The sequence below is a fragment of the Streptomyces sp. NRRL S-340 genome (assembly GCF_000720185.1).
Taxonomy (GTDB): domain Bacteria; phylum Actinomycetota; class Actinomycetes; order Streptomycetales; family Streptomycetaceae; genus Streptomyces.
On sequence record NZ_JOIY01000014.1, the window covers coordinates 230,687 to 288,357 of the forward strand.

Annotated in this window: 49 protein-coding genes (2 of these 49 running past the window's edge); 35 read left to right on the forward strand and 14 right to left on the reverse strand. The window is 73.7% G+C overall.

Annotated features, from left to right (window positions below; translation table 11 throughout):
• From IG64_RS37600 to IG64_RS13845, 9 genes are all read left to right on the forward strand, one after another.
• Nucleotides 1-174: the final stretch of a LysR family transcriptional regulator gene (locus IG64_RS37600; RefSeq protein WP_051812839.1), read on the forward strand. Its footprint begins 747 nt before the window's first position; 174 of the gene's 921 nt are visible here — the last part of the coding sequence; its start codon lies off the left edge, out of view; the stop codon is at nucleotides 172-174.
• Nucleotides 171-1,292 (forward strand): EamA family transporter, encoded by a 1,122-nt coding sequence (locus IG64_RS13805; RefSeq protein ID WP_158771561.1) that lies wholly within the window; start codon nucleotides 171-173, stop codon nucleotides 1,290-1,292. The genes IG64_RS37600 and IG64_RS13805 overlap by 4 nt, the downstream gene beginning before the upstream one ends.
• A gap of 146 nt (nucleotides 1,293-1,438) precedes the next feature.
• Nucleotides 1,439-1,900, forward strand: a complete 462-nt coding sequence (locus IG64_RS13810; RefSeq protein WP_037855485.1) for a cobalamin B12-binding domain-containing protein — start codon at nucleotides 1,439-1,441, stop codon at nucleotides 1,898-1,900.
• On the forward strand, nucleotides 1,897-5,130 hold the full coding sequence (locus IG64_RS38770) for an FAD/NAD(P)-binding protein (RefSeq protein ID WP_051812841.1): 3,234 nt from the start codon (nucleotides 1,897-1,899) through the stop codon (nucleotides 5,128-5,130). Before IG64_RS13810 ends, IG64_RS38770 begins: the two co-directional genes overlap by 4 nt.
• A complete protein-coding gene (locus IG64_RS13825; protein WP_051812843.1) occupies nucleotides 5,127-7,286 on the forward strand; it encodes an AMP-binding protein in 2,160 nt (719 codons plus the stop codon). The genes IG64_RS38770 and IG64_RS13825 overlap by 4 nt, the downstream gene beginning before the upstream one ends.
• Nucleotides 7,287-7,335: 49 nt before the next feature.
• Nucleotides 7,336-8,598 carry an MFS transporter gene (locus tag IG64_RS13830; RefSeq protein ID WP_078883976.1) on the forward strand — a complete coding sequence of 421 codons (1,263 nt, stop codon included), beginning with the start codon at nucleotides 7,336-7,338 and terminating at the stop codon, nucleotides 8,596-8,598.
• A 304-nt stretch (nucleotides 8,599-8,902) separates the two neighbouring features.
• The gene (locus IG64_RS13835; protein ID WP_051812845.1) at nucleotides 8,903-9,676 is read left to right on the forward strand and encodes a class I SAM-dependent methyltransferase; all 774 of its coding nucleotides are present in this window, start codon (nucleotides 8,903-8,905) and stop codon (nucleotides 9,674-9,676) included.
• A gap of 53 nt (nucleotides 9,677-9,729) precedes the next feature.
• Nucleotides 9,730-10,623 carry a menaquinone biosynthetic enzyme MqnA/MqnD family protein gene (locus IG64_RS13840; protein ID WP_051812847.1) on the forward strand — a complete coding sequence of 298 codons (894 nt, stop codon included), beginning with the start codon at nucleotides 9,730-9,732 and terminating at the stop codon, nucleotides 10,621-10,623.
• Between the two features lie 125 nt (nucleotides 10,624-10,748).
• Nucleotides 10,749-12,179, forward strand: coding sequence for a cytochrome P450 (locus IG64_RS13845; protein WP_051812850.1), 1,431 nt, complete (start codon nucleotides 10,749-10,751; stop codon nucleotides 12,177-12,179).
• 152 nt (nucleotides 12,180-12,331) lie between these two features.
• Here IG64_RS13845 and IG64_RS13850 read toward each other — a convergent pair whose 3' ends face one another.
• Nucleotides 12,332-13,633, reverse strand: a complete 1,302-nt coding sequence (locus tag IG64_RS13850) for a beta-ketoacyl-[acyl-carrier-protein] synthase family protein (RefSeq protein ID WP_234438512.1) — start codon at nucleotides 13,631-13,633, stop codon at nucleotides 12,332-12,334.
• Between the two features lie 182 nt (nucleotides 13,634-13,815).
• Between IG64_RS13850 and IG64_RS13855 the strand changes: the two genes are divergently transcribed.
• Both IG64_RS13855 and IG64_RS37610 read left to right on the forward strand, forming a co-directional pair.
• Nucleotides 13,816-14,637 carry a helix-turn-helix domain-containing protein gene (locus IG64_RS13855; protein WP_158771563.1) on the forward strand — a complete coding sequence of 274 codons (822 nt, stop codon included), beginning with the start codon at nucleotides 13,816-13,818 and terminating at the stop codon, nucleotides 14,635-14,637.
• A gap of 233 nt (nucleotides 14,638-14,870) precedes the next feature.
• On the forward strand, nucleotides 14,871-15,569 hold the full coding sequence (locus IG64_RS37610) for a helix-turn-helix transcriptional regulator (RefSeq protein ID WP_107474248.1): 699 nt from the start codon (nucleotides 14,871-14,873) through the stop codon (nucleotides 15,567-15,569).
• A 218-nt stretch (nucleotides 15,570-15,787) separates the two neighbouring features.
• On the opposite strand, the gene IG64_RS13865 is transcribed toward IG64_RS37610, so the two are convergent.
• Nucleotides 15,788-16,765, reverse strand: coding sequence for an aldo/keto reductase (locus IG64_RS13865; protein WP_037855487.1), 978 nt, complete (start codon nucleotides 16,763-16,765; stop codon nucleotides 15,788-15,790).
• A gap of 349 nt (nucleotides 16,766-17,114) precedes the next feature.
• On the opposite strand from IG64_RS13865, the gene IG64_RS13870 reads away from it, so the two are divergent.
• The 10 genes from IG64_RS13870 to IG64_RS13915 all read left to right on the forward strand — a co-directional run bounded on the left by IG64_RS13870 (nucleotide 17,115) and on the right by IG64_RS13915 (nucleotide 25,174).
• Nucleotides 17,115-17,486 (forward strand): hotdog fold thioesterase, encoded by a 372-nt coding sequence (locus tag IG64_RS13870; protein ID WP_420709923.1) that lies wholly within the window; start codon nucleotides 17,115-17,117, stop codon nucleotides 17,484-17,486.
• Between the two features lie 47 nt (nucleotides 17,487-17,533).
• Nucleotides 17,534-18,517: an AvrD family protein gene (locus IG64_RS13875; RefSeq protein ID WP_037855648.1), complete on the forward strand. Its 984-nt coding sequence runs from the start codon at nucleotides 17,534-17,536 to the stop codon at nucleotides 18,515-18,517.
• Nucleotides 18,514-19,515 carry a beta-ketoacyl-ACP synthase III gene (locus tag IG64_RS13880; protein ID WP_037855491.1) on the forward strand — a complete coding sequence of 334 codons (1,002 nt, stop codon included), beginning with the start codon at nucleotides 18,514-18,516 and terminating at the stop codon, nucleotides 19,513-19,515. The genes IG64_RS13875 and IG64_RS13880 overlap by 4 nt, the downstream gene beginning before the upstream one ends.
• Before the next feature lie 161 nt (nucleotides 19,516-19,676).
• Nucleotides 19,677-19,940, forward strand: a complete 264-nt coding sequence (locus IG64_RS13885; RefSeq protein WP_051812857.1) for an acyl carrier protein — start codon at nucleotides 19,677-19,679, stop codon at nucleotides 19,938-19,940.
• A gap of 4 nt (nucleotides 19,941-19,944) precedes the next feature.
• On the forward strand, nucleotides 19,945-20,637 hold the full coding sequence (locus IG64_RS13890; protein ID WP_078883978.1) for a histidine phosphatase family protein: 693 nt from the start codon (nucleotides 19,945-19,947) through the stop codon (nucleotides 20,635-20,637).
• Nucleotides 20,634-20,927 carry a putative quinol monooxygenase gene (locus IG64_RS13895; RefSeq protein WP_037855494.1) on the forward strand — a complete coding sequence of 98 codons (294 nt, stop codon included), beginning with the start codon at nucleotides 20,634-20,636 and terminating at the stop codon, nucleotides 20,925-20,927. Before IG64_RS13890 ends, IG64_RS13895 begins: the two co-directional genes overlap by 4 nt.
• A gap of 15 nt (nucleotides 20,928-20,942) precedes the next feature.
• A complete protein-coding gene (locus tag IG64_RS13900) occupies nucleotides 20,943-22,502 on the forward strand; it encodes an FAD-dependent monooxygenase (protein WP_051812861.1) in 1,560 nt (519 codons plus the stop codon).
• Between the two features lie 121 nt (nucleotides 22,503-22,623).
• The gene (locus IG64_RS13905) at nucleotides 22,624-23,178 is read left to right on the forward strand and encodes a carboxymuconolactone decarboxylase family protein (protein ID WP_037855496.1); all 555 of its coding nucleotides are present in this window, start codon (nucleotides 22,624-22,626) and stop codon (nucleotides 23,176-23,178) included.
• Nucleotides 23,179-23,212: 34 nt separating this feature from the next.
• The gene (locus IG64_RS13910; RefSeq protein ID WP_037855498.1) at nucleotides 23,213-24,193 is read left to right on the forward strand and encodes an aldo/keto reductase; all 981 of its coding nucleotides are present in this window, start codon (nucleotides 23,213-23,215) and stop codon (nucleotides 24,191-24,193) included.
• A gap of 24 nt (nucleotides 24,194-24,217) precedes the next feature.
• Nucleotides 24,218-25,174, forward strand: a complete 957-nt coding sequence (locus tag IG64_RS13915; protein WP_158771565.1) for a 3-oxoacyl-ACP synthase III family protein — start codon at nucleotides 24,218-24,220, stop codon at nucleotides 25,172-25,174.
• 139 nt (nucleotides 25,175-25,313) lie between these two features.
• On the opposite strand, the gene IG64_RS13920 is transcribed toward IG64_RS13915, so the two are convergent.
• Both IG64_RS13920 and IG64_RS13925 read right to left on the reverse strand, forming a co-directional pair.
• Nucleotides 25,314-26,174 (reverse strand): helix-turn-helix transcriptional regulator, encoded by an 861-nt coding sequence (locus IG64_RS13920; protein WP_051812863.1) that lies wholly within the window; start codon nucleotides 26,172-26,174, stop codon nucleotides 25,314-25,316.
• Between the two features lie 117 nt (nucleotides 26,175-26,291).
• Nucleotides 26,292-27,737: an MFS transporter gene (locus tag IG64_RS13925; RefSeq protein WP_037855500.1), complete on the reverse strand. Its 1,446-nt coding sequence runs from the start codon at nucleotides 27,735-27,737 to the stop codon at nucleotides 26,292-26,294.
• Nucleotides 27,738-28,103: 366 nt separating this feature from the next.
• On the opposite strand from IG64_RS13925, the gene IG64_RS13930 reads away from it, so the two are divergent.
• On the forward strand, nucleotides 28,104-29,189 hold the full coding sequence (locus IG64_RS13930; RefSeq protein ID WP_199811583.1) for an alkene reductase: 1,086 nt from the start codon (nucleotides 28,104-28,106) through the stop codon (nucleotides 29,187-29,189).
• 71 nt (nucleotides 29,190-29,260) lie between these two features.
• Here IG64_RS13930 and IG64_RS13935 read toward each other — a convergent pair whose 3' ends face one another.
• Complete coding sequence (locus tag IG64_RS13935) at nucleotides 29,261-30,286, reverse strand: amidohydrolase family protein (RefSeq protein WP_078883979.1); 1,026 nt, start codon at nucleotides 30,284-30,286, stop codon at nucleotides 29,261-29,263.
• A gap of 96 nt (nucleotides 30,287-30,382) precedes the next feature.
• Between IG64_RS13935 and IG64_RS13940 the strand changes: the two genes are divergently transcribed.
• Nucleotides 30,383-31,312, forward strand: a complete 930-nt coding sequence (locus IG64_RS13940) for a LysR family transcriptional regulator (protein WP_037855501.1) — start codon at nucleotides 30,383-30,385, stop codon at nucleotides 31,310-31,312.
• Nucleotides 31,313-31,339: 27 nt separating this feature from the next.
• On the opposite strand, the gene IG64_RS13945 is transcribed toward IG64_RS13940, so the two are convergent.
• Nucleotides 31,340-32,008: a class I SAM-dependent methyltransferase gene (locus tag IG64_RS13945; protein WP_037855659.1), complete on the reverse strand. Its 669-nt coding sequence runs from the start codon at nucleotides 32,006-32,008 to the stop codon at nucleotides 31,340-31,342.
• Between the two features lie 216 nt (nucleotides 32,009-32,224).
• On the opposite strand from IG64_RS13945, the gene IG64_RS13950 reads away from it, so the two are divergent.
• Nucleotides 32,225-32,683, forward strand: a complete 459-nt coding sequence (locus IG64_RS13950) for a TIGR03618 family F420-dependent PPOX class oxidoreductase (protein WP_037855502.1) — start codon at nucleotides 32,225-32,227, stop codon at nucleotides 32,681-32,683.
• A gap of 470 nt (nucleotides 32,684-33,153) precedes the next feature.
• On the opposite strand, the gene IG64_RS13955 is transcribed toward IG64_RS13950, so the two are convergent.
• From IG64_RS13955 to IG64_RS13975, 4 genes are all read right to left on the reverse strand, one after another.
• Nucleotides 33,154-33,951, reverse strand: a complete 798-nt coding sequence (locus tag IG64_RS13955) for an alpha/beta fold hydrolase (protein ID WP_037855504.1) — start codon at nucleotides 33,949-33,951, stop codon at nucleotides 33,154-33,156.
• A gap of 90 nt (nucleotides 33,952-34,041) precedes the next feature.
• Nucleotides 34,042-34,980, reverse strand: coding sequence for a helix-turn-helix domain-containing protein (locus tag IG64_RS13960; RefSeq protein ID WP_078883989.1), 939 nt, complete (start codon nucleotides 34,978-34,980; stop codon nucleotides 34,042-34,044).
• A gap of 635 nt (nucleotides 34,981-35,615) precedes the next feature.
• Nucleotides 35,616-37,058: a GntP family permease gene (locus tag IG64_RS13970; RefSeq protein WP_037855507.1), complete on the reverse strand. Its 1,443-nt coding sequence runs from the start codon at nucleotides 37,056-37,058 to the stop codon at nucleotides 35,616-35,618.
• Nucleotides 37,059-37,415: 357 nt separating this feature from the next.
• A complete protein-coding gene (locus IG64_RS13975; protein WP_037855508.1) occupies nucleotides 37,416-38,408 on the reverse strand; it encodes a Bug family tripartite tricarboxylate transporter substrate binding protein in 993 nt (330 codons plus the stop codon).
• 97 nt (nucleotides 38,409-38,505) lie between these two features.
• Here IG64_RS13975 and IG64_RS13980 point away from each other — a divergent pair, with 97 nt between their 5' ends.
• From IG64_RS13980 to IG64_RS14025, 10 genes are all read left to right on the forward strand, one after another.
• The gene (locus IG64_RS13980; protein ID WP_037855509.1) at nucleotides 38,506-40,155 is read left to right on the forward strand and encodes a sensor histidine kinase; all 1,650 of its coding nucleotides are present in this window, start codon (nucleotides 38,506-38,508) and stop codon (nucleotides 40,153-40,155) included.
• Nucleotides 40,152-40,862 carry a response regulator gene (locus IG64_RS13985; RefSeq protein WP_037855511.1) on the forward strand — a complete coding sequence of 237 codons (711 nt, stop codon included), beginning with the start codon at nucleotides 40,152-40,154 and terminating at the stop codon, nucleotides 40,860-40,862. The genes IG64_RS13980 and IG64_RS13985 overlap by 4 nt, the downstream gene beginning before the upstream one ends.
• Nucleotides 40,863-41,271: 409 nt before the next feature.
• Nucleotides 41,272-42,675 carry a KamA family radical SAM protein gene (locus tag IG64_RS13990; protein ID WP_051812868.1) on the forward strand — a complete coding sequence of 468 codons (1,404 nt, stop codon included), beginning with the start codon at nucleotides 41,272-41,274 and terminating at the stop codon, nucleotides 42,673-42,675.
• Nucleotides 42,676-42,719: 44 nt separating this feature from the next.
• Nucleotides 42,720-44,384 carry a class I adenylate-forming enzyme family protein gene (locus IG64_RS13995; RefSeq protein WP_078883990.1) on the forward strand — a complete coding sequence of 555 codons (1,665 nt, stop codon included), beginning with the start codon at nucleotides 42,720-42,722 and terminating at the stop codon, nucleotides 44,382-44,384.
• Nucleotides 44,385-44,680: 296 nt separating this feature from the next.
• A complete protein-coding gene (locus IG64_RS14000) occupies nucleotides 44,681-45,958 on the forward strand; it encodes an MFS transporter (RefSeq protein WP_037855513.1) in 1,278 nt (425 codons plus the stop codon).
• A 15-nt stretch (nucleotides 45,959-45,973) separates the two neighbouring features.
• A complete protein-coding gene (locus IG64_RS14005; RefSeq protein ID WP_051812869.1) occupies nucleotides 45,974-47,455 on the forward strand; it encodes an amino acid adenylation domain-containing protein in 1,482 nt (493 codons plus the stop codon).
• 25 nt (nucleotides 47,456-47,480) lie between these two features.
• Nucleotides 47,481-47,720, forward strand: a complete 240-nt coding sequence (locus IG64_RS14010; RefSeq protein ID WP_037855664.1) for an acyl carrier protein — start codon at nucleotides 47,481-47,483, stop codon at nucleotides 47,718-47,720.
• On the forward strand, nucleotides 47,717-49,042 hold the full coding sequence (locus IG64_RS14015; RefSeq protein ID WP_037855514.1) for a flavin monoamine oxidase family protein: 1,326 nt from the start codon (nucleotides 47,717-47,719) through the stop codon (nucleotides 49,040-49,042). The genes IG64_RS14010 and IG64_RS14015 overlap by 4 nt, the downstream gene beginning before the upstream one ends.
• Before the next feature lie 31 nt (nucleotides 49,043-49,073).
• Nucleotides 49,074-49,493: a hydroxyphenylacetyl-CoA thioesterase PaaI gene (paaI, locus tag IG64_RS14020; protein WP_420709924.1), complete on the forward strand. Its 420-nt coding sequence runs from the start codon at nucleotides 49,074-49,076 to the stop codon at nucleotides 49,491-49,493.
• Between the two features lie 5 nt (nucleotides 49,494-49,498).
• Complete coding sequence (locus tag IG64_RS14025) at nucleotides 49,499-50,092, forward strand: TIGR03086 family metal-binding protein (protein WP_051812872.1); 594 nt, start codon at nucleotides 49,499-49,501, stop codon at nucleotides 50,090-50,092.
• Between the two features lie 440 nt (nucleotides 50,093-50,532).
• Here the strand turns inward: IG64_RS14025 and IG64_RS14030 are convergent, their stop codons facing one another.
• From IG64_RS14030 to IG64_RS14050, 4 genes are all read right to left on the reverse strand, one after another.
• Nucleotides 50,533-51,450 (reverse strand): LysR family transcriptional regulator, encoded by a 918-nt coding sequence (locus IG64_RS14030; protein ID WP_051812873.1) that lies wholly within the window; start codon nucleotides 51,448-51,450, stop codon nucleotides 50,533-50,535.
• Nucleotides 51,451-52,080: 630 nt separating this feature from the next.
• Nucleotides 52,081-52,617, reverse strand: a complete 537-nt coding sequence (locus tag IG64_RS14040; RefSeq protein WP_037855519.1) for a hypothetical protein — start codon at nucleotides 52,615-52,617, stop codon at nucleotides 52,081-52,083.
• 376 nt (nucleotides 52,618-52,993) lie between these two features.
• Nucleotides 52,994-56,266, reverse strand: a complete 3,273-nt coding sequence (locus tag IG64_RS14045) for a tetratricopeptide repeat protein (protein WP_051812875.1) — start codon at nucleotides 56,264-56,266, stop codon at nucleotides 52,994-52,996.
• A gap of 329 nt (nucleotides 56,267-56,595) precedes the next feature.
• Nucleotides 56,596-57,324, reverse strand: coding sequence for an alpha/beta fold hydrolase (locus IG64_RS14050; RefSeq protein ID WP_037855521.1), 729 nt, complete (start codon nucleotides 57,322-57,324; stop codon nucleotides 56,596-56,598).
• A 156-nt stretch (nucleotides 57,325-57,480) separates the two neighbouring features.
• On the opposite strand from IG64_RS14050, the gene IG64_RS14055 reads away from it, so the two are divergent.
• A protein-coding gene (locus IG64_RS14055; protein ID WP_037855523.1) for a winged helix-turn-helix transcriptional regulator crosses the window boundary here: on the forward strand, nucleotides 57,481-57,671 show its 5' end (the start). The gene runs 199 nt beyond the window's last position; only the first 191 of its 390 coding nucleotides appear in the window; it begins with the start codon at nucleotides 57,481-57,483; its stop codon lies beyond the right edge, outside the window.

Sequence of the window (57,671 nt, forward strand, 5' to 3'; positions counted from 1 at the left end):
CAGTTGGTGGAGATACAGCCGTCGGCGCTGTCCCCGGTGATGACCGAACTCATCTGGAACGCGGAGGTCACTCCCGCCCACGTGGTCCCGCACCTGCGACGGCTGCGCCCGCCGGGCGCCCCCCGGCCCGACCAGCCGGCCGCCGCGCGCGCCGCAGGCGGTATGGCGAGTTGAGCCGGCGACCGCCCGAGCACGACGGTGCGGGCCCCGCCGAACACCGCCACCCGCACCCCGGCCCCGCCCAGTCCCGCCCCACGCACCCCGGGCCCGAGGAGCACCGCCCCAGGCACCCCGGCCCCGCCGAACACCGCCGCACGCACCCCGGGCCCGGGGAACCGGCCACCGAGGGACGTGGCCCCTCCCGCCGGGCGGGGACGCCGGGCTGCCTGATGGTCGTCGCCGCCTGCGTCCTGTTCGGCCTGAGCGGGACTGCCTCGCGAGTGCTCATCGACCACGGCACCAGTGCACTGACGGTCACTCAGTTCCGCATGTCCGCCGGGTTCCTGAGCCTGTTCCTCGTCCTGTGCCTCACCCGCCGCGACCTGCTGCGCCTGCCGTGGCGGCGGCTGCCGGGGGTCGTCCTCTTCGGGCTGGCGCTCGCCGCCGTCATCTACTGCTACTCGATGGCGATAGCCCGGCTGCCGCTGGCCGTCGCGCTGGTGCTGCAGTACAGCGCCGCCGCCTGGCTGACCGGCGCCGACGCCGTCCGGCAACGCAGACGGCCGGCCGCCAGCGTCCTGGCGGCCCTGTCCCTCACGCTCGGCGGAGTCGTCCTGATGGTGGGCATCGGCGGTGCCCAGCTCAGCCGACTCGACCCCGTAGGCCTCCTCTTCGGACTGGGCACGGCCGGCGCCTACATCCTGTACCTCGTGTGCGGCCGCGGCATCGGCGACGCCGTACCGGCCGCCACCTCCACCCTGTACGGATCCCTGGTCGCGGCCCTCGCCTGGTGCTGTGTCCAGCCGCCCGGGCGCATCGAGAGCGGCGCGTGGGAGCCGCGCACCCTCGCCGTGCTCGTGCTGATCGGAGTCCTCGGCATGGCCGCTCCCTTCGCGCTCGTACTCGGTGCCGTACGCTCCCTCGGGCCGACCCGGGTGAGCATGCTCGGTACCTTCGAGATCGTCGCCACCGGTGTCATCGCCTATGTGTGGCTCGGCCAGGCCCTGACACTCCCGCAGTGCTTCGGCGGGCTCCTGGTCGTCACCGGTGTCGCCGTCTGCGGACGCCGCTCCCCGGACGGGGACCCGGCCGAAGGCCCGCGCCGGCCCCGGCCGGGCGCACCGTCAGCGTAGTCGCCGCCCGCCTGCGGGCGCCGGAGCGGTACGTCATCCGTGAACAGCGGTTCACGACCTCCGAACCGGCCTGGGCCGGCGGCCCGGAAACCGGGATCGTCGAAGTGCCGCGGCAGACCGCGGCACACCGACAGGAGGTCCTCCCCGTGTCCCCCATCCAGTCCAGAGCCACACGCGTCCTGCTCTCGACGGTCTCCTCCGACTCCCACACCTGGAACCTGGTCTTCCTCCAGCTGCTCCTCGAAGAGCGGGGTTACGAAGTGACCAACCTCGGCCCGTGCGTGCCCGACGCCGAACTCGTCGAGCAGGTCCGCGTGCAGCGGCCCGACGCCGTGGTCATCTCCTCGGTGAACGGGCACGGACACATCGACGGCCGCCGGCTGATCAGGAAACTGCGTGAGGACAGTGACGAGGCCGTGGCCACCGTCCCGGTCATGATCGGCGGAAAACTCGGCATCCAGGGAGCCGCCCAGCCGCAACTCGCCGACGAACTGGTCGCCGAGGGCTTCGACGCGGTGTTCACGGACGGCGCCGACCCGGCCGAGTTCAGCGTCGCGCTGCAGCGGATGACCGCCGGCCGCGCCGGGATCACCGGAGCCGCCGCATGAGCGGGATACGTCCGCAGAACAGCCCGGACATGCAGGACTACGTGGAACACGCCGCGCGGGCCGGGCAGTTGGTCGTCCAGCCCCGGATGGGCATGTCCGACCCGAAGACCATGGCCGACGGCCTGGCGGCCGTCGCGGCGGCCCGCGCCCGGACCCTGGCCACGCTCACCATCGACTCGTACACCAGGGTCGAGGACACCGCCGGCGCACAGGCGGCCCTCGCCGCCGGCCGCGCACTGAACGGCTTCCCGATCGTCAACCACGGACCGCGGGTGACCGCGCAGGTCGCGCGGGCCGCCGACGGCATCCCCGTCCAGGTCCGGCACGGCTCGGCCCGCCCCGCCCACATCTTCGAGGCGATGGTCGGGGCGGGACTGTCCGCCTCCGAGGGCGGCCCGGTCTCCTACTGCCTGCCCTACTCCCGGCTTCCGCTGGCCGAGGCGGTGCCCGCCTGGACGGACGCGACCCAGCAGCTCGCCGAGCAGGCGGCCGACCACGGCATGCGGGCCCACCTGGAGACGTTCGGCGGCTGCATGCTCGGGCAGATGTGCCCGCCGTCGCTGCTGGTGGCGATCAGCGTCCTGGAGGCGATGTTCTTCGCCCGCAACGGCGTGACCTCCGTTTCCCTGTCGTACGCCCAGCAGACCAACGCCGTACAGGACATCGAAGCGCTGGCGGCCCTGCACCACCTCGCCGAGCTCTTCCTGCCCTCCGGCATCGCGCGGCACGTCGTGCTCTACACCTACATGGGTGTCTACCCCGCCACCGAGGGCGGGGCGGAACTGCTCCTGGACTCCTCGGCGCAGATCGCCGTACGCGGCGGCGCCGAGCGGCTGATCGTCAAGACCGTCGCCGAAGCCCACCGCATCCCCACCGTCACCGAGAACGTCGCGGCCCTGGAACGCGCGGCCCGGGCCGCCCGCCAGGCCGTGCACGACACCTGCCCGCTGCCGTGGGCCCGCCAGGTCGACTACGAGACCGTCTACAGCGAGGCGCTGCGGCTCATCACCGCCGTCCTGGAGCACGGCTCCGACATCGGTACGGGCCTGCGCGCCGCCTTCGCCTCCGGCGCCCTCGACGTGCCGTTCTGCCTGCACCGCGACAACGCGGGCGCGGCCCGCGGGGCGATCGGCGACGACGGCCGGCTCGTGTGGGCCCGCACGGGCGCCATGCCGCTGCCCGCCCCCCGCACCACCCACCACGCCGTCACCTCCGGCCGGCTCCTGGGCATGCTGCGCTACACCGCGGACGCCCACGACCGGGCCGCGGCAGCGCTGGCCCGCGCCCGCGCCGACGCCATCGCCCCGGCCCCCCACGAGGTCACCGACCCCTCCCGCATCGCGGTCGTCGGCTCCGGCCCGCGCGGACTCGCCGTCGTCGAACGCCTCGTGGCCCGCCTGCGCGACACGGCGCCGGACAGGGCGGTGGAGATCGTCCTGATCGACAAGGACGAGGTCGGTGCCGGACGCATCTGGCGGACCGGCCAGAACCCCGCCTTCCTGATGAACACCGCCTGCGGCGAGGTGACCATGTTCTCCGGTCCCGCTGACGGCGGCCCCGCCAGAGCGGGCGCGGGACCCACCCTGGGACAGTGGTGGGCCGCCACCGAAGACCCCTGCTACCCCGGCCCCAACGCCTACGCGCCGCGCGCCCTGTATGGCCAGTACCTGCAGTTCTTCCTCCAGGCGGTGCAGGACTCGCTGCCCGCCGGCGTCACACTGCGCCGGCACACCGGACACGTCGTCGGGATGCGGCGGGCGGACGGCGCATGGCAGCTGCGCCTGGACGACGGCGAACTGCTCGACGCCGACCGGGTCGTCCTCGCCACGGGGCACCCCGTGACCGAACTCCCCCCGGACCAGGCCCGCTTCGCCGAGTTCGCCGCCGGCCGGCCCCGGCTGCGCCACATCCGCGGCGACAGCGCCGCCGACATGCCGCTGGAGCGCGTCGCACCCGGCTCGCACGTGGCCGTCCTCGGGATGGGCCTGACCTTCTACGACGTCGCGGCGGCGCTGACCACCGGCCGCGGCGGCGAGTTCCGCGAAGGCCCGGACAAAGTGCTGCGCTACCTGCCCTCCGGTCTCGAACCGGTCCTGGTGGCGGGCTCACGCTCCGGAGTGCCGCTGCCGGCCCGCGGCCTCAACCAGAAGGGACCGACGTGGCGGTACACGGCACGGCTGTTCACCCCGCGGCGCGTCACCGCCCTGCGCGCGCACGGCCGGCCCCTCGACTTCCGTACCCAGGTGTGGCCCTGGCTGCACGCGGAGATGCAGCTCGTCCACTACGCGACCGCGGTGCGCGCCCGGCTCGGGGACGGCGCGGAGCAGGAGTTCCTCACGCGGGCCACCGCCCTCGTCGAGGACGCGGGCGCCGACGCGGCGCAGGAGACGCTCCGCGCCGCCGCCGCGGAACTCGGCGTCGACGACCTGGCGCCGCTGGACGTCGACGAACTGACGCGCCCCTTCGCCGGCCGCACCTTCGCCACCCCCGCCGAGTTCACGGCCGCACTGCGGGAACTGATCGACGACGACCTCCGGCACGCCGCCCAGGGCAACCTCCACGGCCCCCGCAAAGCGGCCCTGGACGTCCTGCGCGACGTACGCGGCACCATCCGGCGCGCGGTCGACTTCGACGGCCTGACCGCGGCCTCGCACCGCGACGACTTCCTCGGCTGGTTCGCGCCGCTCAGCTCGTTCCTCGCCGCCGGCCCCCCGGCGGTCAGGCTGCGCCAGACACGGGCGCTGATCGACGCGGGCGTCCTGCGGGTGGCCGGCCCGGCGGCCGAGTTCGCCGCGGACGAGGCCGAAGGGTGCTTCACCGTCCGCTCCCCGCAGGTCGCGGGAGCACCGCACCACTGCGAGGTGCTCATCGACGCCCGCATCCCGGCCCCCGACCTCCACCGCGACACCACCCCGCTCACCCGGCACCTGCTCGACACCGGACTGTGGACGCGCTGGACCAACGAACAGGGCGAGGGCGGCCGCGTCGCCGGCGGCGTGGCGACGACCGCCGCCCCGTACCGGCCCGTCACCGCGGCGGGAACGGCGGCCGAGGGCGTGTACGTGCTCGGCATCCCCTCCGAAGGACAGCGCTGGTTCATGCAGGTCGGGTCCGCGCGGCCCGGTCCGTGGACCGACTTCACCAAGGACGCCGACGCCGTCGCCCGGGACGCGCTCGCGGCGCTCCCGCAGCCGGCCGCCCCCCGCACGCTGGAAGGAACCCCGCGATGACGACCCGAGACGACCTCGGCACGGCACACTCCGTGCTCCGCCGCACCCCCGCCCACGCCGCCTTCCGGCGCGGCCGCGACCTGCTCCTGGACCTGCGCGCCGACCACGACGCCGCCCGCCGGGCCTTCAGGTGGCCCCGTCCCGCCCACTTCAACTGGGCCCTGGAGTGGTTCGACGTCATCGCCCGGGACAACGGACGCACCGCACTGGAACTCGTCGGACCCGACGGCCGCGACCGGCGGATCTCCTACCAGGACCTCGCCACCCGCTCCGACCAGCTCGCCAACTGGCTCACCGCGACGGGCGTACGGCGCGGCGACCGGGTGCTCCTCGTCCTGGGAACACAGGTGGAGCTGTGGGAAACGCTTCTCGCCTGCCTGAAGACCGGGGCCGTCGCCATCCCCACCTACACCTCCCTGACCCGCAGCGAAGCCGCCGACCGGATCAGGCGCGGCCGGGTCCGGCACGTGATCGTCCGCAGCGACCTCACCCCCCTCTTCGACGTGCCCGCCCCCGGCCCGCACGCCGCCCTGACCCGCATCGCGGTCGGCGCCCCCGTCGAGGGCTGGCACGCCTACGCCGACTCCCACCGGGCGCCCGCGTCCTACCTGCCAACCGGCCCGACCCCGGCCTCCGACACGGCCTTCGCCTACTTCACCTCCGGCACCACCTCCGCCCCGAAACTCGTCCTGCACACCCACGCCTCCTACCCCGTGGGCCACCTGTCCTCCATGTACTTCAACGGCCTGCTCCCCGGCGACCGGCACGTGAACATCTCCGAGCCCGGCTGGGCCAAGCACTCCTGGTCCAGCTTCTTCGTCCCCTTCACCGCCGAGGCGACCCTCGTCGTCCCGCCCGCCGAGGACACGGTCACCGGGCCCTGGCAGCTGCCGCGGCTCCTGGAGGAACGCGGCATCACCAGCCTCTGCGCCCCGCCCGCCCAGTGGACCCGGCTCGCCGCCCACGCCACGACCGCCCGGCCGCGACTGCGCGAAGCCACCACCGCGGGCGAACCGCTCGCCCTGCACGTGGCGGAGACCATCGAAGCCGAATGGGGCGTGACCGTCCGCGAAGGGTACGGCCAGACCGAGACGACCGCCCTGGTCGGCACCACACCGGGGCTGCCCCGCAAGCCCGGCTGGCTGGGCAAGCCCCTGCCCGGCTGGGACCTCAGCGTCCGCGACGAGCAGCTGTACGTGGAACTCGCCGGCCACCCCGTGGGCATGATGACCGGCTACGACGGCGACCCCGGGCGCACCGGGCAGGTCCTCACCGCCGACCGGTACGCGACAGGGGACTCCGCGGTCCTGGCGTCCGACGGATACGTACGGCTCCTGGGCCGCCGCGACGACGTCTTCAAGTCCGGCGGACACCGCGTCTCCCCGTACGAACTCGAAGCGATCCTGCGCACCCACCCCGCCGTCCGCGCGGCCGCCGTGGTGCCGGTGCCCCACCCCGCGCTGACGCTCGCCGCGCACGCCGTCATCGAGACCGAGCCGGGCACGGTCGTCACGGAAGAAGAACTCCTCGCCCACGTCGACCTCCACGTCACGCGCGCCCTGCGCGTCCACAGCGCCTCCTTCACCGACGCGCTGCCCCGCACGACCTCCGGCAAGATCCGCCGCTCCGAGGTGGGCGCACGACTGCGCGCCACCCGGACCGGCACCGCACCCGGCCCCTCCACCCCGGAAGGCAGCTCCATGTCCCTCACCAGTCACTCGCCCCAGCGCCGCGACGTCCTCGTCATCCGCGCCCTCCTCGACGGCACGGACCTCGACCGGCTGCCGTGGCAGGCCTACATCCAGCCCGGCCGCCAGGCGGTCGACGTGCACTGGCTCTACACCGCCGAGGAGACCGGCCCCGACGGCGCGGAGGCCTACCTCGCCCGCTTCGGGGCCGGCGCCCACGGAGACCTCCACCGCCACCTCGGCTTCGAACTGATCGTGGTCGTGGACGGCGAACTGCACAACGACAACGGCGACGTCTACGGACCCGGCTGCCTCGTCCTGGAGAAGCCCGGCAGCGTGCACCGCGTCAGCAGCCCCCACGGCTGCACCCTCCTCGTGATCCGGGAGAAGCGCACCGAAGCCCTGCTGCCCGGCGAACTCCCCGACACCGGACTCGTCCTGGACGGCGCCCCGGCCGCCGCCTCCTGACCACCCTGCCCCCCACCCGCACCTCCCGAGCAGAAAGCCCCTCGAGGACATGTCTCAGCAGCTCACGACGCCACCCGTCGCCCACCCGGCCACCGGCCTCCCCGTCGGCAGGTCCGGCAGGACCCACTCCCCCCGCTACAAGTGGGGAATCCTCGGCATCGGCATCATCGCGCAGGCGGCCTTCAGCGCGGCCTTCCAGGGAATCCCCATGGCCAGCGCCGTCCTGCAGACCGACTACCGCTACTCCACCGGCCAACTCGGCCTCGTGCTCGCCGCGCTGACCTGCGGAGCGGCCGTCACCGAGATCGTCTGGGGACTGCTCACCGACCGCTTCGGCGAGCGGACCGTGCTGATCACCGGCCTGGCCGGCACCACCGTGTGCCTCGCCGCGGCCACCGCCTTCCTCGTCCCCACCGGCGGATACTCCCCGCCCGCCTGGCTGCTGTCCACCGTCCTGCTGCTCGCCGGTGCCCTCGGCGGCTGCGTCAACAGCGCCTCGGGCCGGGCGGTGCTCGGCTGGTTCCCGCCCGGCAACCACGGCTTCGCCATCAGCCTGCGCGTGGCGGCCGTCCCCCTCGGCGGTGCGATCGGCGCGCTCGCACTGCCCGCCCTCGCCATGAGCGTCGGCTTCCGCGGCGTCTTCGGCTTCCTGACCGCCTTCGCGCTCGCCGCCACCCTTGCCATCGTCTGCTGGCTCGACGAGCCGCCGCTGCCCGCGGCCGGACACAGGACCGCCACCGTCAGCCCGCTGCGCCGCTGGAAGATCTGGCGGATCTCGCTGAGCGCCTTCCTGCTCGACTTCCCGCAGTTCACCGTCCTGTCGTTCGCCGCGATCTACCTGCACACCGAGCACGGCGTCGGCATCACCGCCATCTCCGGTCTGCTCTTCGCCGTCCAGGCGCTGGGCGCGGTCTCCCGGGTGTGGAGCGGACGCTGGACGGACAGCAGGGGCGGCCGGCACCGCCGTACCCTCGTCATCGCCTACAGCTGGATCATCGCCGCCTGCTTCCTCGGGCTCGCGCTGTGCCAGTCCGGACCCGCCTGGATCGCGGCCGCGCTGATGGTCGTGGCCGGTCTGCTCTCCTGCGGCTGGCACGGCGTGCACTACGCCGAGATCGCCATCATGGCGGGCAAGGAACGCGCCGGAACAGCCCTGGGCCTGGAGAACACGATGGTGTTCGCCGGCGCCTTCCTCACCCCCCTGGTCATCCCCGGCATCCTCGCGGCCACGTCCTGGCCGGTGGTCATGCTGCTCGTCGGAGCCGTCCCCGCGGTGCTGTCCGCGGTGGTCATGCCCCGCGAGGGGAAGTAACGCGCCCCCGCTCCTCCCGTCAGCCCCCGCCGACGCCCCGCCCGCCCCGCCGTGGATCCCCCGGCGGGGCGGCGGCCGTGAGCGGGGAGGCACCGCCCCCCGCGCGCACGGCCGGGCGACGCTCCACGGTCCCGGTCCGGCGGACGAGCCGGGGAAGAGGGCCGCGGACGAGTCATCCGGGCCCGGTACGGGCGCCCGCGCTGGCAGCAACCTGTCAGCAGGCGTACGGAGGTTAGCGTCCGGGGCGGCACCGTGTTTGGCTGCCCGCAGTTGCGCTGAGCCCCTCGGAACCGAAAGGCGCGCCATGGAGAAGTACGGCGAGACCCTGTTCGCTCTGGACCAGGACGAGGAAACCCGGCTGCGCCTGCTCGCCGAGGTCTTCGACCCCCTGTGCACCCGGACGCTGGCGGCGCTCGGCGTGGCACGCGACGCACGGTGCCTGGAGGTGGGGGCCGGTTCGGGCTCCGTCGCCCGGTGGCTGTGCGGGCGGGCCCCGCAGGGCGACGTGGTCGCCACCGACCTCGACACGACCCTGCTGGAACGCATACCGGAACCCCGGCTGCGCCGCCTGGTGCACGACGTCACCCGCGACCCGTTCCCCGACGACTCCTTCGACGTCGTCCACGCCCGGCTGGTCCTCAGTCACCTGCCGCAGCGCGACGACGTCATGCGCCGGATGCTGCGCTGGCTGCGGCCCGGCGGCTTCGTGCTGATCGAGTCGTTCTGCTGGTTCCCCGTCGAGAGTTCACCGAACGCCACCTACCGCAAGGTCATGCAGCGCTGGAGCAGCCTGATCTGCGGAACCCTGGGCACGGACAGCTGGTGGTCGCGCGGCCAGCCGGGTTCCTTCCTCGGCTACGGCTACCGTGACGTCGGGGCGAACACGGTCACCCAGAACCTGCAGGGCGGCACCCGGCTCGCCGACTTCTGGCGGCGGACCGTGGACATGTCGCGCGAGCCGCTGCTCTCCGGGGGCTATGTGACCCCGCACGAGCTGGAGGAGTTCCACGCCCTGCTGGGCGACGGGGACTTCTGGGACCTCGCGCCCGCGCTGGTGCAGTCGTGGGGCCGCAAGTAGCGGCCCGCCCGGCACCCTCCGTCTTCCCTGCGACCCACCGGGAGTGATGCACCATGCCGACCACCGGACTCGGCACCGTAGGCCTGGATCCCGCCGCCCGGCAGCGTCGGCCCCGCGTCGGCCACATCTCGTTCCTGAACTGCCGCCCCCTGCTGTGGGGACTGCGGCGCTCGCGGCTCCTGCCCGACGTGGACCTGGTGTCCCTCACCCCGGAGGCGGCCGGCGACCGGCTGGCCGCGGGCGGACTCGACCTGGGGCCGGTCAGCCTGGCCGCGTACCTGCGGCACACCGAGGACCTGCTGCTGCTCCCGGGACCGGCCATCGCGGCCGACGGACCCGTCATGTCCTGCAACATCGTCAGCCGGCGCCCCCTGGAGACGACCCCCGCACCGCTCGTCGGGCTCACCTCGGCCAGCCGTACGACCGTGCTGCTGGCCCGGTTCCTGCTGGAGGAGCGGTTCGGGCTGACACCCCGCTACTTCACCGGTCCGCCCGACCCGGCGGAACTGCTGCGCCGGGGCGACGCGGCCGTCGTCATCGGGGACCCGGCGCTGCGGGTCCACTTCCACGGTGTTCCGGGCGGGGGACCCGCGACCGTGTACGACACCGCGGCACTGTGGACGCGGTGGACCGGGCTGCCCATGGTCTTCGCCGTCTGGGCGGTGCGGCGGGAGTACGCCGAGCAGCACCCGGACACCGTCGCCGCCGTGCACCGCGCCCTGCTGGCGGCACGGGACGGCGCGCTCGCGCACCTGGAGCGGGTGGCCGCCGAGGTCGCGCCGGGCTCCGGCTTCACCGCCCCCCAACTCCTCACGTACTACCGCACGTTGCGCTACGAACTCACCGGGGACGGGCTGCGCGCCGTACACCGTTTCGGCGAGCTGGCCGCCCGCCGCGGGCTGGTCCCCGGCGACTGGGCCGTCCGCACCTTCGAGGCGGCCCCGTGACGGGCCGCGCCGCACCCGCTCCACCGGACCGGCCGGACGGCCCCGCCCCGGTGTCCAGCTCGCGGGAAGGGTCCGGTGGCGCGGACGTGGTGTCCAGCTCGCGGGAAGGGTCCGGTGGCGCGGACGTGGTGTCCAGCTCGCGGGACGGGCTCGGTGACGCGGACGCGCTCTCCACCCTGCGGCGCATCCTCGCCGCGCGCTCGCGGCCCGATCCCTACCCGCTGTACGAGCGGATCCGGGCCGCGGAGCCCGTGCGGGTGCCGGGCCGGCCCGTGGTCGTGTTCGCCTCCCACGAGGCCTGCCGCGCCGTACTGCGCGATCCCCGGGCCAGCAACGACCGGCGGCACGCCCTGCTCTACCGGCAGAGCGAGCAGGGCCGGCGGAGCGAGCGGGCCGAGGGGGCTGAGCAGGCCGGCCGAGCGGCCGGGCACGGTGAGCCGGCCGGGCACGGTGAGCCGGCCGGGCAGGCCGGCCGGGCCGCGGGGGCGCCCGCCATGGAGCTGCCGTCCTTCCTGTTCAGCGACCCGCCCCGGCACACGGCGCTGCGCCGGCTCGCCGCCCCCGACTTCACCCCGAGGGCCGCGCGGCGGCTGGCGCCCATGATCCGGGAGCTGATCGACGACCTGCTGGACGAGGCGGCGACGAGGTCACGGATGGACGGCGTCGCCGACCTCGCCTCCCCGCTGCCCGTCACCGTCATCTGCCGGGTCCTCGGCATCGACACCGGCGACCAGGACTGGTACCGCGTCCGCTCCTCCCTGCTCGGCCGCTCGGTCGACCCGTACCTGGCGTTCGTCGGCGTGCCTGCGCCCGGCCTCGCCGAACGCCGCCGGGCCGAGGCCGAACTCACCGCCTTCTTCCTCCGGACGGCGGCCCAGCGGCGGGCCGAACCACGGGACGACGTCATGTCGCGGCTGCTGGCGGCGGCACCGGACGGCGAACGGCTCACCGACCAGGAGGTCGTCACCACCTGCCGCCTGCTGCTGAACGCCGGTCACGAGACGACGGTCGGCCTCATCGCGAACGGTCTGCTGCTCCTGCTGGAGCACCCGCAGGTCCTGGCCGCGCTGCGCGAACGTCCCCGGACGACGGCGCCGGCCGTGGTCGAGGAGGTGCTGCGGCTGCAGCCACCGCTCCAGATCGTGCACCGCCACGCCCGTGAGGACCTGGAGGTGTGCGGCACCCGCGTCGCCCGGGGTACGACCATGGTGCTGCTGCTGGCGGGGGCGAACCGTGACGGCGCCGCCTTCGGCTGCCCGCACCGCTTCGACGCGGAGCGGGAGGACGCGGGCGGGCACCTGTCCTTCGGCCTGGGCACGCACTACTGCCTCGGTGCCCCGCTGGGCCGGCTGGAGGCCGAGCTGGCGTTCACACGGTTCGCGCAGCGGGTCGTGGAACCCCGGCTCGCCGAGGGGCCGCCCCGCTACCGGCCGCACGTCGTGCTGCGCGCGCCGGCGGCACTGCCGCTGCGCGCCGGCGCCGTCCTCGGCCGCGCCACCCCCTGGGACGGCACCCCGCCGCCCCGCCCCACGGCGCCCTCCTCCCGGCGAGGGTGAGGGCGGCGGTGGGGGTGAGGGCGACGGCGGGGGAGGGGGCGGACGACGGGTGAGCGAGGGCTGCCCGCAGGCCGCCCTCGCCGCCCGCCGCCGACCGCCCTCGCCGGCCCCGACGCCGGCCGCGGCGCAGTGCCGTCGGCCGCGCCCCGCCGTCAGCCGCGGCGCAGCGCCAGTACCGCGTTGTGGCCGCCGAAACCGAAGGAGTTGCTCAGCACCAGGTCGCCGTGTCCGGGAAGGGGCCGGGGCACGGTGCGGACCACGTCCAGGGGGATGGCGTCGTCCAGGTCGTCGCAGCCGAGGGTGGGCGGGATGGTGCCGTGGTGGAGGGTGAGGGCCGCCGCCACCGCCTCCACCCCGCCGGCCGCGCCCTGGAGGTGTCCCAGGTTTCCCTTGAGCGCCGTGACGGGCACCGGGACGGTCCCCTCCCCGTCGCCGAAGACGGTGTGCAGGGCGGCCGCCTCCGCGAGGTCGCCCTCCACGGTCGCGGTGGCGTGCGCGTTGACGTGCACGACGTCGGCGGGGGACCCGTCCGCGTCCGCGATGGCGCGCCGCAGGGCGACCGCGACACCGCCTCCGGTCGGGTCCGGCGCGGCGATGTGGTGCGCGTCGGCGGACAGGCCCCACCCGGCGGCCTCGCAGTAGATCCGGGCCCCGCGGGCCAGTGCGTGCTCCTCCGCCTCCAGCACCAGCAGGCCCGCGCCTTCGGCGTTCACGAATCCCGTACGGTCCTTGGCGAACGGGCGGGACGCGGCCTCGGGTTCGTCGTTGCGCGCCGACAGCGCGCGCATGGCGGCGAAGGCGGCCATGATCTCCGGGGTGACGGCGGCCTCCGCCCCGCCGGCGAGCGCGACGTCCACATGGCCGTACCGGATCCGGTCGATGGCCTGCCCGATGGCCTCGGTGCCGGACGCGCAGGCGCTGACGACGGTCCGGGCCTCGCCCGTCACCCGCAGGTCCAGCGAGATCTGTGAGGCGGCCTGGGAGGGGACCGTCATGGGGGCGGTGAGCGGCGGGACCGCCCGCACGCCCCGGTCCCGCAGCCGCCGGTCGCCGTCGACCAGCACGGGCGCCCCGCCGATGATGGTGCCGACGCACACGCCGACCCGTTCCGGGTCGAGGCCGCTCGCCGTGGTGCCCTCCGCGGCGAACCCGGCGTCCTGCCAGGCCTCGCGGGCCGCGAGCACCGCGAAGAGGGCGGCCCGGTTCATGCGCCGGGCCTGTGGTTTGGGCAGCAGGTCGAGCGGATCGACGGGCACGGTTCCCGCGATGCGCACGGGATGGCCGGCGAACTCCGGGGCGGCCAGCGGGCGGATGCCGCAGCGGCCCTCGAGCAATCCCTCCCACAGGGCTTCCCCGCCCAGCCCCAGGGGACTGATCGCGCCCACTCCGGTGACCACGACGCGCCGGCCCTGCCGGGCGCCGCTCGGTGATTCCGCGTTCGTGATGTGCTTCACAGTCTGATCCTCGGTTTCGGTGTGACTTCTCTGACGTTTGAAGCGCGATTTCCGGGGCCCGGTCGGTCTTTCCCGGCCGAACTCCCTTGCCGCGTGCGCCGGCTGAGCACCGCTCAGCCGACAGAGGCGATCAAGCCTCCGTTAGAGTTGACTCTCGGATTAAGCAGCGATCGGGGGCAATCGTGACCGGAAACAGCGAAACCGACATATCCGGACCCACTTCGGCAGGCGGGGAACCGGATGAATTCCAGCTCGAATTCGGTGACCTTCCCGCCCTGTTGCGCGCCTGGCGCGCCGAGGCCGGCGAACGGCTGGGCCGCGCCAAGGCGCTGCCGCAGAAGGAGGTCGCCCACCGGATGGGCGTCAGTGAACGCTGGTACCGGGCACTGGAGAGCGGGGCGCAGGTGCCGCTCACCGCGGACACGCTGACCAGCCTCGCCGACGCGCTGGACCTGGGGCCGGACGAACGGACCGCGCTGTACTGGTACCGGCGGACCGAGGTGTCGGACGAGGAGCACCCGCACGGCGACGACGGCAGGATGACCCGCCTGAAGCAGTTCGTCGATGCGCAGTCGAATTTCCCTGCCTATCTCATCGACCACGCGTGGAACGTCATCGCCTGCAACGAGCTGATGGTTCAGTGGTTCCCCTGGGTCCGCGAACCGCGGGCCAATCTCATGCGCTGGGTCCTGCAGAATCCGGAGTCGCGGGAGCAGATAGTCGACTGGCATCGACAGGCTTCGCTGTATCTCGCCCAACTGCGCTTCGCGCTCTTCCGGTATCCGGAAGACGCGACTCTCCAGGCTTTACTGGAGAGTGCCCTGAATGATTCCGACTGCCGGGAACTGTGGGACGCCGGGCCACGCATCATCGCGTTTCGCCAGGGCGGACGCTTCCATCTCTCTCTCCCCCATGTTTCACAGACCGAGCTGGTTGTCACCGCCCAGGTCCTCCTCCCCGCGTACCGGCCAGGAGCACGCTTCGTGGCACTCATGCCGGCGTAGTGGCTCCTGCCCCGGAGTCACTATTACACAGAACCGAATGCTCGACAGCGGCAAATTTTTGCCGCTTGACACTACTTCAAGTCAGCTCCACCCTTGGGTCTGCCGACGATGACATGGCGCGCCCAAAGGGGGCTCTCCCTGCAGCGCAGGGCTTCCCTTGAAGGGCTGATTCCCGAAGCAGAAGGAAACGCCATGTTAAATCCACGTATCGATTTCCACAGTGGAATGAGGGCATGGAAAACCAGTTGTCGATGAGACCCGACGACCGCCGGACGATCCCCCGCACCACGCTGGAGGCACTGCCCGACTACGACGCCCTGGCCTCTCTCCTCGACACGCTGCGCCACCGTACGGTGCGCGAGTTCCGGCTCGCGCTGCCGCGGCGCCCCTACGACCCACGGGTGCGCGAGCGGCTCACGTCGCTGAGCGCCGAACTGGTCCGCCGCGGGGCGCGGATCCGCGCCCTGCACCTCGCGGACGTCGGCTGCGATCCCGTCTACGCCGGCGACATCCGGCGGATCGCCGCCACGGGGGCGGCCGTCCGGGCGCTGCCCCGGCTCCCGGTGTGGATGGCCGTCGCCGACCGGGACCTCGCTGTCGTGCCGTCGGACCCGGGCCCGGCGGGCTCGCCGGCCACACTGCTGCGCGGCCGGGTACTGGTCGGGGCCTACCAGGCGCTCTTCGACCAGGTGTGGGCGCGCTCGGCCCTGTCGCCCGCCGCGGCGGACGCCCCCGGGCACGGTGTCCCGGCCGGCCGGGACCGGGAGGTGCTGGCACTGCTGTCCGAGGGGCTGACCGACGAGGGCATCTCCCGGCGCACCGGCCTGTCGGTCCGCACCGTGCGCCGGACCATCGCGGCCGTCATGGTCCGGATGGGCGCACAGAGCCGCTTCCAGGCGGGGGTGGAAGCGGCCCGGCGCCAGTGGATCTGACCCGCCGTCGGGCGAGGCACCGGAACGAGCCGGGCCGGCCGGTGAGCGGTGACCGGTGACCGGGCGGGGGGCGGGAGGGCGTGCCCCCGGCCCGCCCTCCCGCCCCGCCCGACATGTCCGGCGTGGACGTGGCCTTCGCCCCTGACCGGGACGTGTCCTTCAGTTCTGACCGGGACGTGTCCTCCAGTCCCGGCCGGCGTGGCGACGCGCGTACCCGCTCACAACCCCGTCCGCGCCAGGTCCTCTTCCGCGTACCGCTCGCCGCTCGGCGGCGTGAGCGCGTCGAGCCGGGCGAGCTGGTCCGCGCTCAGGACGACGGCGTCGGCCGCCGCGTTCTCCTTGACGCGGGCCACGCGCTTGGTGCCGGGGATCGGGACCACGTCGTCGCCCTGCGCCAGCAGCCAGGCCAGCGCGACCTGGGCGGGCGTGGCGCCGGCGTCCGCGGCGACGGCCTCCACCTCGTCGACGATGGCCAGGTTGCGCTCGAAGTTGCCGTCGGCGAACCGCGGCGTGCTCAACCGGAAGTCGTCCGCGGCCAGTTCCGCCGTGGAACGGATCGCCCCGGTCAGGAAGCCGCGGCCGAGCGGCGAGTAGGCGACCAGCCCGATGCCGAGTTCCCGCAGCACCGGCAGCAGCGGCTCGGCGGGCCGGCGCGACCACAGCGAGTACTCGGTCTGCACCGCGGCCACCGGGTGCACGGCGTGCGCGCGCCGCACGGTGTCCTCACCGGCCTCCGAGAGCCCGGCGTACCGGACCTTCCCCTCCCGTACCAGCTCGGCCAGCGCGCCCATCGTCTCCTCGATCGGCGTCCCCGGGTCGACGCGGTGCTGGTAGCAGAGGTCGATGCGGTCCGTACCCAGCCGCCGGAGCGAGCCCTCGACCGCCTTGCGCACATTGGCCGGTGAGCTGTCGAGGACATTGGGACCGGCGCCGTCGTGCGCGACCAGCCCGAACTTGGTGGCGATGACCACCTCGTCACGCCGCCCGGCGACGGCACGGCCGACCAGTTCCTCGTTGACGAACGGACCGTAGATCTCGGCGGTGTCGATGAAGTCGACCCCCAGATCCAGGGCCTGCCGCACGGTGCGGACGGCCTCCTGCTCGTCGCTGCCCGCGCCCGTGTAGTAGTCGGACATCGTCATGGCCCCCAGGCCGATGCGCGAGACATCGAGCCCTCCGAGCGAAACACGCTGCACCGGACGGCGCTCCCTTCCTGATCGGTCGATCCACCGTACGAAGACGTACGGCCGAGCGTACCGAAGCACATGCACATGGACGGCGGGTTGCCGCCGGACCACAAGTCTCGCGGAACACCGCGCACATACCACCGGCATGGCAGCAACAGGCCATGCCCCTTATGGCGGTCGGGCCCCCGTGTTTGACTCCTGTCGGTCCGCCGGTGCGGGCCGCGGAAAAAGACGGAGACCAATGCCGAACATGATGCTCGGGCCCATAAGGGTCGACGGCTCATACGCGGGAGAACAACTCACCCGGCAGATGGGCATAGAGATAATCCGATGCGAACCGGGACTCGTCGTGGGCACCATGCCGGTTTCCGGAAATCGCCAACCACTCGGAATTCTGCACGGCGGGGCGAATGCGGTGTTCGCGGAGACACTGGGTTCCGTCGCCGCATTCCTGCACGCCGGCCCCGGCGGGAACGCGGTCGGCGTCGACCTCTCCTGCACGCACCACCGGTGGGTCTCCTCGGGGACCGTCACCGGGGTGTGCCGGCCCCTCGACGAGCGGCAGACCACGGCCTCGTACGAGATCGTCCTCACCGACGACCTCGGCCACCGCACCTGCACGGCACGTCTCACCTGCGCGGTCCGGCGCGGCGCCCGCCGGCCGGGACTCCGCCCGGCGGCCGACCCGCCGCACCGGCTCGCCCCTTCCCGACGAACGGAGCACCGATGACCCCGACTCCGACCCCCATCGCGCCGGCCGCGACTTCGGCACCGACCGTGCCGACGTCCGTAGACGACCACCTCGGTCCCGCCGAGCGGCGCTTCTTCGGCCGCGGCTTCCGCCGGGTCGGCTACGACATCGGCGAGGTCGCCCTCGCCGTCGCGGACGGCACGGTCCAGGCGCGCTCCTCGGTGGGCGTGCGCTACCCGTCCGACTGGTCGAAGAAGGCGGCCGGCACCGACCTGCGCCCCCACTTCAGCACCGTCGACGGCCTCGTCGTCGCCGCCCAGCTGGCCGAGGCCTGCCTGCGCGGCCCCGGCACCGACCTGCGCGGCGCCTGGCTGCGCAGGGTGCGGATGGCGGCCGGCAGCAGCCCGCAGGAGGACCTGGCCGGGCTGCCGGCCCGGGCGACGCTGCGCGGCACCGACCCGGTCGCGGGCGATCCCGCGCGCGTGGTGTCGGTGGTGGACTGCGCGATCGGCACCATGCGGGTGCGCTGCGAGATCGAGCACGCGCCGGTCGCGGCCGCGCCCCGCCCGGGCACCCACGCGGGCCTGGACGAGCTGCTCGGACCGGCCGCGGACCGCTACTTCGGCACCGGGTTCACCACCCGGCGCCAGTTGATCCACGACGTGCGGGTGGACCACCGGGCGCTGCGGGCCGAGGCCGCGCTGAGCGTCGTCCACGAGGACGGCGCACCGGTCCCGGCCGCCGGGCTCGAAGGCGCGTACCAGCCGTCGGTGTCGATGATCGACGCCTTCGTCACCGCCCTCCAGCTCGCCCAGATCATGCTGTACGACCTGGACGGCATGCGCCGGCAGGACAGCAACACCCTGTGGATGCGGCAGACCGTGCTCACCGCCTCCCGCCCGGACCGCCCCGGCCTCCGGGTCCCGGTGACCACCCGCCTGGACGACGCCGGCCTGCTGGAGAAGGCGGACGGCACCTGGCGCACCCTGACCGTGGCGGGTGAACTCGCCGGTCTCCAGGTGCGCTCGGCGGTCGCCCACCGGCTTCCCGAGGGGCGTGCGGCGGCATGACCCGAGCAGCAGTGATCGCCGGTGTCGGCGGACACGTACCGCCCAGGATCGTGACCAACGACGACCTCGCCCGGCACCTGGACACCTCCGACCAGTGGATCCGGACCCGCACCGGCATCGCCACGCGCCATGTCGTCGACCCGGGCACCAGCACGGGCGACCTGGCCGTCGAAGCGGGCCGGCGCGCCCTGGAGAACGCCGGTGCGGACGGCGCCGACCTGGTGATCGTCGCCACCACCACACCCGACCGCCCCTGCCCGGCCACCGCGCCGGCCGTCGCCGACCGCCTGGGCCTGACCGGGGTGCCGGCCTTCGACGTGGCCGCCGTGTGCTCCGGGTTCCTCTACGCGCTCCAGGCCGGTGCCGCCGCCGTGACCGCCGGTTTCGCCGGGCGGGTCCTGGTGATCGGCGCGGAGTCCTTCAGCACCATCCTGGACCCCGAGGACCGCACCACCTCCGTCATCTTCGGGGACGGGGCCGGCGCGGTACTGCTGCGGGCCGGGACCCGCGAGGAGCCCGGTGCCGTGCTGGACGTGGACCTGGGCAGCGACGGCTCACTGGCCGACCTGATCACCGTCCGGGGCGGAGGCGCCGAGGAGCGTTCCCGGGGCGGCACGCCCCGGCCCGAGGACCGGTACTTCCGCATGGACGGCAAGTCCGTCTTCTTCGCCGCGGTGCGCCGCATGGCCCAGTCCTCGCGCACCGTGCTGGAGCGCACCGGCTGGCAGGTCGAGCAGGTGGACCGGCTGGTGGCCCACCAGGCCAACACGCGCATCATCCACGCCGTGGCCGAGCAGCTCGGGCTGCCGCCGGAGCGCGCGGTGACGAACATCGAGCACGTCGGCAACACGTCGGCCGCCTCCGTCCCGCTCGCCCTCGCCGACGGCCTGGCCGACGGCACCCTGCGCGCCGGACACCGGGTCCTGCTGACCGCCTTCGGCGGCGGCGCCACCTGGGGCTCGGCCACGCTGACCTGGCCGGATCTGCCGGCCGGCTGATCCGGGCGCGGCCCACCGCCCACCGGCACACCCACCGGCGAACCCGCTTTCCCCGCTCCGGCAGGCAGCCCCCTGCACACCCTCCGTCAGACCCACCGGCACACCCTCCTGAACGCCCACACTTCACCCGCATCCCGCCCACACACCGCGAAAGGTGAATCATGACCGGCTCCGTGACCACGATGATCATCGACATCCTCACCGGCAAGTTCGACATCCCGGCCGAAGAGGTCTCCCCGGACACGGTCTTCGACGACCTGGCCGTGGACTCGCTGGCGCTGCTGGAGATGTCCCTGATCCTGGAGAAGCGGCTCGGCGTCTCCATATCGGAGGGCGTGCTCACCTCCGGGCAGAGCGTCGACGAGGCCGCCCGCGTGGTCGAGGCCCTCGGCGCTCCCGCCGCCGTCGGCCCGACCGCCGTCTGAACCCGTGCGCGTGGTCCTGCTCCGGCACGGAGAGACCGACCTCAACGCGGCCGGCCGGTTCCAGGCGCAGACCGACGCCCCGCTCAACGACGAGGGGGTACGGCAGGCGCGGCGGGCCGCGCGGTCGCTGCCGCCGGGCGGCTGGGCGGCGGTGTACTCCTCGCCGCTGTCCCGGGCGGCGCAGACCGCCGCGTACGCCGCCGGCCGGCTCGACGTACCCCACCACCGCGTCGACGGCCTGCGCGAACGCCACCTCGGCGCACTCGACGGCCTGGACCGTGCCGAGTTCGCGCGGCGCCGCCCGGCCACGATGCGGCGGCTGCTGACCGACCCGGGGTACACGCCGCCGGGCGGCGAGAGCGGACACGCCGCCCTGGCCCGCTTCGGCGCCGCGCTGGCCGGCATCCTCACCGCGCACCGCGGGGCCGGACGGCTGCTGGTGGTGGCCCACGGCGGCGTCCTGAACCTGCTGACCCGGGCCCTGCTCGCGGACCGGGCCGAAGCCCCCCGCGCCCTGGTCGGCACCTGCCACGCGCTCTGCCTGGACGCGGAGTGGACCCCGGCCGGCCGGCCCCGCCTCGTCCTGCGCCACTGGAACGCCGCCCCCGAGGAGTGCGCCGGCCCCGGCCGCTCCCGCGAACCCCTGACCCCCGTCGCCCTCGACGACCTCACCGCCCAGGAAGTGACCCCCGCATGAGCATCGAGATCACCGTCCTCTTCGACGTCGTACCGGACCGGACGGAGCAGGCCGCGGACGCCTTCGCGCGGCTGTGCGCCGAGACCCGCGAGGAGGAGGGCGCGCTGCGGTTCGACGCCTTCCGGTCCGCCGAGCACGACCACGTGATCGTGCTGGTCGAGGAGTGGGCCGACCAGGCCGCCATCGACCTGCACATGAAGCAGGAGTACGTCGCCGCCTTCCTCGCGGCCACCGACGGCGCCTTCGTCCGCCCGCCGTCCGTCCACCGGCTCCGCCCGCTCGGCGCCTGACCGGGGGTGGCTGACATGCAGCGGCCGCGCGTCCTCGTCGTGGGGGCAGGCCCGGTCGGGATGGTGCTCGCCAGTGAGCTGCTGGCGCACGGGATCGGCGCCGACGTCATCTCCAAGCTCCGCAGGCAGAGCCCGCACTCCCGCGCCACGATCCTGTGGCCCCGGGTCCTGGAACTCCTGGACCGCGTCGGAGTGGGCCGGAAACTGGTCGACAACGGTCACTACTTCGACCAGATGAACTACTATTCCGAGAAGAAGATGATCGGCCTGGTCCGGTTCGACCGGCTGCGGGGCGTCGGCTATCCGTTCGCCATCACCATCCCGCAGTGGCGCACCGAGGCGATCCTCGAAGAGCACCTGACCGCACTGGGCGGAACCATCGCCTACGACACCACCTTCCTCGACGGCACCCAGGACGCGCACGGCGTCACCTGCCGGCTGCGCCTGCCCGACGGCCGTACCGAGACCCGCGGCTACGACTGGGTCGTCGGCGTCGACGGCTACGGCAGCACCGTCCGCGACGCCTTCGGCTTCCGGTTCGCGGGCCGCACCCTGCGCACCCGGCTCGCCATCACCGACGCGGAGATCCTGGGCGAGACCACCAGCAGCGAGGCCGCGTACTACCTGACCCGGTCCGGCAACATGGTGCTGGCGCCGCTGGGCGACGGGGTGTTCCGGGTCGGCGCCAGCGTCCCCGACGACTACACGGGCGACACACCCGACCGCGCCTTCTTCGAACGGCTGCTGGCCGAGCGGGTGCCCGGCGCGCGCCGGCTCGGCGACATGCGGTTCAGCGGCGTGTTCACCGCACACGTCCGCTCGGCGAGCAGCTACCGGCGCGGCCGGGTCTTCCTCGCCGGGGACTCCGCGCACGCCATGAGCCCGTCCGGGGCGCAGGGCCTGAACACCGGCATCCAGGACGCCGTCAACCTGGGCTGGAAGCTGGCCGGCGTGGTGCGCGGCGACTACCGTCCCGACCTGCTGGACAGCTACGACACCGAGCGCCGCCCCGCGGTCGACGAGGTGGCCGGCCTGTCCACCCGGCTCGCCCGCATCGGCCTGTACTCGACCCGGCGCCGCATCCTGGCCCGCGACGCCCTGTACCGCCTCGGCACCGCGACCGGCGCCCTGGAGAGGGTCCTGGCGCCCCGGCTCGCCCAGCTCGACACCCACTACGGTCCCCGGCCCCGGCGCGGCGCCCTGGTGCCGGGGGAGCGGCTGCCGCTGGGCTGGCGCGCCACGAGCACCGAACCCGTCCTCGCCGTGGACCGCTTCACGGTCCTGCTGTGGCCCGGGCTCCAGTACCGCCACGAGCAGTGGACGCGCACGGTGGACGCCCTGCGCGCCGGGGTGGACGGCGTCCTCCTCACCGACCTGGGCGGCCGCCCGCCCGGCCTGCTCCTGGGCAAGCTCGGCCGCGCCGCCCAGGCCCTGGTGGTACGCCCCGACGGCCACCTCGACACCGTCGTTGTCCTGGGCGAGGACCCCGTCTCCGACGCGCGCACGCTGACCCGGGCGCTGGCCCGCCACACGCGTACCACCGCCACCGCACCCCTGACCGCCGTACCGGCATGAACCCGGCGGCCCCCGACGGGCCGCCTGCCACGACCACCTGAGTCCGGCGGCCCCGACGGGCCGCCGCGACCACCTGAGCAACCGTCCCCGACCATCCGCACCATCCTCCGAGGAGATCACCATGGCCCCCCGCGTCACCCTCACCGAAGTCGCCGACATGACCCCCGAACAGCGCGCGGTGTACGAGAAGTTCCAGTCCAACCTGACCCGGGCGCTGCTGCTGACCAAGGACTCGGCCGCCGCGCACCTCGCGCTCGGCGCCACCTTCACCGTCGGCCTGCTCGGCCTGCTGGACCGCGAGGTGATCGTGCTGCGCGTGGCGAAGCTGCGCGACAGCGAGTTCGAGCGGCTGCTGCACTACCCGCTCGCGAAGAAGGCGGGCCTGGACGACGCCGAGATCCAGGCGATCGAGGAGGGCCGCTACGACGAGATGCCGGCCTCCCGCGCGGCGCTCGTCCGCTACGTCACCGACTGCATGGTCGACCACAGGGCGAGCGAGGAGGCGTTCCGCGCCCTGCGGGAGCACTACTCGCAGAACGAGATCGCCGAGGTCACCCACCTGGCCGGCCACAGCGCCATGACCGCGATGTACCTGGCCAGCCTGGACATCCCGCTGGACGAGGGCATCGCCTCCTGGGGACGCCTGACCGAGGTGCGCGAGCAGGTCACGAACTGACCGCCCGGCACGGAACGACCCGAGAGGAACGACGTTGCAGTACGTGCGGCTGGGCTCGTCCGGCCTGAAGGTGTCCCGGCTGGCGCTGGGCTGCATGAGCTACGGCGAACCCGGGCTCGGCACCCACCCGTGGTCGCTGCCCGAGGCCGAGAGCCTGCCCTTCGTCGCCCAGGCCCTCGACCTCGGCATCAACTTCTTCGACACCGCCAACATCTACTCCCTGGGCACCAGCGAGGAGTTCCTGGGCCGGGCGGTGCGCAGACTGACCCGGCGCGAGGACGTCGTCATCGCCACCAAGGTGTACGAGAAGCTCACCGACAGCCCGCTGTCCGGCGGCCTGTCCCGCTCGGCGATCATGCGCGAGGTGGACGCGAGCCTGCGCCGGCTGGGCACCGACTACATCGACCTGTACATCGTGCACCGCTGGGACCCCGAGACACCCGTCGAGGAGACGATGGAGGCCCTGCACGACGTGGTGCGCGCGGGCAAGGTCCGCTACCTCGGCGCCTCCTCGATGCACACCTGGCAGTTCGTCAGGGCGCAGTACGTGGCCGAACTGCACGGCTGGACGCGGTTCGTGAGCATGCAGAACCACTACAACCTGCTCAACCGCGAGGAAGAACGGGAGATGCTGCCGTACTGCCGGGCCGAGGGCGTCGGCGTCACCCCGTGGAGCCCGCTGGCCCGGGGGCGGCTCGCCCGGGACTGGGACACCGCATCGGCCCGCACCGCCGGCGACCCGGTCCAGGAGCGGTTCTACGGGCCCACGGAGCAGGCCGACCGCGCGGTCGCACGCGTGGTCGCGGACATCGCCGCCGAACGGGGCGTGCCGATGGCCCAGGTGGCCCTGGCCTGGCTGCTGAGCCGGCCGGCGGTCACCGCCCCCGTCGTCGGCGCGACCGCCCCGCATCACCTGCGGGACGCGGTCGCGGCGCTCGACCTGGTGCTCGACGGCACCGAGACGCAGCGGCTCGAGGCGCCCTATGTGCCGCACGCCGTCGTCGAATACGTCTGACCGAACCGCAGGTGGGAGAAGACCGTGGGAATAGCCGACTACGCGCTGGCCATGCCCGGTGGAAAACGAAGCGTCGACGAGGTCGCCCGGGCCTCCGGGGTGGACCCCGGGAAACTGGAACGGGTCCTGCCGTCGGGGAAGTTCTCCGTGCTGGCCGAGGGCGAGACCTCCTGGGGCCTGGGCCGCGCGGCCGCGGCCCGGCTCCTGGAGCGCAATCCGGTGCGGCCCGAGGAGATCGGCCTCGTCCTGTACGCGGGCTCCAGCGAGTGGGGCACCCCCTTCTGGTCGCCCGCGGCGAAGATCGCGCAGGAGCTGGGGATCACCGACGCGCACTGCTACGAGGTCTCCAACTTCTGCAACGCGGGCATGGTGGCCGTCAAACTCGCCGACGACCAGGTGCGGGCGGGCACCCACGAGTACGCCCTGGTCGTCGTCGCGGACCGGCTCAGTGAGCTGGTCGAGTACGGCACCGGCTACGTCGAGCTGTTCAACTTCGCCGACGGAGCCGCCGCCGTCCTGCTGACCGCGGACCCCGCGCACACCGCGTACGACGTGCTCGGCGCCGCCCACCACACCGACCCGCGCTGGGTGGACGCGTACTACGGGCAGCTCAAGGACGGTGAGGTCAAGGTCGAGCGGGGCGACAAGCTCGACGGGCTCGGCGAGGCGTTCCTCGACAACTTCACCACCCTGACGCACCGGGTCCTGAAGGACATCGGGCGCCAGGTCGCCGACGTGGCGTACTTCCTGGTCACCCATGGCAACCAGGAGACCCACCGCGACTACCTGGCCGCACTCGGCGTGGACGCCTCGCGGAGCGTGTTCCAGTACGGCCTCGACGGCCACCTCGGCGGCGCGGACCCGCTGGCCGCTCTTGAGGAGCTGGAACGCGACGGCCGGATCGGGTCCGGTGACCTGGTGATCGTGGCGACGGCGGGCTCGGGCTTCACCTGGGGCGTGACGGCCCTGCGGCGGACGTAGCCGGCCCGTTGCACGGGAGGGGGCGGTGCCCCGGGCCTTCCACGGCCGGGGCACCGCCCCCTGTCACATCTCGCACATCCGCCGGCTCACCGCGCCGGCTGACGTCCGCGGGCCCGGCGCCCGCCGGCTCGCCCGCGGGTCAGCGGTGGTGCACCCGGTCCAGGTCCACGGTGAGCAGCCGCAGGGCCGCCTCGTGCGGGGAGTCGGGCTCCGCGTGGTAGAACTTCAGGATGTTGCCGTCCTGGAGATCGGCGGACTGGTACATCAACTCCAGCTCACCCACCACCGGATGGTCGAAGAGCTTGGTGCCCTCGATGCAGTTGGCCACCCGCTGACGGCACCACAGCGCGGCGAACTCCTCGCTCTGTATCGTCAGTTCGCCGATCAGCTCGGCGAGCTGCGGGTCGTGCCGGTGGTTCCCGGAGATGTAGCGCAGATACGTCACGTTCGACTCGGACTCCGTGGCCCAGTCCGTGTACAGCGCGCGGACGTCCTCGTCGAGGAAGTTCATCTTGATGATGTTGGGGCGCTGCCCCGGACGGTCGGGCGCGTCGAAACCCAGGTGCGGCGCGAACAGTTTGTGGAACAGCGGGTTCCAGGTGAGGATGTCGCAGCGGTAGTTCAGCACCGCCGCCGCCACGGTGCCGAGCGACTCCACCAGCATCCGCGTGGACGGGCTGACCTGGTCGCCGCTGGGCGCCGGCGCCTGCGGGTCCTGCACCGGCGTACCGATCTTGAGCAGGTAGTCCCGCTCGTCGGGACCCAGGTCCAGCGCGCGGGCGATGGACAGCAGGACCTGCGGGGAGGCGTGCGCGGTCTGCGACTGTTCGAGCCGGGTGTAGTAGGTCTGGCTGACACCGGCGAGCGCAGCCACTTCCTCACGCCGCAGGCCCGGGACGCGCCGGGCGCCGCCGCTGCGCAGCCCCCGCTGCTCGGGCCGGACGCGCTCGCGCATCTGCCGCAGATAGCTGCCGAGGTCCGTGTTCACGATGTCTTCCACCCTTCCGATTATGAAGTCCCACGCCGCGAACGCAACGGCGTCCCGGCCGGGGCGCGGGCCCCGCCGGAGCGGTCCGCAGGGCGCCACGATCCGCCGTGGCGCCCTGCGGACGGTGCGTCAGCCGCGCGCGGCCGACTTGCGCCGCAGCACCGCCCACAGCAGCAGGCCGACGGCGATCTGGCACGCCGCGTCGACGCCGACGGCCACGTGGATGCCGGACAGCTGCTCGGCGGCGGTCACCGTGCCCTGGCCGATGGTGGCCGCGAACACCGCGCTGACCAGCGGGATGCCGATGGCGATGCCGACCTGCTGGGACTGGGTGGCCATACCGGTCGCCATGCCCTGCATGTCGGAGTCGACGGAGGAGGTGGCGATGACCATGAAGGACAGGGCCGCCGTCATGGAGAAGAACGCGTTGACGAACTGGGTGGCGATCAGCGGGATCAGCCAGCGCGAGTCCGCACTCGCCCACAGCGCCGGCAGCATGAACGCGCCCTGGAGGGCCAGGGACACGCCGAGCATCGTGCGCGGCGGGACCCGCTGGAGAAGACGGGGGCCGACGGTGCCCGCGATGATCTGGCCCACACCGATGCCGAGCAGGACCAGACCGGCCACCAGGGACGACAGACCCAGCACGTTCTGCACGTACAGACCGGTGAAGAAGATCAACGCGGTCTCGCCGCCGAAGATGAACAGGGCCGCCAGGTTGCCGAAGGCGATGTCGGGCCGCTTCAGGACCCGCACCGGGACCAGGGCGTCGGCCGTGCGGCTCTCGACGGCCCAGAAGGCGCCCAGCAGGACGGCGGCGGCGATCAGGGCGGCACCGGCCGCCGCGTCGAGCCCGTTCTCACCGACGCGGGTGACGCCGTAGATCCCGGCGAACAGGCCGAGGGTGATCAGCACGGCGCCGGGCAGGTCGATCCGGCTGCGCTGCTCGGCGCGGCTCTCGTCCACGACGAGGGGCACGACGAGGATCGCGGCGAGGGCCACGGGGATGTTGATGAAGAACGCCCAGCGCCAGGAGAACACGTCCGTGAGGACACCGCCGAGGATCGCGCCGACGCTGAAACCGGAACTCATCATCACGCTGTTCAGGCCGAGCGCCCGCGTGCGCAGGGCGGGCTCGGTGAAGGCGGTGGTGAGCAGGGCGAGCGCGGCGGGCGTGACGGCGGCGGTCGACAGACCCTGCAGGGTACGGGCGGCCAGCAGCATCGCGGGCGAGTCGGCCAGGCCGCCGATCAGGGAGGACACGGTCAGCACGAGCATGCCGACGGTGAAGATGCGCCGGCGTCCCACGAAGTCGCCCACCCGGCCGAAGACCAGGGTGCAGCCCGCGGCGCACAAGGCGAAGGTCGTGGTGATCCACTGCAGGGAGCCGGTGGAGAAGCCCAGCGCCGTGCCCACCTCGGGCAGCGCCACGTTCAGAACGGAGAAGTCGGCGGCCATCATGAACTGCGACGCCAGGAGCACCACGAGGGCGGCCACTTGACGGCCCGTCATACGGACGGGCGCGGAGCCGGAGCGCTCCGGTGCGACGGTCGGCGAGGTTTCAGCGGTTGTCATGCCTCCAGCCTCGAACGCGCGGCCCGGACCAGCCAGATCCCCCTCGACGGCACTCCTGCGGAGACTGTCACTGCCAGTGCCACCCTCGCGGGGACCGGACGCCGCCCCCCCGGCCGTGAACGGCCCGTTCCCGGGGACGACGAGCCGGGCCGGGATCCCCTCGCGGCAGCCGGTGCCCTCGTCGCCACCCTTGACCCGGCGGACCCGGCGGACCCGGCGGACCCGGGGCCCGGCGGCCGGCGCCACGGCAGCGGACCCGACGGCGTCCACCGGGAGCGTACGGCAAGGAGAAGAACATGATCGGGAAGTGATGTCCGTCGCAGTCGGCCGGATCCGGAAATCCTGATCACGCGCATTCCGTTGCCCATGCACATGGACATCTTCACGCCCGTCTCCCTGGGAGACCTCGAACTCGCCAACCGGGTGGTCATGGCCCCCCTGACCCGGATGCGGTCCGGCGCCGGCGGCGTCCCCGGAGACCTGGTGGTGGAGCACTACCGGCAGCGGGCGAGCCTCGGCCTGATCATCACCGAGGGCACGTACCCGAACCACGAGGGACAGGCCTTCGTCGGCCAGCCCGGCATCGTCACCGACGAGCAGGTGGCCGGCTGGCGGCGGGTGGCCGAGGCGGTGCACGCCCGCGGCGGCCGCATCGTGATGCAGGTCATGCACGGCGGCCGGGTCACCCACCCCGACGTCAACGGCGGCCGCCGGGTCGTCGCCCCCAGCGCCGTCGCGATCGACGGCGAAGGGCACACGGAGAAGGGCAGGCAGCCCTACCCGGTGCCGCACGCGCTGACCGCCGAGGAGGCGCGGGCGGCCCTCGACGACTTCGTCACCGCCTCGCGCCGGGCGGTCCAGGAGGCGGGTCTGGACGGCGTGGAGATCCACGGCGCCAACGGCTACCTCCTCCACGAGTTCCTCTCCCCGGCGGCCAACCGGCGCACCGACGAGTACGGCGGCTCACCGCAGAACCGGGCCCGCTTCGTCGCCGAGGTGGTGACGGCGGTGGCCGGGGCCGTCGGTCCCGGACGGGTCGGGCTGCGCATCTCGCCGGAGCACAACATCCAGGACGCCGTCGAGACCGACCGGGACGACGTACTGGCCACTTACGGGCACCTGATGGACCGGCTGCGTCCGCTGGGCCTGGCGTACCTCTCCGTCCTGCACCGCGAGCCCGCCGGCGACCTGGTCCAGGAACTGCGCCGCCGCTTCGGCGGCAAGCTGATCGCCAACAGCGGTTTCTCCTCGCCCACCACGCGCGAGGAGGCGGTGGCGCTGATCGAGGCGGCGCACGCCGACGCCGTGGCCGTGGGCCGCGCGGTCATCGCCAACCCCGACCTGGTGGAGCGCTGGCAGGGCGGCCACGCCGAGAACGCACCGCGTCCGGAGCTGTTCTACTCCCCGGGCGCCGAGGGCTACACCGACTACCCCTTCCTCCAGGCGGTCTGAGCGGGCCGGTGGCGCGGCGGGCCCCGGGTGCCCGCCGCGCCCCTCATCCGTCCTGATCCGCACGGAGAACCTCAGAGGCCGAACAGTTTCTCGGCGTTCAGGTGGGTCATCTTCTCCCTGTCCTCGTGGCTGACGGGCAGCTCCTCGATGAAGGCGCGCGTGCCGTCCAGCGCCAGGTACGGGTAGTCGACGGACCAGATGATCCGGTCGGCCCCCACCACCTTGTGCACGAACTCGAAGTGCGGCAGCCCCCAGATCCCGCTGGGGGTGACCCAGACATGACTGCGGTAGATCTCGGTGACGGTGCCCGGCAGACCGGTCGTCCTCGGCGGCAGCGCGTCGTCGAGGCGCTGCAGGAAGAACGGGACCATCTCCCCCCAGTGGCCGCTGATGACCTGGAGGCCGGGGTGCCGCTCGAAGGCTCCGGAGAGGATCAGCCGCAGGACGTGCACGCCGGCCTCGTTGTGCCAGCCCCACGCACCGAGCGAGAGCCAGCTGCTCACGGCGGGGGAGAAGCCGCCGTAGTAGGCCTCCTGCACCTGCGGCAGCGGGTGGTACGGGTGGACGTAGAGGGGCACCCGCAGGTCGCTGAGCTTCCGGAGCACGGGCGCGTACCGCGGGTCGTCCAGGAACGCCTCCCCCGGGCGGCCCACGATGAGCGCCCCCTTCAGGCCCAGTTCGCCGACGGCCCGGTCCAGTTCGGCTGCCGCCGCCCGCGGGTCCTGCCACGGCAGGACCGCGAATCCGCTCAGCCGGTCCGGATACGCCCTGACGGCGCCGGCGAGCCGGTCGTTGGCGGCCCGTGTCAGGGCCACGGCCCGGTCGGGCGGGGTGAGTTGCGCCGGCGTGGCGAAGGAGACCACCTGCATCTGGATGCCGTGCTCGTCCATGGCCTTGATCCGGCCCTCGCCGAGGTCCGCGGCCAGCTCGTCGGCCTCCCGCATCGAGACGACCGTCGGGCGGCCGCTGCCCCGCGGCCAGGGAGCCTCCGCGGCCTGCTGAGTCCCCATGTAAGGCGCTTCCCGCAGCAGGGCGGGCGCGGCGGCCTTCGCCATCTCCCGGTCGACCGTGTGTTCTTCGACGCAGATGATTTTCATGCCTTCATGGTCCGCTCGGCCGGCGCCGACCGTCCAAGACCTTCCACGGCCGCTGTCATACCCTGAGAGCATCACCGCAGGGCGGGAGTACGGCTTGTGGACCTGGACCTGCGCAAAGTGCGCTACTTCGTCGCCGTCGCCGAGCACGAGAGCTTCGTCCGCGCGGCCGAGGCACTGCACATCGCGCAACCGGTCCTGTCCCGCCAGATCAGATCGCTGGAAGCCGACCTGAAGGTCACCCTGTTCGACCGGGGCACCAGGGGGACGCGGCTCACCGAGGCCGGTGAGGCGATGCTGGAGGAGGCTCTCGGTCTGCTCGCGGCGGCGCGGGCCGCCCGCCGCCGCGTCCGCGACGTGGCCGCGGGCCTTCGCAGGTTCACGGTGGGGTTCACGCCCGGCGTGTCCATCGCCCCCGCCGTCCGGGAGTTCTCCGCGCGCCACCCCGAGGTCCTGGTGGAGGTGGTCCGCATGGATTACCCGCACCGGGCCGACTTCGTCAGGGACGGCAAGGTCGACGTCGGATACCTGCGGCTGCCCGTCGGCACGCACGGCCTGTCCACCGAGCCGTTGTTCACCGAACCGCTGGTGGTCGAGCTGCCGGCCGGTCACCGCCTCGCGCAGCGCGAGAGGGTGCACATCGCCGAGCTGGCGGCCGAACGCCTGCTGATCGACGACGTGCCCGGCCGACGCGACGATTCCCCGGCGTCCACGGGGTTCGCAGCGCCCCCGGCGTCCCCGGCATCCCGGGGGCTCACGGCGTCTGCCGCGTCGCCGGAGGAGCACGCGGGGCCGCCGGTCCCCGGCGCGCGGAACATCGAGGAACTGCTGGAGCATGTCGCCGCGGGACGCGGTGTCGTGGTGGTCCCGCTCTCGACCGCCCTGTACTTCGCCCGCCCCGACATCACCCACGTCCTCGTCGACGGCCTGGCCCCGTCCCACGTGTGCCTGGCGTGGAGGAGTTCGCGGCGCGGCGCGCTCGTCACGGAATACGCCGGCATCGCCCGTCGGACGGCCGGCCGGGCGTGAGGCACACCCGCGGCGCGAGCGACCTGCTCAGCCGCAGCGCTTGGCCATGACCACCACACTCGGTCCGCTGTGCTCGTCCGGGGGGAGCCGGAGTTCGGCGACCGGACTCAGGCCGGCCCGCTCGATCAGCTCCACGTACTGCTCCGGCCGCCACTTGTGCGTCGTCCAGCGCACGGGGACACCGCCGTAGGCCTCGGTGCGCACGAGGTCCTCCTCGCCGACGTGGGTGCCGGTGATGAAGTGGCCGCCCGGCTTCAACGCGCGGGCGAACATGCCGAGAACCTGCGGCAGGACGTCACGGGGGAGGTTGAACAGCGACCACCACCCGAGCACGCCGCCCAGGGACGCTTCCGGGAGGTCGAGGTCGGTGGCGGAGGAGACGCTGAAGCGGCACTGCGGATGGAGACGGCGCGCGTTCTCGATCATGCGGGGAGAAAGGTCCACCCCGGACACGTCGAGTCCGCGTTCGGTGAGGTAGGCGGTCACCGTGCCGGGGCCGCAGCCGACGTCGAGGACGGGGCCCAGGCCGCCCACGGTGTCGGCGAAGACGTCGATCGACGCCTTGAGCCACGGTTGGCGGCGGATGTCCCCCATTCCCGTCGTCTGCACCATGTGGGCGTAGTTGTCGGCCACGCGGTCGTAGGACTCACGGACCGTGTCGAGATCGGCCGGGCGGTCGATGGGGTGCGTGCGCATCAGCCAACGATAGGGCAGCGCGGAGGACTTGGGGTCCGAAGCGCGGCGGACGAGGTCCGTCGGCTCCGGTCGGTCATGGTTGGTCATGGTTCGTCATGGTCCGGCTGTACCGGTGCGGGCGCCGGTGCGGTGCCGGTGCGGGCGGCGCCGGGCCGCGCCTCGGTGACATCCGCGAGGCCGCGGAATGCCGGGGCCCCGGCGGAAGTTGATCGCAGCATGACCCAAGGACCCGCGCCTCGGCCCCTGTCCGACGAAGCCCTCTCCGACCTGCTGACAAGGCAGCGGTTCGGGACCCTCGCCACGGTCAGGCGAAGCGGCCACCCGCACCTGACCACCATGCTCTACAGCTGGGACCCCGGGGCCCGCGTCGTCCGGCTGTCCACCACGGCCGACCGCACCAAGGTCGGGCACCTCCGGCGCGACCCGCGCGCGGCACTGCACGTGCAGGGCGGCGACGTCTGGTCGTTCGCCGTCGCCGAGGGCACGGCGGAGACGTCCGAGATCACGACGGTCCCCGGGGACGCGGTCGGGCGGGAACTGCTCGCGATGATCCCGGCGGCCGCGAAGCCCGAGGACGAGGACGCGTTCTTGGAGCAACAGGTCGCCGAGCGCAGGATCGTCATCCGGCTGGCGGTCGAACGGCTCTACGGGACGGCCCTGGACATCGACGGCTAGTCCCTGCCGGCACCTTCCCGTCGTGCGCCCGCAGGGCGGCCCTCGCGGCGTCGGGTGCGTGCTCTCGCCGCACCGGGCCCGGACCCTCGTACCCGGACGTGCTCGGGTCCGGGCCCGGTGCGGCGAGAGTGCGTGCATGGCGTCGCGGGGCGGACGGGAATGTGACGACAGGGCTTAGAAGGCCCGCGGGCCCCGGCGGGGCACGACGTGTCCGGCGCCCCGACCGCGGGCCCCGGCGGGGCATGACGTGGCCTGCGTCCGCGATCAGGAGTCCGCCCGGACCTCCCGGCTCTGACCCCCGGTACCGGTGGGACGCGGGGAGACGCCGCGCCACCGCTGTGCGGTGACCGTCGCGCCCTCGTCCCCGGGCGCCGGCCGGCGCCCCTCCAGCGGCGCGGTCCCCGAACCGCGGCCGGCCTGCGATCCTGCGACCCGCTCATGACCGAGCGGGGCCGGGCAGGGGCGGGGGCCTACCTGTGCGCGGGCGACGACTGCTGCGGGAGGCGGCGGACGAAGTCCAGCAGCAGAGCGCAGAACGCCGCGGGCCGTTCCAGCGGCGCGAGATGCCCGGCGCCGGGGATGACGGCGGTCCGATCCGCACCGAGGTCGCGGACCAGGCCCTCGCCGCCCTCGTGGAAGTCGGGCATGTCGTGCTCGCCGACGCCGACCAGAGCCGGCACGCCCCTGAGCGTGCGCAGCGCCGCCGGGCCCGTGCCGAGGGGATCCGCGGCCTGGGGCGGTTCGCCGTGGGTGAGCTGGGCGGTCAGCCGGCGGCGGAGCATACGGGCGGCGTGGCCGCGTACCTCCTCGGTCGCCCCGGCCGAGGTCCACGCCTCGACGCCGGCCTTCACCGCGGCGTCCAGGTCGCCGGCGGCCAGCGCCGTCCGTTCGGCCTCCCAGGCGGCGTCCAGTCGCGGGGAGGCGGGCTGGTCGTGGGGCCGGTACCCGACCAGGACCAGGCCTTCCACCCGCTCGGGTGCCGTGACGGCGGTCTGGAGCGCCACCAGGGCGCCCAGTGAGTTCCCGGCGAGCACGAAGCGGTCGGCCCCGAGGTGGCCGAGCGTGTCGAGCACGTCCGACCAGGGGGCCACCTCGCGGCGGTCGGGCACGGTCGCGTCGCCGTGGCCGGGCAGGTCAAGGGCGATGGCCCGCACGCCCGCCCCGGCGAGCAGCGGGAGGTGGGCGTCCCACATGGTGCGGTCGGTGGGCCGGGCGTGCAGCAGGACGACGGGCCGTCCCCGGCCTGCCTCGGTGGAGGGAAGCAGCATGGTTCGAGGTGCCTTCTTCGGTGAGTGAGTGAGAGGGGTGAGGGAGCCGGCCGGCGGGGAGGGCGGCGGCCGGCCCCGCGGGGGAGCGGGTCACCCGGCGCCGGCGGGTCCGACGGGCGCGGCGCCACCGGGGACGGCCGGGCGCCGTGGACGGTCGTGCTCCGGTGACCGGGCGTCCCCTTCCTGCGCGGGGGTGTCCTGGACGGTGGGAGCCGAGCCCTGCTCGGCCGGCCGGCGGAGCAGGACCAGGGCGTCGGCACTGGGGCTGCCGGGTTCCGCGCTGTAGACGGACAGGTGCTGGCCCGGGGCGCTGGTGACGGCCAGCGCCTCGAAGTGCAGCCGCAGTTCACCCACGCGGGGGTGGCGGAAGTGCTTGTCCTCCTGCGTGCGGGGCCGGACCTCGTACCGTGCCCACAGGCCGGTGAAGGCGGGGCTGCGCACGCTCAGCTCGCCGACGATCCGCTCGATCCGTTCGTCGTCGGGGAACTGCGAGGAGGACGCCCGCAGGTTGCCCACCGCGGTGAGCGCCGCCTTGTCCCAGTCGACGTAGAACTCCCGCGCGAACGGATCGAGGAAGATCATGCGCAGCAGGTTGTCGTACCGGGCGAACCCGCGGTACAGCTCGCGCGCCATCGCGTTGGCCGCCAGTACGTCCTGCGCCGCGCCGACCACGAAGGCCGGCACGTCGCGCAGGCCGTCCATCAGCCGCACCAGCTCCGGGGCGACGGCCGGCGCCGCGGCCGCCGTGGCGAAGACGGGCAGGCCGAGCCGGAACAGGTGCCCGGCCGCGGCGCCGTCCAGCCGCAGTGCCGCGGCGATGGCCCGGAGCACCTGCTCGGACGGGTTGCGCTCACGGCCCTGCTCCAGGCGGATGTAGTAGTCCGTGCTCACCCCGGCCAGCAGCGCCACCTCGTCCCGCCGCAGCCCCGGCACCCGCCGGTCCCCGCCGTCGAACAGCCCGGCGTCCCGCGGCGTGATCATCGCGCGGCGAGCCCGGAGGTAGTCACCGAGCTGGTTGTCGCTTTCCATGTCCGCCACGTTAGATCCACCCCGGGGGCCGGGGCGTGGGTGCGGTGCACCCACCCGGGCCCGCGGCCGTCCCGCGACCCCGCGCTGCCGGTACCGGTCCTCGTCGGAGCCCGGTGGCCGTCCGCCGCGTGGGCCTTTGCGCGGGCGGGCGGCCCGGCCGCCGGAACGCACCCGGACCGCGCCCGCGGTGCGGGAGACGGCCACGTGCTGCCGGTCGTTGCGGCGGACCCGCCTGGGCAGCTCTAACCCGGTCGTCACCCATGCCCCCGAGGTGTTCTCCGAGGAACGGTCCGCCGGCCTCACCGCACACTCCCGCACCACTGTGGAGAAGGTCGCCGCAGCGGCGGTGACCTCCGACAACGGCTGACGGCCGACGCCCACGCCAGGCGCGGACGGCTGACGGCCGATGCCCACGCCAGGAGCGGACGGCTGCCGCTGAGAGGGCCGGCCCAGTCGAGCGGCGCGGCGATACGCGGCTTCCTCGTCTCCCGGGGCGTCGATCCCGAGCGGATCACCGTCACCGCCCACGAGCGGAGCAGCACGAGCGCCGCCACCGTCACACCGGCCCGTGTCCCGCACGCGTACGAGCCGCCGGCGGCGTACACGGGACGTGTGAGGTCCTGCCCCTCCTCCGGTCAGGCGAAGACGGACAGGAGGAGGGCCATGCCGAGGCCGAGCACGCTGACCAGTGTCTGCACGACGGTCTGTGTCCGGGCGGCCTGGGCGAGGTCCATGCCGAAGGACTCCTTGACCAGCCAGAAGCCCGCGTGGTTGACGTAGTTGAGGCCGATGGAGCCGGCGCCGATGGCGACCACGAGCAGGGACGCCTCCAGGGCGCCGCCGGTACCGGTCAGCGGGGCGACGATGCCGGTGGCGGAGACGATGCCGACGGTGGCCGAACCCGTGGTCAGGGAGAGCAGCAGCGCGATCAGCCAGCCGAGCACGATCACGTTGAGGTGGGCCCCCTCGGCCGCCGAGGCGATGGCGTCCCCGATGCCGGAGTCCTGGAGCACCTGCTTGAACGCGCCGCCGCCGCCGATGATGAGCAGGATGGCGGCGATGGACTTGAGGCTGTCGGTCAGGGAGGCGCGGGTCCGCTCACCGGAGCGGTCACCGCGCACCAGGGTCACCCCCAGGGCGAACAGGAAGCCCGCCAGCATCGCCACCAGGGGCTCCCCGACGAAGGTGAGCGCGGACCGCAGGGCGCTGGACTCGTCGAGCACCGTCTCGGCCAGGGTGCGCAGCAGCATCAGGGCGACGGGGACGAGTACGGAGGCGACGGCCAGGCCCGTGGGAACACCGCCGCGGGGCCGCTGTGCGGCGGGCTGCCGCGCGTCGGCACCGGAGGGCGAGGCGGCTTCAGGCGCCGCCCCGGTGTGCGGGCCGGAGCCGGTGAACTGCGCCACGAGCGCGGCGTCGGGGCGGACATCGGCCATGCGGGGCGCGATCCAGCGGGCGTAGACGGGGCCGGCCAGGACGACCGTGGGGATCGCGCAGACGAGACCGACACCGAGGGTGAGCCCGAGGTCGGCGTGGAGCCCGGTCACGGCGGTCAGCGGCCCCGGGTGCGGGGGAAGCATGCCGTGCAGGGTGGACAGCGCCGCGATCGCCGGGACGCCGAGCAGCACGTAGGGCGAGCCCTTGGCGCCGCCGTCGGCCTCCAGGCGGCGTGCCACGCTGAAGATGAGGGGCAGCAGCACGATGAGGCCGACCTCGAAGAACATCGGGATGCCTATGACGAACGCGGCGGCTGCCACGAGCCAGGGCAGCCGGCGGGGGCTGGACCGGTCGACGACGGCGTGGGCGATGGCGTCGGTGGCGCCGGAGTCGGACAGCAGGCGGCCGAGCATGGCCCCCAGGGCGAGGGTGAGGCCGACATCGCCCAGTGTGCCGCCCGCACCCTCTTCCAGGGAGTCGGTCAGTTTGCCGACCGGTTCGCCGGCCGCCAGCCCGGTGCCCACGCTCACGAGGATGAGCGCGACGAAGGGATGGACCCGCAGCCGCGAGTTGATCAGGTAGATCAGCAGCGCGATCGCCACGGTGAGGACGAGCAGCAGGAACCACGCGTGTGAGGTCATGCGGAGACACCTTTCGACGGCCGGCCGCGAGCGGGCCGGTGGATCGGGTACGACGGACAGGGCCCTTCACCGGCCGCCGTCGGCTCTGTGGATTTCCCTGGGGGCTCCGGCCCGGGGGAGGCCGCTGGTCAGGCCGGGCGCAGGCCGGGCGCAGGCCTGGCCGGGGCCCGGCGGGCACGGGCCGGCTTCCGGCCGGCTCGGGTGAGGTGCTCGGGGCTCCGGGCCGGTGCCCGGCCGCCGGTCAGGCCCGCCGGCCCCCGGGGCGACGGCGATCACTGCGCGGCCGGGATCCGGTCGCGGACCGGCGGCAGCGGCCGGCAGGAGTCCGGTCGCCGCGGCGAGGTGAGCGCCCGGCCGTCACTCCAGACCGAGCTGCGCGACCAGATCGGCGACCCGCTTGTCCTGCTGGACCAGGTACGAGCGGAACGTGTCGCCGGTGGCGAACACGTCCGTCCAGCCGTGCCGGACGAGTTCGGCCTTCCAGCGCCGGGAGTTGTGCAGCGCGGTCAGGACGGCGGTCCAGCGTTTCCTGTCGGCCTCGCTGATGCCGGGCGGCGCGACGACGCCACGCCAGTTGTCGAACACCAGGTTGATGCCGGACGACTTGAGCGTCGGAACCCCCGGGAGGGGCTCGACCGGCCGGTCGCCGGTGGTGGCCAGGACACGGAGCTGGCCCCCGCGGATCTGGTCCAGGAACTCGCCGAACCCGCTGACGGCGAAGTCGACCTTGCCGTCCAGGATGGCCGGCAGGAGGTTGCCGCCACCGCCGTCGTAGGCCACGTAGCCGGCCCACCTCGGGTCGATGCCGACCGCCTCGGCCAGCTCCATGGTCAGCAGGTGATCGGGGCCGCCGGGGGAGGAGCCGCCACCGACCCGCAGCCGGCCCGGGGCCGCGCGCCAGGCGCCGATGAGCTGCCGGACCGTCCGGTACGGCGAGTCCTCGCGGACGACCACCGCACCGGCCTCCTCGATCAGGCGCGCGATCGGGGTGGTCCGGGCGACGCTCACCTTCGCCTTCGCCACGTGCGAGGCTCCCACCACACCGAGCCCCATCTGCAGGGCGAGGTCACCGTTGCCGCGCTCGTCGACGATCCGCTGCAGCCCCACCGTGCCGCCCGCGCCCGGCAGGTTGAAGACCTGCACGTCCGATGCGATGCCGGTCTCGTCCATGACCCGCGCCGCGGTCCGCGCCGTGGTGTCGTAGCCGCCGCCCGGGGTGTTGGGCACGACGATCCGCAAGCCCTGCACCGGATCGCGGCCGCCGGCCGGCCACCCCGCGCAGCCGCTGCTCGCCGGCAGCAGCGCCAGCACGGCGAGGGTGCCGAGAAAGGCGCGTGCGGGACCTCCCATGGCACCTCACTTCCGATTTCATCTGGCGGACGTCATGATTATGCGATCCGGCACATGTGCTGCCCATGTTGTGTCAGCATGAAAGATTGAGTTCATTGTGGTCGCTGTCTTCCGCCGCCATACGCTGGCGGGAGAGATGCTCGCCCTCCAGCTGGCCATCATCGTGGTCGTGCTGCTGGCGGTCGCCGGCTTCTCTCTCGCCCAGTCCGAGGCCACCTTCAAACGCGTCGAGGGCCGCCGGGTCGACGCGCTGGCGGAGCAGCTGGCCGCGAACCCCCTGGTCCGCAGCCAGCTCGTGCGCCCCGCCCCGGAGGAGACCCTGGCCCCGCTGGTGCACTCCACCCTGGCGCAGTCCGGTGTCACCTCCGTGACGGTGGCCGACGCCGAGGGCCGCATCGTCTCCTCGACCAATCCCACCGTCGTCGGCGAGCCGCTGCCCCTGGGACCGGGCGCGGGCGCGGGACGCGGCTGGTCGGGACAGCTGACGCTGGACGGCAACCGCGAACTGGTGGCCCAGGTGTCGGTGCTCGGGGCGGAGCGGAGCGACCTCGGCCGCACCCTCGGCACCGTGATGATCGGCGAATCGTTCCCGACCCCCTGGCAGCGGCTCAGCGGCGCCTCCTCGTACCTGCTCGCGTACCTGGGCATCGCCAGCGCACTGGGCGCGACGGGATCGTGGCTCCTCGCCCGGCGGGTCAAGCGCCAGACCCACGGTCTGGAACCGGTCGAGATCACCGGGCTGGCCGAGCACCGCGAGGCCATGCTGTACGGGATCGCCGAGGGCGTCGTCGCACTCGACCCGCAACACCGCCTCACCCTCGTCAACGACGTGGGCCGCCGGCTGCTGGACCTGCCCGAGGACTGCGTGGGGCAGAGCCTCGACGCTCTCGGCATCGACGGACGGCTGCGGGACGTGCTCGTCGGAGCCGAGGGCGGCGGCGCCGGCCGGCCGGACCAGGTCGTCATCCGCCGCGCCCGCATGCTGGTCATGAACCGGATGACCGTCGTCAAGGACGGCCGCACCCTCGGCTCCGTCACCACCCTGCGCGACCGCACCGAACTGGCCGAACTGGAGCGCAAGATCGGCTCCTTCCGCAGCTCCTCCGAACTGCTGCGCGCGCAGGCCCACGAGTTCGCCAATCAACTGCACACCATCTCGGGACTGATCCAGATCGGCGAGCACGAGGAAGTGGTGCGGCACATCCGTGCCCTGAACCAGCGCCGTCAGTCGCTGGACATGACCCTCGCCCGGCGCGTACGCGACACCGCGATCGCCGCGTTGCTGATGGCGAAGTCCTCTCTGGCAGCCGAGCGCAGAGTGGCGCTGCGCATCTCCGCCGACACCGCGCTCGACCGGCTCGCCGCAGAGGACGCGGCCGACGTCGCCACGGTGATCGGGAACCTCGTCGACAACGCCGTGGACGCCGCCGCCGTGCACCGGGACGACGACGAGGCGTGGGTCGAGGTGGAGTTGCGGCAGGACGCCTCCAGCGTCGAGATCGTGGTCCGGGACTCCGGGCCGGGCCTGACTCCGGAACTCGCACGAGAGGTCTTCGCCCACGGATTCACCACCAAGGCCGATCCGGAGGGCCGGCGGGGCATCGGCCTGGCGCTGACCAAGCTGGTGTGCGAACGCCACGGCGGGGAGATCTCCGTGACCAGCACCCCTGAAGGCGGTGCGGTGTTCACCGCGCGTATGACAGTCAGCCACCCCGCCGGCGCGGTGGCGGAAGGAGTGTCCCGATGACGGCCGCGCACAGCACGCCCGCAGCGGGCGGGGCGATCGGCGTACTCGTCGTCGACGACGACTTCATGGTGGCCCGGGTGCACCGCAGGTTCGTCGAGCAGGTCGAACCGTTCCGGGTGGTCGGCACGGCCCACACCGGCCGGCAGGCCATCGACGCCGTGGACGAACTGCGCCCGGACCTCGTCCTGCTCGACCTGTATCTGCCCGACGTCTTCGGCCTCGACGTCATACCCCGGCTGCGCTCGGCGGGCCACGACTGCGACGTGATGGTGATCAGCGCCGCCCAGGAAGCAGACACGGTGCGCCGCGCCGCGCGCCGGGGAGTGGTCGACTACCTGCTCAAACCGTTCGACTTCGAGGACCTGCGCCCCCGCCTGGAGCGGTACGCGACGCGGCGCGACCGCCTGCTGGCCACGGTCGTGCGCAGCCAGGCCGACGTGGACCGCGTCCTGGCAGGAGGGACGGCCGCCGCCCCGGCAGGCGTGCTGCCCAAGGGCATGAGCGTCGAGACCGCCGAACTGGTCGAACGGACCCTCCGCCAGGCCGACGGCACCCTGTCCTCCGCCGAGTGCGCCGCCCTGACCGGCATCTCCCGGGTGAGCGCCCGCCGCTACCTGGAGCACTTCCACAACACCGGCAGCGCCGAGGTGTCGCTGCGCTACGGCGCCGCCGGCCGTCCCGAACGCCGTTACGGCTGGCGCGGGTGAGCGCCGAGGGGCCGGCTCCGCAAGCCTCCCGGAGAAGCCCGGACCGCACGGCCGCTCACCGGACACAACACCCTGTTTCACGTGAAACCGCCCTGCCCTGCCGGGCGTCTTGACCCGCCCCCGAGGGGCCGGTATACGACAGGCGTCCGCTCCAGCGGGGAAGATGAACACGCCGTGAACCCCCCGGCGGCAGCCGTCCCCTCTCACCTGCATCGAGTTGCACGAGGCATCGATCGATGCGGATTCCGCGCTTGATCGACCCCTGAGCCTGGGTGAGGATCTTGCCAGCGGCAGGACATATGCCTGATTCAACGGGGGGCGTTCCGCCTTGCATGGGCGACTTCACGGCACACGGGCGAATCCACGGCTCCCTGATTGGGCTCTCCACCCTTATTCCCCTGGGGGAAGCATGCCTCACCAGCCCTATGCCTATCGACGCAAAGAACTGACCGAACCGGACTGGCGCCGGATTCCCGGATGGCGCGAGGTCACCCCGGAGCAATGGCGCGACCCGCAGTGGCAGCGTGTGCACTGCGTCAAGAACGTGCGGCAGCTGAAAGCGGTCTACGGCGATCTGCTCTCCGACGGCTTCTGCCGCGATCTGGAGCGCGACCAGGCGGAGCGGGCCACCATGTCGCTCCTCCTGCCCCCCTACGTGCTGAGCATGATGGTCCCGGACGACGTCCCGGACACCGAGACGATGTACGCGGACCCCGTACGCCGGCACATGATGCCGGTGTTCTCCGACCGCGATCCCGAGTGGCCGTCCCACCCGTACGCGTCCCGGGACTCGCTGCACGAGGCCGAGATGTGGACGGCGGAGGGCCTGACCCACCGCTACCCCACCAAGGTGCTGGCGGAACTGGTGTCCACCTGCCCCCAGTACTGCGGCCATTGCACGCGAATGGACCTGGTGGGGAATTCCACCCCGCAGATCTCCAAAATGAGGTTCTCGGTCAAACAGCCGGACCGTTACGCGGCAATGCTGGATTATCTCCGCCGTACTCCCACCGTGCGCGACGTGGTGGTTTCCGGCGGGGATGTGGCCAACGTTCCCTGGCCGCGTCTTGAGTCCTTCGTCTCGGCGCTCCTGGAACTGGACCACATACGCGACATCCGGCTGGCGTCGAAGGCGCTGATGGACCTTCCGCAGCACTGGCTCTCCGACGAGGCCCGCCGCACCGTGAGCACCCTCGCCGAGACGGCCCGCAAGCGCGGAGTGAGCCTGGCGGTGCACACGCACGTCAACAGCGCCCAGCAGGTCACCCGGCTCAATGCCGAGGCGGCCCGCACGCTGTTCGACCTCGGAGTGCGCGACGTGCGCAACCAGGGCGTGCTGATGCGCGGGGTGAACGACACCTCGCAGCGGCTGCTCGACCTGTGCTTCGCGCTGCTCGACGGCGCGGGAGTGATGCCGTACTACTTCTACCTCTGCGACATGATCCCCAACGCCGAGCACTGGCGGGTGTCGCTGGGCGAGGCCCAGCAGTTGCAGCAGGCGATCATGGGGTACCTGCCCGGCTTCGCGACGCCTCGGCTGGTGTGCGACGTCCCCTTCGTCGGCAAGCGCTGGGTGCACCAGGTCGACCACTACGACCGCGAGCGCGGCATCTCGTACTGGACCAAGAACTACCTGACCTCGATCGAGCAGGACGACCCGTACGCGCTCGCGAGGACGCACGAGTACTACGACCCGATCCAGACGCTCAGGCCCGAAGGCCGGCAGTGGTGGCGCCGGCACGGCCGGTCCCCGGCGGGGGCCGCGGCCGCCGGCCGGCCTTCCGTCGCCGTCGCCCAGGGGGAGGCACAGTGACCGGGAACAGCCCCGTCGCCCCCCTGTCCGTGCGCCGGAGGTTCATGACCGCCCCCGACCTGGGCGCCGGCAACTTCCTGGAGCACGCGCTGCGGCACAACCCCCACCTGGACGCGCCGCTGGTGTACGACCACCGCCTGGACGCGCGCGGCCACGTCGTGCTGCGCGGGTACAGCCTGCGGGAGCTGGCCGGGATCCGCGACCGGTACGCCCGCTGGTACTGGACCAACGGGGTCCGGCCGGGCGAACCGGTGGCGCTGTACATCGCCGAGGGGCTCCAGCCGATCCTGCACTTCCTGGCGCTGACCTCGATCGGTGCGATCCCCGCGCTCGTCAACGACGCGATGCCGGTCACCACGGCCCGGCGCTATCTCGACCATGTGGGTGTGGCCGGGGTGGTGGCGGACGACCCGCGCCCGATCGGCGCGACCTACCGGCCGGGCCGGCCGCGCCCCCGGTTCGTCGTGTCCAGCGCCGAGATACGCGCCCATGACCCCGGCTCCGGCTCGCTGCCCGACCCGTACCCGTACCGGCACGCGGCCGACGAGGTGGTCGCGCTCATCCACTCCTCGGGCACCACCGGCACCCCGAAGTCGACGCAGGTGGCGCACCACCAGTTCTGGGTCGGCAAGGAGGCCCGGATGGTGCGCTTCCCGGCCGAGCCCTACGACCGGCTGCTGTCGCTGATGCCGCACACGCACGCGGGCGGTCTCAGCTATCTGCTGACCACCATCCTGCTCGGGCTGCCGACGCTGACCATGGCCGACTGGCGGCGCAGCGCGGTGGAACCGGTGATGGAGGTCTTCCAGCCGACCATGGTCGCCTCCTTCCCGCGCACGTTCGTGGAACTGGCCACCGGCGAGCTGCCGGTGAAGGCGGCCGCGAAGGTGCACACCTGGTTCAACACCGGGGACAGCGCGCACTACGGCCACATCCGGCGGCTGGTGAGCCTCGGTGAGCGGCCGGCCGGGCTGATCCAGCCGTGGCTGCTGCCGAAGGGGGACGCCGGGGCCGCGTCCCTGCCCGGGTCCCGCTACATCGACGGGCTCGGCTCCTCCGAGATGGGGATGGCGCTCTTCGGCCAGGTCACCACGCCGGAGTCGGAACGCGACGACCGCTGTGTCGGGGTGCCCGTCGAAGTGGTGGAGAAAGCGGCGGTGCTGGACGACGACGGCAACGAGGTGCCGGACGGCACCGCGGGACTCCTCGGCGTGAAGACACCGACCCGCACCCCGGGCTACTGGAACGACCCCGCGCTGACCGCGAGCAGTGAGCTGGCCGGCTACTGGCTGACCGGTGACGTGGCGGTACGCAGGCCCGACGGCCGCTTCTACCACCTGGACCGGACCGCGGACGTGATCCACACGGCCGGCGGTCCGGTGCACAGCCTGCCGCTGGAGGAGGTGCTGATCGCCGACCTCGCCGGCGTCGTCCGGGACTGCGCGGTCATCGGGGTGCCCGCGCCCTCCGGTGAGGGCCAACTGCCCTTGGCGGTGGTCCGGTTGCAGGAGGGCAGCCCGCTCAGCGACCCGGCGGGGATACGCGAGGCCGCCAACCGGGAGCTGACGGCCGCCGGGCTGCACCCGCTGGCGGCGGTGTCCGTGGCCCGCGGCGGCGACGACTACCCCACAGGTCCGACCGGCAAGGTCCTCAAGCGCGAGCTGCGTACGCGCCACGCCTCGGCCCTGGTCACCGGTCCGGCCGGCTGAAGGAGGCGGGCGCACGGAGTGGATGCGGCAGCAGGCGGAGGGACAGCAGTGACACACGACGAACGGCCAGGTCCGGCGGCGGTCGTACGGACGGGGCGCACGCCTCGGGCACACGGGGCGGCCCGCTCATCCGCGGGGCGCACGCCTCGGATACGTGAGGCGGCCGGCGCTCCTGCGGGGCGCACGCCCCGGGCGCGTGAGGTGGCCGGCGTGCGGGCGGGGTGCCCGCGCCGCATACGGGTGACGGCGCTCGTACGGACGGGGCGCACGCGCCGGGTACGGGTGGTGGTCGCCGTATGAGCGGGACGCACCGCAGGGCCGGGCTCTCCCGGCCGTTCGCCTTCTGGCTGATCGCCACGGTCCAGTGCCTGCTGCTGTTCGCGTCGAGCGCGCCCTCGCCCCTGTACGCCGTCTACCAGGGCCAGTGGCACTTCTCCGCGGGCATGCTCACCGCGATCTTCGCGATGTACGCGCTCACGCTCCTCGCGGCGCTGCTGGTGGTGGGCAAGCTGTCCGACCACATCGGCCGACGCAAGGTCCTGGGCGCCGCCCTGGTCGTGGAGGTGGTGAGCATGCTGCTGTTCATCACCGCCGACGGGGTCGGACCACTGCTCGCCGCGCGTGCCGCGCAGGGCCTCGCCACCGGCGCCGCGACCGGGGCGACCAGCTCCGCACTGCTCGACCTGCAACCACCGCACCGGCCGCGGCTGGGCCCGCTGGTCAACAGCCTGGCGCCGATCGCCGGCCTGGCGCTCGGCGCCCTGGGCTCCGGACTCCTCGTGGAGTACGCGCCCGCGCCGGAAGTCCTGGTCTACGCACTGCTGCTGGCGGCGTTCGCGCTCGCCGCACTCGTCACCCCGCTGCTGCCGGAGACCTCCCCCGGGCGGCCCGGCGCGGCCGCGTCGCTGGTACCGCGCCTCGCGGTGCCGCGCCGGATCCGGCCGCTGTTCCTCACCGTGGCCCCCTCCCTCGTCGCGGTCTGGGCGGTGGGCGGGCTGTACATGTCGCTCGGCCCGTCCATCGCGGCCCACACCCTCCGCCTCGGCGGCCATCTGGTGGGCGGACTCGTCATCTTCGCCCAGACCGGGTCGGGCGCCGTCGGCGCGCTGCTGCGCCGCGGCAAGCCGCCGCGCGCCACCATGACCCTCGGCTTCGCGGCCTTCCTCATCGGCATCGGCACCACCCTCGGCGCCCTGGCGGTGCCCTCCCCGGCGCTGTTCTTCGCCGGCATCGTGATCGCCGGCTACGGCTTCGGCACCGGCTTCCTCGGCGCCTTCCAGACCATCGCGCCGCTGGCCGAGCCCGACGAACGCGCCGGGCTCATGGCCGGCATGTACGTCGTGTGCTACCTCGGCTTCAGCGTGCCCGCCGTGATCGCGGGGCTCGCCGTGCAGCGGTACGGGCTCGGCCCGACCACCACCGTGTACAGCGTCGCGGTGATGGCGCTGGCCGTCGTCGCCTGCGCGGGACTCCTCGTCCAGGGGCGCGGGGAGAAGCGGGCGGCCACCGCGCCCTACGGCGGACTGCCGCCCGCGCCGCAGCCCGCCCGCGCCGCCGACGCCGACCACCTCTGACCACCGGAGACCCTCATGCCCGAGACCTTCCCGGACGTCCTGCGGCGCTTCTGGCGGACCGCGGGCCTGCACCCGCGGGCCGTCGCCGTCGTCGACGCCGCCGGATCCACGACCTACGCCGCCCTGCGCGCCCGCGCCGCCCAGGTGGCCGGCGCCCTCGGCCCCCGGCCCGGCACGGTCGGCGTGCTCACCGACCGCGGCGCGGGCACCGTCGCCGCACTCCTCGGCGTCCTCGCCGCCGGCGGCACCTACTGCCCCGTCGACCCGGCCTTCACCGCCGAGCGCAAGAAGGAGCTGGCCGAGACGGCGGCGATACGGACCGTGCTCACCCCGCGCCCGGACCCGGAACCCTTCGGCCCGCCCGTCCTCGGCCCCGGACTACCGGCGGCGGACGGCTCCTTCGAACCCCTGCCGCCCGCCCCGGACGACCCGGCCTACGTGCTGTTCACCTCCGGATCGACCGGTCGGCCCAAACCGGTGGTGACCCCCCGCGGGGCCGTCGCCGCCGCCGTCCACTCCCTCGCCGAGCTGCTCGAAGTGGGCCCCGGCGACCGGGTGCTCCAGTTCGCCTCGCTGAACTGGGACACCTCCTTCGAGGAGATCCTGCCCACCCTGACCCGCGGCGCGACCCTGGTCTTCGACGCCGACGCCCACAGCGGCTCCCTGCCCCGGTTCCTGCGCATGCTCGACCGGCTCCGCGTCAGCGTCCTCGACCTGCCCACCGCCTTCTGGCACGAACTGGTCCACCACCTCACCGAGGACGGCGGCACCGCCCTGCCCGAGAGCGTGCGCACGGTCGTCATCGGCGGCGAGGCGACCAGCAGGGCCCGGCTCGGCAACTGGCGCACACTGCCCGGCACCGACCGGATCCGGCTCGTCAACACCTACGGCTGCACCGAGACCACCCTGGTCACCCACGCCGGCGACCTGCACGGCCCGCACTCCCGGGCGCCCGAGGACGGCTCCGCCCCGATCGGCCGCGCCCTGCCGCACGTACGGGAGCGGATCGGCGCGGACGGCGAACTCCTCGTCGGCGGGCCCGCCCTCGCCCTCGGCTACCTGGGCCTGCCGGAGGCCACCGCCGAACGCTTCCCCGTCCTCGACGGCGTCCGCCACTTCCGCACCGGGGACCGGGTCAGGCGCGGCGAGCGGGGCGAACTGCACCACGAGGGACGGCTCGACGACCAGATCAAGGTCCGCGGCATCCGCGTCGACCCGGCCGAGGTGGAGGCCCAGCTGTGCGCCCACCCCGGCGTCGCCTCCGCCGCCGCCACCGGTGTCGCCGCCGGCGACCACACCGTGGTGGTCGCCTACGTGACGGCCGGCCGCCCGGACGACGGCACCGATCTCGCCGCCGAACTCCGCGCCCACCTGCGCCGGCACGCCCCCGGACACCTGCGGCCCCACCGCATCACCGTGGTGCCGGAACTCGTCCACACCGCGAGCGGCAAGGTCGACCGCCGCCGCACCCACCACCGCTACACCACCGGCGCCTGAGCCGGCGAACCCGAGGAGAACACACATGCCCGCCCCACAGGCCAGCACCGTCGACCAGGTGATCGGGATCTACCGCCGGGTCCTGGAGACGGACGACGTCACCGCCGACTCCGACTTCTTCGACGTGGGCGGGGACTCCCTGCTCGCCACCCGGGTCATCAGCGCCATCGCCCGCGACCTCGGCCCCGAACTGACCATCGACACATTCCTCGACGCCCCCACGCCCCGGGCCGTGGCCGAGCTGATCGCGAGCGTGAGCGCGTGAGCACCCTCATCGTCGGAGCAGGACTCGCCGGACTCACCGCCGCCACCGAACTCGCCGCCCACGGACGGCAGGTGACGGTACTGGAGGCCCGGGACCGGGTGGGCGGCCGCACCCACGGCATCGAGGTGGCCCCGGGCCAGTGGGCGGACGCCGGAGCCGCCTACCTCGGCGAGCGGCACACCGAGCTGAAGGCCCTCATCACCGGGCTCGGCCTGGCCACCGTGCCCACCACCACCGACGGACAGAGCCGGTTCTCCGTCGGCGGCGGCCCGCAGGGCCGCGACGGCCGGTTCCCGCCGCTGAGCGCCCTCGCCCTCGGACAGCTCTTCGACGCCCTGGACGAGGTGACCCGCACCGTGCGCGCCGACGCGCCCTGGCTCACCCCGGACGCCGGGCACCTGGACCGGACCAGCGCCGCGGAATGGATCGGGCAGCGTGTCGACCACCCCGACGCCCGGCTGTTCTTCCCGCTCTTCCTGGGCGAGATGATGGCCGCCGACCCGGCCGACGTGTCCGTCCTGCACATGGCCTTCTACCTCAAGTCGGGCGGCGGCATCCGCTTCCTCAACGCCTTCGCCGGCGGCGCCCAGGAGGACCGGGTCGACGGCGGCGCCCACCGGCTCGGCGAGCTGCTCGCCGCCGGGCTGGGCGACCGGGTGCTGCTCGGCGAACCCGCCAGAGCGGTGGAGGAGACCGGATCCGGGGTGCGCGTGCACACCGACCGCGGCGTCCACGAGGCCGACTCGCTGATCGTCGCCGTACCGCCGCTGCTCGCCGACGCCATCGAGTACCGCCCCGGACTGCCGTCGCGCCGCGCGGGCTCCACCACCGTGCCCGGCTGCGCCGTCAAGGTGCACCTGGTCTACGAGCGGCCGCTGTGGCGCGAGTACGGCCTGTCCGGCTGGTCGGTCAGCGCCGACGGGCCGCTGCTGTCCACGGTGGACGACTCCCCGTCCGCCGACGGCGTCGGCGTCCTCACCGGCTTCGTCACGGGACGCGAGGCCCGCGCGTACGCCGCCCTCGACCCGCGCGAGCAGCGGGAGGCGGCCGTCTCCCAGGCCCGGCGGCTCTTCCCTGAACTGCCCGAGCCCATCGCCCACCACGTCACGGACTGGATCAACGAGGAGTACAGCAGGGGCTGTTACGCCGCGCTGTTCGGCATCGGCGACTGGGCCGCCCTCGGCCCCCACCTCACCACCCCGCACGGCCGTGTCCACTGGGCGGGCACCGAGACCAGCACCGAGTTCTTCGGACTCATGGAGGGCGCCGTCCGTTCCGGCCGGCGGGCGGCGACCGAGATCCTCAAGGCCTACGATGACTGAGGAGTCGTCACGGACCACTGGGGGCACACAGGTGGACGAAACACCGCTGGGCCGCGCGGAGGCCATGTACCGCGAGGACCGCACCTGCCAGGACCTCGGCATCACCGTCGACGGCATCGCGCAGGGCAGGGCCACCGCCCGTCTGCGTCTGGCCCCCACGATGGTCAACGGCCACGGCACGGCCCACGGCGGCTACCTCTTCCTCCTCGCCGACGTGGCCTTCGCCTACGCCTGCAACACCCGGGGCGCGACCACGGTCGCGCAGGCCGCCCAGGTGACGTTCCTGCGCCCGGCCAGGGCCGGCGACGACCTCGTCGCGGAAGCCGTCGAACGCTCCCGGTCGGGCGCCAACGGCATCTACGACGTCACCGTCCGCCGCGACGACGGCACGGTGATCGCCGAGTTCCGAGGTCAGAGCCGCTCCCTGCCCGAGCGAGCCGAACAGAGATGAGTGCGATGACTGACATCCGTCCCCTGGACCGCCGGGCACTCGAGGTCACCGAGGCCATCGTCGACCAGGTCCAGCCGGACCAGCTGGGCCTGCCCACGCCCTGCGCGCAGTGGTCCCTCCGGCAGCTGCTGGCCCACATGGCCGGCCAGAACCACGGATTCGCGGCCGCCGCCGACGGCGAGGTGTCCGACGAGTCCGTCTGGGCGGACCGGCCGGTGGACGACGATCCGGCGGGGGTCTTCCGCGCCTCCAGCCGGCGGGTCACCGCCGCGTTCGCCCGGGAGGGCGTGCTCGACGGCGAGTTCTGGCTGCCGCAGGTGCGCGGCGGCCAGATGTTCCCCGCGCGCACCGCGATCGGGTTCCACTTCGTCGACTACGTCGTGCACGGCTGGGACGTCGCCGCCACCCTCAGCATCCCCGCCCCCTTCGACGAGGAGACGCTCACGGCCGTACTGCCCTACGTGGAGGAGGTGCCGGACGGACCGAACCGGCGGGCACCGGACGCGTCCTTCCGGCCCGCCCTGCCGGTCCGGGACGGCGGCCCGCTGCTGGACCGCGTCCTCGCGCTGCTGGGCCGCTCACCGAAGTGGCCCGCCTAGGGCGCGTTTCGAAAGTCCCGCCTGCCCCGCGGCGCCACTTTCGAAACACGCCCTAGGGCCTGTCGTCACATTCCCGTCGGACGGACCGGCGGAAGGCGCTACGACCGCCCTCCACCGGTCCGGCAACCGCCTTGCGCCGGTCCGGCAACCGCCTTGCGTCGGTCCGGCAACCGCCTTGCGTCGGTCCGGCGGCCGGGCCGTCCCGCAACCGCACTTCGCCAGCCCGCCCGACGGGCCGCCGGTCCGGTGACCGTTCTTCACCGGCTGGAGAGGGGGCCGGACCGGCAACCGCCTTCCGCCAGGTCCGGCGACCGTCCTCCGCCGGTCCGGCAGCGGTCCTCCGCCGGTCCCGGCCGCCGGTCCCGCGCGGAACCATCGCCCGCCGGAGGCCGGCCGCCGCGTCCGGCACCGTCGCCCGTGTGCCGCACGGCGTCGCCGGGTCACGCCGACCGGTCGAGCAGGACCTCCTTCTCCGCGCCGAGCTGCCGGCCGCAGTAGGCGAGGGCGCGGATGCGCGCGTTCTCCTCGGTGGTGCGCCACACGAGGGCCACCGACGTCGTCGGCAGGTCCCGGATCGGGACGAAGGCGACGTCGGGCTGGGCGTAGTAGCGCGCCACCGACTCGGCGAGCGGTGCGACGCCCTGGCCCGCCGCCGTCAGCGACAGGATCTCCTGGCAGGTCCGCACCTCCTGCCCGAGCCGCAGCGTGCGGCCCGCGGGGGTCACCAGCGGCACCTGGTGGTCGCGCCAGTAGCTGGGCGCCGTGTTGGCCAGGCGGAAGACCGTTTCTCCCGCGATGTCCTCGATCCGCACGGAGACGCGGCCGGCCAGCGGGTGGTCCAGCGCCACGGCCAGCACCCGGGGCTCGTGGCCGAGGACCGGACCGACCGTCAGGTCCGGCTCGCGGATGGGCAGGCGGGCCACCAGCATGTCCACCTCGCCGCGCCGCAGCGGCCCGAGCAGGTCGACGCAGGGCACCTCGCGCAGGACGATCCGGCACTCGGGGGCGTAGGCGCGCGCGGCCCGGATCAGCTTGGCCGCGTACCCGCCGCCGGCGGCGCCGGTGAAGCCCAGCCGGGTGGTGCCCGCGGTGCCGCGCGACTGGGCGACGGCCTCGCTGTACGCGTCGTTCAACTGCTCGTACAGCGGCCGCAGCCGGTCGATCAGCACCTGTCCCAGGGCGGTCACCCGCACATGCCGGCTGGACCGGTCGAAGAGCTGCCCTCCCACCTTCTGCTCGGCGTCCCGTAACAGGCGGCTGACCCGGGACTGCGAGATGTGGAGTTCGTGGGCCGTCCGGCCGAAGTGAAGCTGCTCGCTGAGGGTGATGAGGCATTCGATCTCACGCAGTTCGAGCACTCCCTGCTCCCCCTAGTTCTCGATGCCACTGTCCATGGATACCTGGTCATATGAACGGAAAGCCATTCTTTCACTGAAGGCCGGGGGCCGGCGGGGACACCGGAGTCCGGCGGATCACCGTCCCCGCCGGGTACGGCCTCCGGACCGGGAACGGCGAGCGCGTCCCCGCCGGGCCGGCCGCGCGCTGTCCGACGCCTGGGCCCGGCGCACTCACCAGCGGGCCGCCCGTCAGGACGAGGCCGGCGCGCTCCGCCGGCTGCGCCCGCATCCGCCCGCGCGGCATCCGCTCCTCTCCGGCCAGGTGCTCGACGAGGCCGGCGCGCGTGGCGGCACCGAGGCCAGCGGCCGGCCGTGGTCCACCGCCGTCTGTCCTGCGGGCAACTGCGCGACCACCTCGCGGGGGAAGTCCCGGAAGAGTTCGCCGCGCTGCCGGCCGGCCTGGGCCTGGCCGTCGCGCAAGGCGCGCTGGACCGCGTCACCGACACCGTCCGGCGCATCACCGTCCGGCGCGTCACCGTCCGGCGCGTCACCGTCCGGCGCGTCACCGTCCGGCGCATCACCGGCCGGCGCGTCACCGGCCGGCCCCGGGCACCTTCCGTGCCCTGCTGGACAGGGCCGCGAGGACAGGCGTCAGGCAGCGCCGGCCGGGTGTACGCGGAGGTGGTCGCGGGTGACCCTGGTGATCTCGTGCCAGAACGGCACCGCGGTCAGGTAGAGCCCCAGTGCGCTGAGGATCCCCAGGGAGACGTCCACGCTGACGCGTCCCTGCCGGGCCCAGTAGACGTCCTTGAGGTCGAGCAGCAGGGCGAACTCGTCGGCGATCAGCGCCGAACCCGCGCCGTACAGGGCGCCGATCCCCGGGTGGCCGACGTACGCGTCGTCACCGCGGACGGCCACCAGTCCGACCCCCGCGAGCGTGGCGATACCGAAGTTGTAGTGGTGCAGGTGGGTCCGGTCGGCGGAGACGTTTCCCCAGGGCAGCCAGCCGCCCCGGATGCCGTGGGTGATCAGCCGTGCCGTGCCGAAGGTGCAGCCGAAGCCGAGCCAGGCCGCCATGAGCGAGCGCTGGGTGGGCACGGTGTGCTCGTGCAGCGCCCGGCGCCAGCGTTCCCGCAGGGGCAGGCGCCGGCGGTGGCCCGAGGGCCGGGACGTGCGCGCTGAGGCCATGCTCGCTCCTGATCGTCGCCCGAGTGACCGGGGACCCGCGCGGACGCGCCCGGACACCGGCCAGACCTACCACCGGGCGGCCGGCCTGAAGCCGGGGCGTCCCCTGGACGGCGCAGTGCGAGGGGAACGCCGGCGGGGGCGCGGGCAGTGGGTGCCGGTAGGGGCGCCTGCAGTGGGTTCCGGGAGGGATGCGGGCAGTGGGTTCCGGGAGGGACGACGACAGGGACGCGGGCAGGGCATGGCAACGCGGGGGCAGCGGCGGGGCGGGGGCGGGACCGGCGGCGCCCCCCGGCCCCTGCCCCCTGCCGCGCGGTCCGCGCGCCGCGGAGGTCGGTCCCGGCCGGTCCGCGTGGCGCCCTCGCCCCTTACGGCCTCCTCACTCCTCGCGGGTCCCTTCGCTCCCCGCGGCCCGGCCGCTCTCTTCGCCCCCCGCGGTGCCCGCGCCCCCTGCGCTCCCTTCGGTGCCTGTGGTCCCTGCCGCCAGGACCGTCACCTCCGAGTCGTAGGCCACGGCCAGCCGCCCGCCGGGTGCCAGTGCCACGGCGCCGACCGGAGCGGTCACCACCACGTCGGGGCCGACCTGTTGACGGCCGGCCAGGTCCCACACCCGGACCCGGCCGTCACCGCCACCGGTGAGGGCGACCGCGCGGCCGTCCAGGACGCCCGTCGTCAGCGCGGAGGCATGGACGTCGTGCACCGCCAGGTCCCCGGCGAGGGCCGTACCGGTCGCCAGGTCAAACAGCCGCAGGACCGCCTTGTCGTTCACCTCGCAGAGGGTGACCAGGACGGGCCTGCCGTCGAGGACCGCGGTCGCCACCCCTTCGACGTACTCGTCGGGTCCGTCCCCGTCCGGCAGTTCCAGGACGCAGAAGGGCGTGCCGACCCGCGTGGCCGTGGCCGCGTCCCGCACCAGGACCGTGCCGGCGGCGTCGACGGTGACCACGACGGTGCGGCCGTCCAGCCGCGCGAACGCCGCGCCCTCCACGTCGTCTTCGTGGCCCGGCAGCGGACCGTGCAGCAGTTGACGGCTCGTCAGGTCCCATATGCCGGCTTCCCCTGCGCCGTCGCCGGTGACCAGGACGGGCCGGCCGTCGAGCCGGGCCGTCGCGAGGGACGTGACGCCGCCGTCGGGCGCCAGCGGTTCTCCCGACTGGGCTCCGGTGGCCGGGTCCCACAGCCGGACGGTCTCGTGGAGGGCGCCGGTGACCACGGTGGGGCGGCCCTCGATCTCCGCCGTCGCCACCGCCGTCAGCATGTTCGCGTGGCCGGTCAGCTCGCAGACCGGCTCGCCCGTGGCGAGGTCCCATATCCGGCCCGTGCCGCCCTCGTCGGCACTGACCAGGAGCGCCCGGCCGTCCAGCTCCGTCGTCGTGAGAGCGGCCACGAAGTCGCGATGACCGGAGGACGGGACGGGGCGCGCCGGGCCGGGGGACGGTTCCCACACCCGGATCTTCCCGTCCGCGCAGGCGAGGACGGCCAGGACCCGTCCCTCGGCCTCGGCGACGGCCACCGCGCCGATGCGGCCGCCGGAACCGGCGAAGACGGATCCCCGTTCCTCGCCGGTGGCCAGGTCACAGATCCGGGCCACGCGCGCGGAGCCGCCGGTCACCACGTGGGGACGGCCGCCCGGCCGTGCGAGCGCCGCGCCCCGTGTGCCGCCGAACTCGCCGGCCTCGCTCGTGAGCGTCGCGCCCACCTGCTCGTTGCCCGCCAGGTCCCACACGACGACCTGACCGCCCGGGCTGCCCGCGACACCGACCGGGCGGCCGTCCAGGACCGCCGTGCTCAGGCACTCCACCCCGGTGTCGTGCAGCCGCAGCGGCTGCTGGACCTGCTTGCCCTTGGCGAGGTCCCAGATCCGTACGGTCCCCTCCTCGTCGCCCGTGACCGCCACCGTGCGGCGGCCGATCACCGCCGTGGCCACCGCCCGCACCGCGGTGCCGCCGGCCAGCGGAGCACCGGCCGGCTTGCCCGTGGCCGCATCCCAGACCCGTACGACTCCCGCCTCGTCGCCCGTGACCGCCACCGCGCGGCCGCGGACCACGGCCGTGGCCACCGCGGTCACCCGGCCGGAGTGACCGGTCAGGGGCGGGCACACGGCCTGGCGGGCCGCCAGGTCCCAGAGGCGTACGGTCCGGTCGCGCCCCCCGCTGACCAGCAGCGTACGGCCGTCCACGGCGGTCACCGCCACCGCGGCCACCTCGTCCTCGTGGCCGCGCAGGGCCGCCCCGCTCTCCTGGCCGGTGGTCAGGTCCCACACCCGTACCGCGCCGTCCGCGCCGCCCGTGACCGCGACCGGCCGGCCGTCGACCGTGGCCGTGGCCACGCAGGTCACCGGGCCCTCGTGAGCCGCCGCGGTGAAGCGGAACCCGCCGAGCTGAGTGCCGGTGGACCATTCGACACGCCCCCACCGCGGTGCGGGCGCCTCCGGCAGCGCCACCGCGCTGATCCGCGCCGACAGCCCGGGATCCTTGCGCCGCGCGGCGTCCAGCGCCAGCACCTGGCGGCGTACGGCGGGGGAGGCGCAGCCGTGCAGTTCGGCCGAGGTGCGGTAGACGTCGGCGACCGGGCCCGGCGCCAGGTCGAGCAGGGGCAGCACCGTGGCCGGGTCGGCGGTGACCAGGAACCGGGCGTCCTCGCGCAGCGCGCCGGCCAGGTGGAAGGCGGCCTCCTGGCTCAGGCCCGGATCGGCCCCCTCGGCGGCGGCCCGCAGTTCGCCGACCGCCCGCTCCGTGTCGCCGGACTCCGCGAGCAGTGTGCCGAGCACCAGCCGGGCGCGCTGCACGTGCCGGTGGTCCCCGGCCGCGGCCACCGCACGCAGCCGCTGTTCGGCCTCCCGCAGGTCGCCCTCCGCGTGGTACATCCGGGCCACGTCGATCGCCACCGCGGCGGCGAGGTGCGGGTCGGGATCCGCCTCGGCCACCGCCTCCAGGCAGGCCCTCGCCTCGTCGTACGCGCCGAGTTCGGTCAGCACCTCGCTCAGCTGTATCCGCGCCCGCCCCGCCATCGCGGTGCTGTCGGCGGCCGCCGCCTCCTCGTACAGCGCGCGGGCTGCCGCGAGGTCACCGGCGCGCCGCATCAGCAGGGCGAGATCGAAGGCCGCGCGCGTCACGACGAACGCCTGTCCGGACTCGTGCGCCCTGCGCAGCAACGGCAGCGCCCGCTCGTCCTGCCCCGCCTCCGCGTACAGGTGGCCCAGGGAGAGCGACGCGTTCACCGCGACCCGCTCCACGTCACAAGCGGCGGCCAGGGCGAGTTGCTCGGACGCCCGCGCGAGGTCTCCCGTCCGGGCGTAGATCGCGCCCCGGTGGTAGGCGACGTCCGGCTCCGCCTGCGCTCCGGCGAGCGCCAGCGCGCGGTCCAGCGCCGCCAGGGCCTCGGCGTGGCGATCGTTCACCGTCTCCCACAGACACGTGACGATCTCGGCCGCCGCCCGCAGGTCGGGCTGCCCGCCGGCCCGCGCGGCCTCGGCCAGCCGCAGCGCCTCCTCGACCTGCCCGTCATTGATCAGGCTGTCCAGCCGCTCCGTCAGGCTCCGGTAGGTCATGCCCATCGTCGCCAGCGTTCCCTGGAGCGCGTCGAGGTTCTGCTGCACGCGTCGCTGCCGCCTCCCGCGCAGCCAGCCCCCGCGTCCGCCCGAGTCGTTCATCGTCGCCGTTCCTCCCCTTGATCGGTTGACCAAGCAGCGTACGCCCGGCTCCCTCGGTGGGTCCGGCCCTGCGGCGGGACGGCGGCCGCGTGCGGCGGCGCACCGCCTCGGCCGCAACACGCCCACTAGGAAGGGTAGGTGACGTTTGATCAGGAACAGTAGAAGAGCAGCCGGTCATGGTAGGGCGTCCGAGCGTGCCCGCTCGCACCACGGCCAGCGGGAGGGGGGTGGCCCGTCGCACCCCGCTGCCGCCCCGTCCTCTCCTTTCCTCCCCTCCGAGTCGCCGCGCCGTCGCCTCGCCGGGTCCGCCGTCCGGCCGTGCGGCCGGATCAGTCGAGCTCGAGCAGGAGTTCACTCAGTTCGGCCGGCATGGTGATCATGCAGTCGTGCCCGGTGGGCAGTTCCCGGACGCGAGCCGGAGAACCGTTGGGCTGAATCGCGGGAACGGGCCGCCGTACGATGCCTTCCGGCCGCACGCCGACGCAGTGGATGTGGGTGCGCGGAACCGCGCGCAAGGCCGGGTTGTCCAGCCGGACCGGTTGCCGCAGGCAGCGCACGGGCTGGTCGGAGAGCATCGAGCGCAGCCAGGCGACGTCCGCCGGGTCGGTGACCCCGAACAGACCGAAGGGAGCGGGCAGTTCGGGCGGCGGCGGAACGCGCCACCCACTGCCCGACGTCATCGCCCGGTCGATCAGGTCGCGGGTCACGGGCTGGACGTCGGCGGCACTCTCGCCGTGCTCCGGGACCATCGCGTCGAGGTACACGAGGTGCGCGATCCTGTCCGGGACCTGGTTGGCCGCGGACGAGATGACCAGTCCGGCGTAGCTGTGCCCCACGAGGACCACGTCGGTCAGGTCCTCCTCGTCGATCAGCCGCAGGACGTCCTCGACATGGGTGTCGAGACCCACGTCGGGACCGAGCAGGTGCGCCTTGTCGCCGTAGCCGGTCAGCGACGGGGCGAGCACGCGGTGTCCCGCCGACTCCAGCAGCGGGACCACCCGCTCCCAGCACCGGCCGCTGTGCCAGGCGCCGTGCACCAGCAGGAATGTCGACGTCATGGGAAAACGGTCTCCCTCTTCGGGGCGGGGAGGCACGCGGACATGGTGGTTCCTTCTGGTGCCTCGGTACTCTTCGAGAACCGGAAACATCGTGGCGCGCCCGCCACGTCGTGACAATCAGGCACTTTTCGGTGCCCCGGTTCCCAGGAGGTAACCATGAGCGCAGTGGGCGGCGAGCCGGGGCCGGTGGGGGAGGACCCGTGCCGGACCCGTGAAGTGCTCGACATCGTCGGCAACAAGTGGTCGCTGCTGGTCGTGCGCAACCTCAGCGACGGACCGCGCCGCTTCACCGAACTGAAGCGTGCCATCGACGGGATCAGCCAGCGGATGCTCACCGTCACCCTGCG

Bases quoted from the DNA above. Each gene is read 5' to 3' on its own strand.
- IG64_RS14000 (WP_037855513.1), top strand. From the start codon at position 44,681: ATGAGCGGGACGCACCGCAGGGCCGGGCTCTCCCGGCCGTTCGCCTTC.
- IG64_RS13885 (WP_051812857.1), top strand. From the start codon at position 19,677: ATGACCGGCTCCGTGACCACGATGATCATCGACATCCTCACCGGCAAG.
- IG64_RS14040 (WP_037855519.1), bottom strand. From the start codon at position 52,617: ATGGCCTCAGCGCGCACGTCCCGGCCCTCGGGCCACCGCCGGCGCCTG.
- IG64_RS14025 (WP_051812872.1), top strand. From the start codon at position 49,499: ATGACTGACATCCGTCCCCTGGACCGCCGGGCACTCGAGGTCACCGAG.
- IG64_RS13990 (WP_051812868.1), top strand. From the start codon at position 41,272: ATGCCTCACCAGCCCTATGCCTATCGACGCAAAGAACTGACCGAACCG.
- IG64_RS13880 (WP_037855491.1), top strand. From the start codon at position 18,514: ATGACCCGAGCAGCAGTGATCGCCGGTGTCGGCGGACACGTACCGCCC.
- IG64_RS13925 (WP_037855500.1), bottom strand. From the start codon at position 27,737: ATGACAACCGCTGAAACCTCGCCGACCGTCGCACCGGAGCGCTCCGGC.
- IG64_RS38770 (WP_051812841.1), top strand. From the start codon at position 1,897: ATGAGCGGGATACGTCCGCAGAACAGCCCGGACATGCAGGACTACGTG.
- IG64_RS13830 (WP_078883976.1), top strand. From the start codon at position 7,336: ATGTCTCAGCAGCTCACGACGCCACCCGTCGCCCACCCGGCCACCGGC.
- IG64_RS13870 (WP_420709923.1), top strand. From the start codon at position 17,115: ATGCCGGTTTCCGGAAATCGCCAACCACTCGGAATTCTGCACGGCGGG.
- IG64_RS14010 (WP_037855664.1), top strand. From the start codon at position 47,481: ATGCCCGCCCCACAGGCCAGCACCGTCGACCAGGTGATCGGGATCTAC.
- IG64_RS13960 (WP_078883989.1), bottom strand. From the start codon at position 34,980: ATGGAAAGCGACAACCAGCTCGGTGACTACCTCCGGGCTCGCCGCGCG.
- IG64_RS13930 (WP_199811583.1), top strand. From the start codon at position 28,104: ATGCACATGGACATCTTCACGCCCGTCTCCCTGGGAGACCTCGAACTC.
- IG64_RS13975 (WP_037855508.1), bottom strand. From the start codon at position 38,408: ATGGGAGGTCCCGCACGCGCCTTTCTCGGCACCCTCGCCGTGCTGGCG.
- IG64_RS14045 (WP_051812875.1), bottom strand. From the start codon at position 56,266: ATGAACGACTCGGGCGGACGCGGGGGCTGGCTGCGCGGGAGGCGGCAG.
- IG64_RS13955 (WP_037855504.1), bottom strand. From the start codon at position 33,951: ATGCTGCTTCCCTCCACCGAGGCAGGCCGGGGACGGCCCGTCGTCCTG.
- IG64_RS14005 (WP_051812869.1), top strand. From the start codon at position 45,974: ATGCCCGAGACCTTCCCGGACGTCCTGCGGCGCTTCTGGCGGACCGCG.
- IG64_RS13995 (WP_078883990.1), top strand. From the start codon at position 42,720: ATGACCGCCCCCGACCTGGGCGCCGGCAACTTCCTGGAGCACGCGCTG.
- IG64_RS13950 (WP_037855502.1), top strand. From the start codon at position 32,225: ATGACCCAAGGACCCGCGCCTCGGCCCCTGTCCGACGAAGCCCTCTCC.
- IG64_RS13945 (WP_037855659.1), bottom strand. From the start codon at position 32,008: ATGCGCACGCACCCCATCGACCGCCCGGCCGATCTCGACACGGTCCGT.
- IG64_RS13825 (WP_051812843.1), top strand. From the start codon at position 5,127: ATGACGACCCGAGACGACCTCGGCACGGCACACTCCGTGCTCCGCCGC.
- IG64_RS14050 (WP_037855521.1), bottom strand. From the start codon at position 57,324: ATGACGTCGACATTCCTGCTGGTGCACGGCGCCTGGCACAGCGGCCGG.
- IG64_RS13905 (WP_037855496.1), top strand. From the start codon at position 22,624: ATGGCCCCCCGCGTCACCCTCACCGAAGTCGCCGACATGACCCCCGAA.
- IG64_RS13900 (WP_051812861.1), top strand. From the start codon at position 20,943: ATGCAGCGGCCGCGCGTCCTCGTCGTGGGGGCAGGCCCGGTCGGGATG.
- IG64_RS13835 (WP_051812845.1), top strand. From the start codon at position 8,903: ATGGAGAAGTACGGCGAGACCCTGTTCGCTCTGGACCAGGACGAGGAA.
- IG64_RS13985 (WP_037855511.1), top strand. From the start codon at position 40,152: ATGACGGCCGCGCACAGCACGCCCGCAGCGGGCGGGGCGATCGGCGTA.
- IG64_RS13970 (WP_037855507.1), bottom strand. From the start codon at position 37,058: ATGACCTCACACGCGTGGTTCCTGCTGCTCGTCCTCACCGTGGCGATC.
- IG64_RS37610 (WP_107474248.1), top strand. From the start codon at position 14,871: ATGGAAAACCAGTTGTCGATGAGACCCGACGACCGCCGGACGATCCCC.
- IG64_RS13840 (WP_051812847.1), top strand. From the start codon at position 9,730: ATGCCGACCACCGGACTCGGCACCGTAGGCCTGGATCCCGCCGCCCGG.
- IG64_RS13935 (WP_078883979.1), bottom strand. From the start codon at position 30,286: ATGAAAATCATCTGCGTCGAAGAACACACGGTCGACCGGGAGATGGCG.
- IG64_RS13895 (WP_037855494.1), top strand. From the start codon at position 20,634: ATGAGCATCGAGATCACCGTCCTCTTCGACGTCGTACCGGACCGGACG.